This is a genomic window from Synergistaceae bacterium (assembly GCA_017540085.1).
Taxonomy (GTDB): Bacteria; Synergistota; Synergistia; order Synergistales; family Aminobacteriaceae; genus JAFUXM01.
This window is the reverse complement of sequence record JAFYBQ010000028.1, coordinates 57,672-115,342: the sequence shown is the minus strand read 5'-3', so window position 1 is coordinate 115,342 and position 57,671 is coordinate 57,672. Positions and strand designations below refer to the sequence as shown.

The following is a 57,671-nucleotide window of genomic DNA, read 5'->3' as shown; positions in this document are numbered from 1 at the left end:
TGTACCGGGGGGCATTCATGATTACGCCTCGTGCGGGACTGCTGAATGTGATTGATGTAGAGTCGTATTTGTGCGGGGTTCTCCCTGCTGAAGTCGGCGCAAACTGGCACAATGAAGCACTGCGGACTCAGGCCATCTGCGCCCGTACCTACGTCCTGAAGCAGAGCATGAACAGAGCCGAGAAGGGCTATGATGTTGTCGACACTGACGCGGATCAGGTCTACAAGGGAGCAGGAGTCGAGACGGCGAAAACGAATCAGGCTGTCGCAAGCACGGCAGGTGAAGTCCTGACTTACGGCAAAGATTTGGCGATTACGTACTTCCACTCAGACAGCGGCGGACACACGGCGGATATTTCTGACGTATGGGGTACGAATTATCCATACCTGAAGGGAGTCCCTGAGATAGTCAACTACAAATCGCCCGTCTCATCATGGAACGCGAAAATTTCGGCGCAGAGAATACAGAACGCCGTGAAGAAAGTTACAGGGGATGACATCGGCGAAATCTCAGAGGTTCAGGTGTCAGAAGTCGATGACGGCGGAAGGGCGGTAACAATGACATTCATTGGCTCAAACGGAAGCAAGTCAATGAAGGCCAGCCAGTTCCGCACAGCAGTAAGCCCACGTGAAATCAAAAGCACAATGCTTACACCGTCGGGCGGTGCGTTCAAAGTCGACAACAAAGCAACGCCAAGCGGAATCGTAACGCCTCAGAAAACGCAGGCTTCTGACACGGCACTAACGTTTGAGGAGGAGCGCGGACTCGCAAAAATGGCCTCTGAAGGTGTCTTCACGTCAACAGAATTGATTGACATGCTCTCGAATCCCAGAAAGCTCAAGAAGTATTACCAGACAGGAATCGGGCGTGTCGGCAAAAAATCATAACCCGCCAAAAAGCCCCGCAACAAATACGGGTATTCCGTTGAGAAGGCCGGCAATGACTTCATATTTTACGGGCGCGGCTGGGGACACGGTGTTGGAATGTCTCAATGGGGAGCAATGGCGATGGCCGAGCAGGGCTACACAGCCGAGAAAATATTAGCCCACTATTACCCGGGAACGTCCGTCAAAAAGATAAAGTGATGACAATTCCGCATGAGAGACTCTACGATTTAGCGTCCTACAATTATTCCCTCCCTCCTGAGAACATAGCCCAGACTCCCGCAGTCCCCCGCGATTCTTCACGGCTTCTTGTGTGGAATGTGAGAGATGACACGACAGAATCCCGGCATTTCAGGGACATCACCGAATATTTTAGGCCGGGAGATTTGCTTGTGCTGAACGATACCAGAGTCATACCCGCAAGATTATGGGCAAAACGCAAAACGGGCGGTAAATGCGAGCTGTTATTACTGCGGAATGTTACGGCGGACTTTCTCGAATGGGACGCGCTCGTGAAGCCTGCCCGGAAGATTCACGCTGGTGATACTGTGATGATTTCCGGCCATGAAGCATATATCACGGACGATTTGCCGGAAGGAATACGCCGGGTGAAATTTGATTTTCCGTCCCGCGGTGAGTTTATGATGTTTCTTGAGACTGCTGGGAATGTTCCCCTTCCCCCCTATATTCACGGAGACAACACAATGCGCGAATCGTATCAGACAGTTTTCGCCCGCAATGACGGATCATCAGCCGCCCCTACAGCAAGCCTTCACTTTACGCCCGAACTACTCGCAAAGATTCAGGCGATGGGAGTCCGTACAGCGTATGTGACTCTTCACGTAGGACTAGGGACATTCCGCCCGGTAAAATCTGAGGACATACGGGATCACCGCATTCACACGGAACACTGCGAAATTTCCCCGGAGACAGCAGAATTAATCCGGGAATGCAGGAAATCCGGCGGGCGTGTCATTGCGTCCGGGACGACTTCAGCGCGGACTCTTGAGTCTTTTGCTGACGGGGACGGAATCACATCGGGCGTGAAAGATACAGGACTCTATATTTATCCGGGCTATAAGTTTCATGTTGTTGACGCATTAATCACAAACTTCCATTTGCCGCAAAGCTCGCTGATTATGCTTGTGTCGGCGTTTGCGGCGGACAAGGCAGAAGCATACGGCCATGAGGAAGAAATTTTGTCCCGCCTGATTGATATTTACGAGACAGCCGCGGCGGAGGGCTGGCGGTTTTTCTCATTTGGGGACGCTATGCTCATAGTGTAGAATATAGCCATCCCAAAAAGTGAAGGAGTCTTTGACCGTTGAAATATAAAGTTGCGATGATACTGCCGTATTTCGGGAAGTTGCCGAATTATTTTCCCCTGTGGCTGAAAAGTGCCGGGGCTAATTCTGATTTCAAGTTCGTGCTACATATCAAAGGCCGCTATGTTTTTCGATGAAAGCAAAGCCCTATTCCCGGACGGGCTGATATTGTGCCTTACCGCAGGCAAATGACATTGTGGGCAGCCCCGGATAAACCTATTGCGGCGTTCAGATATGATAGGGGTAAACTTTTCGGGATATATCCAGACGGGCAGGAGCGTGAATTTCTGCATGTACACCTTCAGAAAAGGCAGATGGAATTTGAGCGGGGGCTTGAGAATGAGGACAGCTTTCTGATTTTCCCGTCAGGATTCGCGCATGACCACGAAATAACCCGGGAAGAAATAACAGAATCAATAACTCCTTCGCCCGAATATGAAGCGGAATGGGAGAAGAAATACCGCACTCGCGGAACCGTCAACAAGCTGCTAAGGCGTGCGGGGATTTTCCTGCATGACACACCCAGAGGCAAAATCTCCCTGCTGAAATATCTGTTTGACGCTGTGCGGCATCATGGCTGGTAAGTCAATTTGCCCGGCCATGTTTATATTCTAGGATGGTGAGTGTATAATGATAGGTATCATTTCCATACTAGCACTGACATTAATACTAAACACGGAGGCTTACGCAATGAGCAAAATTTATGATTATTCCGTATTCACGCCCAAGGGTGAAGAGGTAAAACTCTCAACATTCGCGGGCAAGGTTCTCGTCATCGTCAACACCGCGACAGGCTGCGGCTTCACACCCCAGTATGAGCAGCTCGAAGAAATGTACAGGAAGTACCACGACAAGGGACTCGAAATCATCGACATCCCCTGCAACCAGTTCGGCAATCAGGCTCCCGGCAGCGATGAGGAAATTCACGCCTTCTGCACGCTCCACTTCAACACGACATACGACCAGTTCAAGAAAGCTGACGTAAATGGCCCTAACGAGCTTCCCCTCTATACGTACCTGAAGAGCCAGAAAGGTTTTGAGGGGTTCGGCGAACACAAGCTCACGGCGGTGCTTAATGAGATGCTCGCAAAGGCTGATCCCGATTTCGCCAAGAAGCCCGACATAAAGTGGAACTTCACGAAATTTGTCGTTGACCGCTCCGGGAATGTAGTCGCCCGCTTTGAGCCTACAGCGGACATGGCCGACGTTGAGAAGTGCGCCGCATCTCTGCTCTAGGGAGGACTCAATCATGGCCGTAAAAGTCATAACGAACGATGACGACTCCGCTCTCAATGCCGCCAAAGTAGCCCTGCTCGATGTGTGGGCAACATGGTGCGGGCCGTGCAAGATGATAGCTCCCGTAGTCGAGGCTCTGTCAGAAGAGTACGCAGACAAAGCAGAGTTCTTCAAGGCAGACGCTGAGGAGAATCCCGGACTGGCCAAGAAGCTCCGGGTAATGAGCATTCCCAACATCGTAATCATGAAGGAAGGCAAAGTTACAGCTAGGCACGTGGGATTTCAGGACGCTGAAGAGTTGCGCGCATGGTTTGAAGCGAACGTGTAGCCGGAAAATTTATTTTCCCTTCTCCATTATCGGGGGAGGGATTTTTTTTTTGCCCGGTATATCATTGCCATGTATTTTTATTCACGCCGTCAAATTTTAGCCTAACAGCGTTCTTGCGTGTTCTAGTGCCTCCGTCATGTCAGGCGACCCCGAAAGCATACGCGCAATTTCCCTCACTCTTTCACCGCCCGTGATATTCTTCATGGCCGACTCGCTTCCGGCTCTCTGAATCAGTATGTGCGAGTCCCCTAACGCCGCTATTGATGCCTCGTGCGTAACAAGTATCACCTGACACTTTCGCGATAACTTCTTCAGCTGTAGCCCCGACAAAACCGCCGCACGCCCTCCGAGTCCCGCTTCAACCTCGTCAAATATTATCGTCGGAGGCAGCCACTCTTCAGGAAGCGACAGCTGTAACGCAAGCAACAGCCGACTCAGTTCACCGCCTGAGGCTATTTTCTCTACACGGCCTGAGCGAGTCCCGTCCGTCAAAATAAACTCCGCACTGTCCGCACCATCCCGGCGTAATTTTGTGAGTCCCGTGAAATTTATGCTGAATGTTATTCCGTTCATGGCAAGCTCAGAGAGTACAGCATTGACCCGGCCCGCTAATATTCCGCCAGACTCATGACGCGCCCGGCGGATTTCCATCGCAAGAGAATTAGCCCGCCGCTTTTCGTCAAGTGAACGCGCTGAAAGCTCCTCCATTCCGTTATAGCTCTTCTCTAGCCATTCGAGACTCTCATAGATTTCACCGCAGTATGTCAGCAATTGCCCTTCATCGGGAATATTGCACAGCCTCTTCAGCCGCCGCAATGCTCCAAGCCGCGACTCTGTAGCTTCCTTCATGGCCGCGTCATCTGTATCATCGCCGATTTCACCCGCAAGACCCTTCACCGACATGTACAGCACCTCAAATGACCGCCGGATTTCGTCAGCCTCATCATCATTCATGAAGTCATAAAGAGACTCAAAGCATGACTCAGCGTTCGGGATTAAGCCGTTCTCAGACAGTCCGCCCGTCAGAAGGTCAAGAGATTCACGCGCCCTTTCGCGTTTCGCGATTCTGTGGGTGATGTCGGCTAATTCGTTTTCGAGGCGCATTTCGAGTCCGGCTTCAGGCTTTGCGGTTTTGACGAGGGAAAAAATTTCGCGGGCGTTCGAGTATTTCCGCTCTATGTCGGCCCGGCGTTTCTTGATTTCGCGTAACTCTCTCGCGCTTGTGCTGGCCTTGTCGAAAATTTCACGGAATGACGGAATAATATCCCCCCTCACTTTCGCGGGAAGGCACGAGTCAATCATCGCTAACTGCCGGGAAGGGTCTAACAGCTCCATTTGCGCGAACTGGCTCTGAATCCTCACAAGGCTGTTGACACGCTCGGCGCATTCATTGAGACCGACATTTACGCCGTCAATTTTTGCCTTTGACCGCCCTGTGCTGAGAATTTCGCGCGATATTGTGAGGCCGTCAAAATCAGCCTCCACATTTCCCCGTGACTCGCCCGCACGAATGTATTTCACGCCCCCGCGAGTCCCCGTCAACAGTTCAAGCGAACGCACTACGCTAGACTTCCCCGCGCCACTCTCGCCCGTTATGACGTTGAGGCCGGGCGAAAATGTCAATTCCGCCTCGCGTATTCCGCCGATGTTGTGTACTGTTACGCGCCGTATCACCTGAACGCCTGCCCCCAGCCCAGTTTTTCGCGCACGATGTCAAGAAAGCTCCGCCCGGGAAGATTCACCGTGTGTATTCTCTTTGACCGCGATAATGTTATGTCTATCTTGTCGCCCGGGAGAACCTCATACGCTAACTGACCGTCCTGCGTCAAAAGTATATCCCGCGACGCTCCTTTAGGGATAAGCGATATGCAGTCATCCTCAGCCGCGATTAACGGACGAGAGTACAGAGTGTGAGCGCACAAGGGAGCAAGTATCATCGCGTTCATTTGAGGGGGAATAACAGGGCCTCCCGCTGAAAGAGCGTATGCCGTTGAGCCTGTAGCCGTTGAGACTATTGCGCCGTCAGCAGGCATTTCACAGAAAAATTTTCCGTTGAACAGTATCTCAATCCGCAGGAGTCTGGCTATTGCGTTCGTAGTTAGTACTGCGTCATTGAGGGCGTATATTCGGTGAAGGGCTGAACCGTCATGATACAGTATGCACTTCAGCACACGCCGTTCAAGCACCGTGAAATTGTCGGAAAGTATATTCTGCAAATCATTCTCGCATTCGTCAGGCCGGCTTGACGCGAGGAAGCCTAGATGACCCATGTTTATCCCGTGAAGTATTATGTCCGTTCCCATGATGTAGCGGGCAGCCCGCAAGAATGTACCATCCCCGCCGATTACTACAGCAAGCTCAACAGTCTTCAGCCACTGCTCATCGTCGAGTCCCGCTGTGGTGAGTGCGCTGGCTTCATGGTGCGGCAAAAGAAAGGGACAGCCGTTATCTTTTCCCCATTGCAGTAATTTTCCGGCCATGTTCACGGCTTCGGGCTTGCGTAAGTTTACTATCATTCCGACTTTTTTCACGGTCAATAATTTTCTCCTGTCTTTTGTGAACGAGTGATTATTATACTCTGTCAAACTCTTTGTATAACATGCTCGACTGTATCCCCGTGTTGTTCTGATATTTTCCTGACGTGTAACGCTCGTAAGGCTCCGTGATTGTGTGATAATATATCTGCGCTATCTGGACTCCCGCGTAAATCCTCACAGGCTGAACGCAGAATAATTCAAGCGTCCAATACCCAGCAAAACCCACATCACCGAATCCCGCCGTAACATGTATGCAGATTCCCAGCCGCCCAATTGATGACCGCCCCTCAAGCATAGGAATATAGCCCTCTGTTTTCGTGTACTCGGCTGTGCGTCCCAAGTATAATTTTCCCGGCCTAAGCACGAATCCTTCAGAGGGGATTGCGATTTTTGCTGACGGATTGTCGCGCCTCATGTCTAACTCTTCATGAGTGTACACGAGTAACTCATCATGTAGCGACAAGTTATAGCTGTTGGGATTAAGGCGTGAGTCGTCGAAAGGGTCAATAATAATTTCGCGGCCTATGTGATTCTTTATCTCTAATCCTGAAAGTATCAACGTAAAAACCTCCTTTTTCTATAGTATAATCCGCCCATGAACATAAAAATAAAAGCCGTAATTTTCGCGTTGTCCGCCGCCGTTTTCTATGCGCTGAATGTCCCGCTGTCAAAAATCCTCCTGCGTAACATTGAGCCTTCATTCATGGCCGGGCTTCTCTATCTCGGAGCGGGAGCAGGCATGATGATTCTTTCGCTGCTGAAACTTAACATTGAGGGGAACACAGAGCCTTTCACGCGGTATGATATGCCGTTCATTGCCGGAATGATTGTTCTTGACATTGCCGCGCCGATTTTCCTGATGACGGGGATAGCTTTCGGGACATCATCAAACGCCTCTCTTCTGGGAAATTTCGAGATTGTCGCAACCGCCCTCATTGCCTCCGTGATATTCCGCGAGCCTGTGTCAAATCGTCTGCGTGTTGCCATCGCTCTAATCACATTGTCGGGAATGATTCTGACATTTGGGGGAGCTGATAGCCTGAAATTTTCTTACGGCTCAATATTCGTACTTCTTGCCGCGTCATTCTGGGGGCTTGAGAACAACTGCACGAGAAAATTATCATCAAAAAGCGCGTCAATGATCGTGATACTGAAGGGACTTTTTTCGGGACTCGGCTCAATAATGATAGCGTTGATGACAGGAGAGAGCCTCCCCCCGATTTATGACTCTCTGTGCGCTCTCGTGCTGGGATTTGTGGCTTACGGTTTAAGCATATTCCTTTACGTCAGGGCGCAGAAAACTTTAGGAGCCGCCAAAACTAGCGCGTATTATGCCGCCGCTCCGTTTATCGGGTCGGTGATGTCGTTCGTGCTTCTCCGCGAGAAACTTTCAGGGACGTACATTCTTGCGCTGGCCGTAATGCTCGCAGGGTCAGCACTTGCTGTGATTGACACGCTGAGGCAGAGACATTCCCACGCCCACAGGCACGCATATATTCACAGCCATAACGGAATCCTTCACGCCCATATTTTCACGCACACCCACGAACACAATCACTACATCACGCCGGACTCGCACAGGCATTTTCACGGATCACAAAAAGGAGGACACACACCGCTGATATAATATCGCCAAATTCACGCGAAAGGCAAAATATCTCACTCATCATGAAAAATTTTCTCAGCGTCAAAGACATAAAGCAGCTCCCGAAAAATTCCGATTTCGTTACAATTGGAGTCGTGTCGAAATTCATACGCAGGAAAGACCGCAACAACTCTTCATTCTGGGATATGACATTGAGCGACCCTTCCGGGGACATTGACGGAAAAGTCTGGCAGGCTTCCTCATGGCGTAACACTCAGGGCGGGGACGATTTTCCCATTGACCCGGAAAACTGCGGGCTGAAATTCGAGGGTGCTTCCGTGAAAGTCATCGGGACTGTCGCCGAGTTCAGAGAGCAGATACAGTACAACTTCAGCGAAATATCATACCTCAGCCAGGAAGAATATCCCCCGAAAATGTTCACACGTCATTCACCCGTAAAAGCAGAAATTCTCGAAGACCTCTTCATGAAATTAATCGCTCAGATTTCGCACAAACAGCTTCATGATTTTGTTCACGCTGTATTCTTCAAGCACGGGCTTTGGGAAAAATTCAGGTCATGGCCGGCGGCTGTATCACTCCATCACGCTTATACAGGCGGACTCCTCGAACATTCCGTATCTGTCGCAATTGGTGCTATGGATCTTGCCCGGCATTATTCTGTCTTCAAGATTCCCGTCAACATGGACATCGTTATAGCAGGCTCACTCCTTCACGACATCGGCAAACTTGAAGCCTACACTATGAATCCCGCCCCGCAGGTTACAGTAGCAGGGTCAGCGGTTGAACATATCGCTATGGGCTACGCAATGTTCATGAAATACGCTGAGGCTGAGTCCCTCGACAAGAACATCACGCTCGCTTTAGGCCACATAATTACGAGCCATCACGGAAAACGCGAATACGGTTCGCCAGTTTTGCCCGCAACACCTGAAGCATTTATCGTTAGCGCGGCTGATAATGTAGACTTTGAGCTTTCGTACTGGAAAACGCAGATTGACGCGCTCAACCCTGACGCAGATATGACCGATTACCTTCAGCCAATTGACCGGCGATTATGGCGGGGCATAAAGCTATGAGTCATTCCCTCACTGTATCGCAGGACGACAACGGCAGGCGGCTTGACCGTGTATTACGCACAACCTTCAAGGCCGTAACCCTCGGCGAAATCATGAAGGCCGTCCGAAAAGGGGCAGTACGCGTAAACGGCCAAAGAGTCCGGGACGGAGGGACTCACGTAAACGCAGGGGACATTCTCACAGTCCCATGGGTCAAAGGCGAAATCTTTAACGCCCCCCCGAAATATTCAGGTCTCGGCAAAATCGGCATAATATTTCAGGGCGAAAATGTCATGATTCTGAACAAGCCCGCAAATATTCTCGTTCAGCCCGACGAACCTAACGGAGACTCAATCATCACTCGCATACGCGGCTATGTCGGCCCAAACTCTTACCCGCCCGCGGCTGTTCACCGTCTTGACCGTAACACAACGGGGGTGCTTTCTGTTGCTCTTCACGGGGAGGCATTGAGGGCATTGGAGGAGCTGTTCAAAGCAAGGAGAGTCCGAAAAATATATATCGCTGTCATCGCAGGAAATTTGCCGGAGAATATTACGGTTGACGCTCCACTACTGAAGGACGCTGAGAATAATACGGTGAAAGTTTCTGCTGACGGGGCGAGGGCGGTATCAGTCATATCACCCATAAGCACAGACGGCGAATATACCCTAGCGCGGATTGAATTGCTGACGGGCAGAACTCATCAGGCCAGAGTCCACACGGCATATATACATCATCCCATAATAGGCGACAGGAAATACGGAGATTTTCACGCAAACAGACGCGCCAATGTATCACGGCCATTATTGCACGCATATGAACTATCATTCCCGGACGACATTCACGACTCACTGTCAGAAATTGCCGGGAAGACTTTTACAGCTCCATTGCCGGACGACATGAGAGAATTTATTTCAGCGCGGGGGCTTTCATTATGAGGACGAAAAATTTACTCATCAGGATTATTATTGCTATGCTTATCTCTCAGGGCTTCTACTATTTTGCCGACTCTTTCACTGTTTCCCGGTGGAACAGCAGCGAGTCTCTAATCGTCCGCGTAATCTCAGCAGGCCCGGAAAAGATTATCCCCTCGGAAGATGAAGACTCCTACGAGATGGCCGAGCGTGATACAGTATTGGAGCTTGTCTCAGGGAGTGAGCCGGGAAAGCAGATGACGTTAAAGACAGTGAGACTCTCAGGGAGCGGACTCGATATTGTTCCCGGGCGGCGTTACCTTCTTGTGTGGGACATGTTCACGGACGGAACAATTCAGTACTCCATCGCCGATGCATTCAGGATACCTTCAGTTGCGGGAATCGTTATGCTTGTCTGCACGATGTTAATCGCGTTCACGGGCTGGCGGGGATTTTTCGCGTTACTGGGACTCGGCGCGTCAGTGTTCGTTCTCGTGTTCATTATGATTCCTTTGACGGTCAAAGGCTGGGACTGTGTGTGGCTTGCGGTTGCGTCAGTCTTTATCATCTCAACGGTAACAGTTTTGTGCGTAGTGCGTCATGCGCGTTACAGGATTGTAGCACTTGCAGGGAGTCTCGGCGGTGTAATGTGCGGATTCTTGTGCGGTGCTGTGATGGTATACATGTGGGAATTAACCGGGCTTGCGGGTGAAGGCTCTGCGCTGCTTGCGTCAACATTGCCGGGTCTGAACATGCGCGGGATATTGCTTGCGTCCGTGCTTATCGGCTCAATCGGTGCTGTGTTGGACGTTGCAATCTCCGTAACGGCTTCAATGTCTGAGTTTGTCGACTATGACGAGGATATTCACCTAGACAGATTACTTCTTGCGGGACTCAATGTCGGCTCGGAGGTACTCGGAAGCATGATTAACACGCTGATTTTGGCGTATATGGGAAGCTCATTGCCTATGGCGGTATTGATATGCTCTGCGGGAGTCGAAATCACCGGGATAATGAATGACCCATATATAGCGCAGGAGATAGTGCAGAGTCTTGCGGGGACATTGGGATTGCTGTTTACGATTCCTGCGACGGCGTTCGTGTTTGTGGCGGCTGAGACTGTGAGGCGGTCTCATGATTAAGGCAGTAATAGACATCGGAAGCAACTCCATAAAAATGCGTGTAGCCTCCATAAGCGCGGGGACTGTTCATGTGATTCGTGATGAGACGGAAGTTGTCCGACTCGGCCGGGGAATGTCGTCAACAGGACTCCTATCTCCCGAAAGTATGAAGCTCTCATGCGGTGCAGTCGTCCGTATGGTGAGCCGTGCGCGTAAAATCGGAGCGGAGATATTCATTGCCGGGACTATGGCACTAAGGACGGCGGAAAATTCTGCTGACTTTGTGCGAATGGTGAAGGACTCTTGCGGTCTTGACGTTCACATTTTGACGGGGACGGAGGAAGCGCGGTATTCATGGCTGGGAGCTGTTGACGGCTTTAGTATTTCGGGCAATGCAGTGATGTTTGACACGGGCGGGGGAAGCACCGAATTTGTGTCGGGGCATGGCCGGGAAATTCTGCGCTCTGTAAGCGTTCCTGTAGGGGCGGTGAATCTGTCGGAGAAATTTTTTGCTGACGGCTCGAATCCCGTACCTAAATCCGCGTGTGATGAGGCTGTGAAATATGTTGAGGGATTATTTTCTGAGAATGATATAGCGTCCTTTACGGCGGGGAAATCTGAGGTTATCGCCGTTGGAGGGGGAGTCGTGGCGATGTCGGGTGTGAAGAATGCCTGCGAGAATTTCGTCCCTTCACGTCTTCACGGAAGCACTATAACGCGAAATGACGTAAGGAGGCAGATTCGGCTGTATTCGTCCCTGACATTAAGCGAGCGTGAGAATATTATCGGCCTGCCAAAATCGCGGGCTGAGGTGATTCTCGGAAGTGCGTGCATAGTTTTTGCGGCCATGAAGACTCTCGGCGCGGAAAAATGTACGGTGAGCATAAACGGATTGAGGCATGGAATATTACTGAGTGAGATATAATACAGGCAAAATATCCCATAAAGTAACAGAGGAGTGAACACAAGAGGAATGCTTTTAGAGTTAATGTCAAATGGTTCACTTGCCGAATTGCCGCCCGAAAATTTTTCTCCTCCGCCGGAAATTTTCCCGACTCCGCCCGGCGATTCATGCGTCATGCTTTTGCTTCCTCACAACAAATATTTGATTGGCCGCCGCGGGTCTGAATGGATATATTCAGGAGAGGGGCGCGAGACTTCCCCGCATAAAGTCCACTTATACGACAGTCAGAGCATAGAGCTTCTCAATGACGGCGCGGAATCCACAATCCTCACAGCCGGAACGGTCAACACATTGCGGCGCGAATTGTTTGCACGGTCAGAGCCTCCCGGAAATCACACGGGCGCGGTGTTAATGCTACGAACGTTTATGCGGAATGAGCCTGTATTTTTGTCGCTGAACGCAGAATATCTTGACGAGAAATATTTTCTTCAGGCCGTGAAAGATAATATCATTCTCACAAAAGCATATTGGACTCTCCGTTTCGCCATGAACCGCGGGGAGCTTGAGACACTTACCCGGCTAAAAGCGTGGCTGAAGGCAGGCCCGGAAGTTTTCACGCGCCCCGGCCATGACTCGCGGATATGGTTTTCACTTCTTGACATGCCGGACTCTGACGCAATGAAGGAGCTTGAAGAGCTTTCATTTTCCCCGCTTGAGCTTAAACGGATGTCCGCGCAGAACGCTTCACCGATAGTGCTGTACAATCAGTTATCGGGCTGGCTTGTTCTCGGCAGGCTTGGACGGAACCGGGACACGATATTTTTTCTCTGGGCATATATGAATCATGAGCTGTGGAACGAACTCCGCGAACGCAGGAAATTAACCGTCAATGACATCGTTCTTGCCCTGTGGGGCGAATACGAGACCCGCTCGGCCATGTCTGAACGCGCAAAATATAAAGGAGCTGAGGACTTCACGCAATGAATATACAGTTTTCAGGGGTAAGCAAAGTATTTGAGCCTGATATAGCCGCCCTCGTTGATGTAAATCTCAACATTGAGCAGGGCGAGTTCGTCTACATAATCGGGCAGACAGGCTCCGGGAAATCGACTCTTCTCCGTCTCATAACACGCGAAATATTGCCGTCAAGAGGCGTTGTAGCTGTCGGAGGATATGACCTCGCCCGAATGAGGAAGGCCGATATTCCGTATTACCGCAGGGACGTGGGACTAGTCGCGCAGGATTTCAAGCTGATACCGTCTCTCACAGTCTACGAGAATATAGCGTTTGTCATGGAAGCTATGTCAGTCCCGAAAAGATTAGTCGCCGAACGTGCGAAAGATGTCATAAACCAGGTGGGACTATGGCGGAGACGCTCAATGAGGCCTGCACAGCTTTCCGGCGGGGAACAGCAGAGAGTCGCAATTGCCCGGGCACTGGCTAATTCACCGTCTCTTTTCATTGCTGACGAACCGACCGGGAATCTTGACTTTCACACAGCGGCGGAAGTCATGAAGATCCTTTTTGCGATTAACGCGGCCGGGGTTACGGTTGTTATGTCAACACACAATCAGGGAATCGTGAACGCCTCACGGCAGAGAGTGATAGAGCTTGAGGGCGGGCGGCTTGTCCGTGATGAGAAAGGCGGGTTATATTCAGAATGACGGCATTAAGATACGTACTCCGCGACACATGGCGGTTAATCTTCCATCACTGGGTATTAGGACTTCTGACACTCATAACGGCGGGCGTAATGCTCTGGGTACTGGGTGTAACGACTCTTTTGTCGCTCAACATGGAAAATTTATTGTCGCGGCTTGAGTCGGAGCTTGCGGTTCAGGCATATATGGTGAAGGACAACACATTAGACGCGGAAGCGATAGCCCGGAGGATTCAGAGCCTTGAAGGTGTCTACAGCATAAAGACATTTTCACCGTCCGAGTCCCTCGCAAAACTTCAGCAGAAAATGGGAAGCCAGTCCCGTGCGCTTGAAATGCTCGGCGACAATCCTATTCCGTGGAACTTTGAGATTCACGTCAACAGCGCAAGCGACATAGAGCCGTTAGTCGAGGCGTTAAAGGACATGCCGGAAATTGATGATGTCGTCTACGCCGGGTTAGTCGTCAAGAGAATATCAGCCCTTTCACGAATATCATCGCGGGTAGCGTTAATCATGTTCCTTCTTGCGGTGATAATAACTGCGCTGGTAGTGTACAACACGATTCACATATCGCTGTATTCACGGCGTGAGGAAATCGGGATAATGTACCTTGTCGGGGCAACGCGGGCATATATTGCGACTCCGTTTGTGCTTGAAGGTACATTGCTGGCGTTTCTCGGCGCGCTTATTGCGGGCGGTGGGATAGTTGCGGCATACTTCCCAGGAATTGAGCTGATACGGGAAAATCTGCCATTGCTGACGAACATAATCATCACAGACAAGCCGGTGATATGGAGATTCTGCGGGCTTCTCGCGGGGTTCGGTGCGACTCTGGGATGGGTATGCAGCTATTTGGTAGTGGCAAGATTCATTAACTCTATCACGAGGCCAGAGTAAGCGACCCTTGCGGGCTTTCGGTGAAGTTTGGCACATGGCCTGAACGTCTGAGCCTCGAATGTTTCCGCCTCAGAGTACCCTTATTCGCCGGGGCTGGCTTACTCAGCCTCTATACCGTAGACCATGAAAGGCCACCGGGTTACGTTTAATGTAATGTGTTGATTTTATGTTTTTATCCGGCACTCGTTAAACGCTGATAAAATTATAGCAAAAAGAAAGGAGGCGCGCTTCTTCCCTGTAACAAAATAGGGATATTTATGAGCATTTTGTGATGAACAGGAAACTTTCAGCAGTAATAATTTTGCTGGCACTGTTATTTTCACCGTCAGCGGCAAAACAAAAAGGAAGCATTGACTCACAGATAGCGGCGGAGGAAAAGAAACGGGCGGAGCTTGCGCGGCAGGTTCAGACGTACAGGAGTCAGATAAAGAAAATGGGAGCGCGTGTTGAAGGACTCCTCACAAAAGTCAACACCCTTCAGCAGGACGAGAATATAGCCGAGCAGGAATTGACGCTGTTAGAGCTTCAGAGCGAAAAGATTCGGGAGAATATAGACGTTCTCGACGTATACATGAAGGCCGAGCAGGTGAAAATTGATGAGCTGTCAAAGAAGATGAGTGAGCGGCTTGTTGACATGTACAAGTACGGCGAAACCGGGCGGATGAGGACTCTTTTTGCCTCCCGGAGCGTGTTCGAGGCTGTCGAGGATGCGTATCTCTTGAAGCTCATGAATGACCGGGACGAGGATATATTGTCGCAATTGCAGGAGAAGATTCAGAATATGGATCTCTCCCGGCGGACAATGGACGACCATCAAATACGCCTGAAAGAGAAAAGCGAGGCCGTACAGGAACAGCGCGACAAGTACCAGCAGACAATCAAAGACACAAACAGGTTCATAACGTCATTGCGCCGTCAGAAGGAATTAGCCGAGAAAGCCGCCCGTGAAGCAGAAGAAGCCCAGCGGGAAGCCGGAGCGATGATAGCGGAATTGCAGAGGAAACGCGCAAGAGCCTACATGCCCGCCACCGGGAAAGGGTCAAAATTCGACTGGCCTGTTCGCGGGCCTATGGCGAGTCCCTACGGCGACAGGATACACCCTATCTTGAAGCGCAAAATCCTCCACGCAGGAATCGACATTGCCGCCTCAAACGGTACTCCCGTCAAGACTGCCGCCCCCGGTGAAGTCATCTACAACGGATGGCTCCGGGGCTACGGTCGCGTTGTCGTAATAGATCATGGCCGGGGCTTCTCGACACTTTACGCGCATTTGTCCGCAAGCCTAGTACATGAAGGGCAGGTCGTGAAATCCGGCGCAAACATCGCCAAAGTCGGCAGGACGGGAAATGTTACGGGCTATCACCTTCATTTTGAGGTCAGGCACTACGGCACACCCGTCAACCCGATAAAGTATCTCAAGCGTTAGAGGTGGGGAATAATGTTGAAGAGAGTAATATTTTTGCTGGCTCTGATTCTGCTGACGGTAAACGCCTCGAACATAGACAAGCAGATTCGTACACAGAAACAGAATCAGGCCGACATGAAGAAGCGCATAGAGCAGTACAACAAAATAGCCCGGCAGAAATCGAAAGAGTCAAAATCCCTGCTGAGTCAGTTATCCCGTCTCAGGCAGAACGCCAGCGAGTCCGAGTCCCGTATGAATGACCTTCAGCGCGAGAACTCGAAACTTCAGGCATCAGTAGCAGAATTGAACCGCAATATTGCCCGTGTAAGCGAGTCCATGAATCATATACTCACGATGTTACGGGGCAGGCTTACGGAGCTGTACAAGCATTCGCCGGACGGAAGCGGGATAAACGCAATATTCAGCGCGGGCGGCCCTCATGAGGCAGTCAACACCGCGTACATGCTGAATATTTTTGCCCGCAATGACTTGGCCATGTTCGCGGCTCTTAACGCAAGGGAGAAGGAATTAGCGCAGGCAAAGGCAAAACTTGAGTCCGACAAAAAGAAGATAACGAGTCAGACAGACGAACTCAGGAAAAAGCGCGAGGAGTTCGACAGCGCAGTGAGGAAAACAGATACCCTCCTGAAGAACGTACAGAGCGAGCAGAAGAAAGCCGAGTCAGCCGCAAAGGAATTAGAGTCAGCGCAAAGGGCTGTAGGCAGCAAGATAACAAATCTCATGAACAAGAAGAAACGCGCCTCAGCCATGAAGATTACCCCGTCAAAATCCGGCGGGAAAAATTCTAATGTCGGCGGCTCAAAAGCTACAGTCCCGGTAAATTCGGCAGGCTCATCGCCTCAAAGGAGCGTCAATTCTCTTGCGTGGCCTATGACAGGACGTGTAACAATGCAGTACGGCTCACGAGTTCACCCGACATTCAAGACAAAAATATTCAACTCAGGAATCGACATAGCCGCCGCGGCAGGGACTCCCGTGAAAGCCTCCGGGCCGGGAGAAGTCCTCTATCAGGGATGGCTGAGGGGACTTGGCCAAGTCGTAATAATAGATCACGGCGGAGACCTTACGACAGTTTACGCGCATTTAGGGCGGACTTCAGTGCGTGAGGGTGCGAGGGTCAGCACGGGAACAGTGATAGGGAGCGCGGGCAACACCGGCACAGACGCGGAATACGGGCTTCATTTCGAGGTCAGGAAAAACGGCTCTGCGGTCAACCCAATGAACTATTTGCGGAGATAAAAATTTGATGATTGCTGTATAATTCTTGCTATTCTCAGAAGGCAGGTGCAAAATCAATATTCAACATGACGAAATACAAGAGAGTTTATATCTTGCTGTTTACTTCTCTGATGCTCGCGGGATTTCTTTTCGGGTACAAAGCTCAGTCAGCAGACTTTTCCGAGGACGACTTCAACAGAATATCCCCCTTCAACGTGCGCTCACTGTGGCTTCTTCGTCAGGTTCGCTACATAATCGAAAGCTACCAGGTTGACGCGGACACAAAGCCGGCCACAGATGATGACCTTCTTCACGGCGCGGCCAAAGGAATGGTTGAGGCGTGGAAAGACCCCTATACGAGGTTCGTATCGCCCCGCCAGCTTAAAGACGAGGAAATAGAATTAGAGGGCAAATACGGCGGACTCGGAATGTACATAGGCGACAGGGACGGGCAAATTCTCGTGATAAGCCCTATGGAGGACTCCCCCGCCGAGAGAGCCGGACTCAAGCCCAAGGATCAGATCGTAAAAATCGACAATGAAGTAGTTGTAGGCTGGACATCTGACAGGGCAGTGCAGAAGCTGCGCGGAGAGCCTGACACAAAAGTTACAGTGTGGGTAAGGCGCGAGGGTCAAGACGAGCTTTTAGAGTTCACGATTACGAGGGAGATAATCAAGCTCCACAGCGTGAGATATGAAATGCTGTCCGATGATATAGGCTATTTGCGGCTGACACAGTTCAAGCACGGCACAGCAGACGAGTCCCGAAACGCAGTCCGCGACATGATACGCAAGGGAATGCGGGCGTTAATACTCGACTTACGCAACAACGGCGGCGGACTTCTCGACGCAAGCGTGAAAATAGCAAGCATGTTTTTGCGCGAGGGACTCATTGTCGAAACGAAGGGGCGTTCAGAGCGTTCAAACGAGAAATATTACGCGAACAAAAATTACTACGCGACTAATTTGCCCATGACCGTATTAATCAACGGCGGAAGCGCGAGCGCGTCAGAGATAGTAGCAGGAGCGTTGAATGACAGAGGCCGGGCGAAATTAATCGGCGAGAAAAGTTTCGGAAAGGGAAGCGTTCAGACATTGTTCCCATTGACTGACGGGAGCGGGGTATACGTAACAATAGCGAGATACTACACGCCTTCCGGGAAAGTGATTGACCATGTCGGATTGTCGCCTGACATTGAAGTGAAGGGTGAGCCGGACCGGGACAAGTCAAAGGATACACAGTTACAGAGAGCAATAGAAGAAGTGAAAAAATCAATGCGGTCAGTAGCAGGCCGGAGAAATTAAGAGGAGGAATAATAATTTTGGGTGCAAAGAAAAATGTAGATTTGCTTGTGGGCGCTCAGTGGGGCGATGAAGGAAAAGGGAAAGTAGTCGACATGCTCGGCGCGGATGTTGATGTGTTTGTGCGCTTTCAGGGCGGTGCGAACGCAGGCCACACGGTAATCACGGATGGGCAGAAGACAGTGTTTCACCTCCTGCCGTCGGGAATGCTCTACCCGGGAAAACTCTGCGTGCTGGGAAATGGACTCGTTCTTGACCCTGAGCAGTTCCTGGCGGAGACCGGCGACTTGTTCGCGAAAGGTCAGGACAGGGCGCGGCTTGCTGTGAGTCCTCATGCTCATGTAGTAATGCCCTATCACAAAATGCTCGACAAACTTCAGGAGGAAGCCCGCGGGAAGGGTCGCAAAATCGGCACGACAGGACGCGGAATCGGGCCTTGCTATGTCGACAAGTATTCGCGCTCAGGACTCAGGGTTGAGGATCTCATTGACGCTGATTTACTGCGCGAGAGACTGACATATATTCTTGACGAGAAGAATCAGATAATCACGAAACTGTACGGGCAGAAGCCATTAGCCTTTGATGAAATCTACGAGCCTGCAAGGAAATGGGGCGAGGCAATTGCGCCGTACGTTGACGACACAAGAGCGTTGCTGCGCCGTGCTGCTGACGAAGGGAAACATATCCTGCTTGAGGGAGCGCAGGCGGCGTTGCTCGACATAGATCACGGGACATATCCCTATGTAACAAGCTCTTCAACCTCAGCGGCGGGAGCTTTCACCGGGACAGGGTTAGCCCCTCATGATTTGACCCGCGTTATAGCTGTCGTGAAGGCATACACGACCCGCGTGGGAGAAGGGCCATTCCCGACAGAGGATTTCACCGAGATGGGCGAGAAACTCCGGGCGAACGGCGGCGAGTACGGAGCGACTACAGGCCGTCCGAGGCGTTGCGGGTGGCTTGACATTCCTGCATTGCGCTACTCTATGGAGCTTAACGGGGCGGATGTCATTGCGCTGACAAAATTGGACGTTCTCACGGGCATGGGCGGCATAAAAGTCTGCACAGCTTACGAGAAAAACGGCGAGCGGTTCACGTCATGGCCGACAGACACGCGGACATTAGGCGAGATTCAGCCGGTCTACGAGACATTGCCGGGCTGGGATGACGACATCACGAACTGCAAGAGCTTTGACGAGCTTCCCGAAAACGCGAAAGCCTACGTGAAGTATATCGAGAGTGCTGTGAATGTCCCTGTAGCATTAATCGGAGTCGGTGCGGACAGGAATCAGACAATCAACAGAGGAATGCAGTAATCTGTGTATGTGCCGGATATAGACTTTCTGACATTTGACGACCTGCCCGGAATCCTGAGAATAAATGCTGCCTCGTCATGTTCATGGCCGGAGGAAGTAATACGTTCAGACCTCAGAGATGACTCGCAGAATGAGACGACATACCTGGGGGCTTTCGCGACAACTGCGGAAGCTCCTCTTTTGGGCTATGCTGTCTTAGGCCGGGAAAAACGCGCCGGGCTTCTGATGGCTCTTGTTGTTGACACTGCATACAGGCGGAAGGGAATCGGGCGGCAGTTATTGATGGCTGTGGGCGACTGCGCTGTGTATATGCGATTCCGCCGTCTGAAGCTCAAAGTGAGGAAGTCAAATTCCGGGGCAATCGCGCTGTACACACAGATGTCATTTTCCGGCGAGACTATCCGGCGGGGGTATTACTCCAACGGCGAGGACGCAATAATCATGAGCGCGGCTCTTCCGTTAAAGTTAAGGACGCGGCAATGAGGGTATATATTCCGTTCGATGACGGCTCAAGCATATCATTTGACGGGGAGGGCTTCACGATTCAGCGCAGGCCGAAAGGAATCACCGAGACCGATAACCCTTCCCGGAAGGATAACTCCCCCTGCAAGGCCGATATTGCATGGCGCACGAAATGGAGCGAGATTGTCCGGGCACTTGAGACAGCGTACAAGCGTCAGGAGAAAGCCAAGCGCGAACAGAACGCAAAGAAAATTTATCGGCCATGAAGAGGGCGTATAGGCTCAGACTATTTCACAGTATAGAATTTTCCGAAAGCCAGCCCCGGGGGAGGGGGCGTAGGGTATCGCAGGTATGGCGGAAGCTCCGAATAACGCCCGTCAGTTTCGCCGCTTTCAAGCTGTCTGCCTGTAACGTAAATTGTGATATACCACTACAATTTTTTCCTTCTCGGCTGGAACAGCAATATACTTTTCCGCGGCGGCTATATTTGCGTTGATGCATTCTTCGTAATATCCGGCTTCATGTGCGCGAAAGTCCTTCTCTCACTTTCCCGCGAAACATCTTTTTTCTCATGGCTCAAAAGAAGACTCATGACCCTTTACCCGTATTACATTGCGGCATTGATTCCGGCTGTCTGCACAGGCGTATTCCTAAACGGCTTTCACGGAATGCGGAGAGTCATTGCGATTCTTGAAGAGCTTGCGATGATTCAGGAATGGGGAATAATAAACTGCTTCCCTTACTACAACGGCGCAACATGGTACATATCGGCGATGATGTTCGTGTCATGCGTTTATTTCTTCCTGTCAAAGAAATTCACCCCTAAGATTCAGGCGTATATTATCGCGGCATTGTCGGCCTTGTGCTTTTCTGTGATAGTACATAAAGTACGGGCATATTCATGTTCACGGCGTTGTGAAGCGAGTTGTCTCGCTGGGAATAATGCGGGGCTTTGCGGGAATGGGAGTCGGCTGGCTTGTCTTCACGTTCAGGGACAATATCAGGCTGAAATATCCGGGGGCAATTTTCGCGCTGTCTGTGATTATGCTTGTCTCTGTCTGCCTGTACACGAAAGATTCATACGCTGACATTCTGATTTACCCTGCTGCAACGATGGTCATAATCAGCTCGCGGGGTATTGATGTGAAGTCTGTTATGTTACAGCGGATGATGATATTCTCCGGGAAAATGAGCTACGCGCTGTACCTTTGCCACGGATTTGTTCAGGGGATTATGCTTCACTTCCTGCATGATTATACGCTGTCTGCGTTCATGGCCGTGAGCCTCGCTGTGTCATTTGCCATGATGGTTATTGTCGGCAAGATACAGAGGCACGTTACGCCGTAGAAAGTTGAGTCCTCACAGCAATATATTTCTGAGGCAAAATTAATCCCCCCGCCGAAAATTTTCACAGCAGGGGGACTTTTCATCATTTCGACCGCCTCACAGCCTCCTTCATCATAACGTCATGCGCTCCCCCTTCAGCAAGTGTTACAGGTGAGACGAGCGTCAATCTTGCTTTCTCTCTCATTTCCGGGAGGCTCAATGCTCCGCAGTTGCAGAACGTTGATTTTATCTTGCTGAGTGTCTCGCTGACATTATCGCGCAGGCTTCCCGCGTACGGTACATAGCTGTCGACTCCCTCCTCAAACGATAATTTTGCCTGTGATGAGTCGCCGCTGTCGTATCTCTGCCAGTTCCTTGCGCGTGATGAGCCTTCCCCCCAGTATTCTTTGACGTAGTTCCCGTTGAGCATGACTCGATTCGTGGGACTCTCGTCGAATCTCGCAAAGTATCTCCCTAACATGCAGAAGTCCGCGCCCATCGCAAGAGCCAGCGTTATATGATAGTCCATAACTATGCCGCCGTCCGAGCATATCGGCACATAGACTCCTGTCTCAGCAAAATATTCATCCCTTGCCTTTGCGACCTCTATCACCGCCGTAGCCTGTCCGCGCCCGATTCCTTTCGCTTCACGAGTAATGCAGATTGACCCGCCGCCGATTCCTATCTTCACGAAATCCGCGCCCGCGTCAGCAAGAAACCTGAATCCGTCAGCGTCAACAACGTTCCCCCCGCCGACTTTCACCGAGTCCCCGTAATTTTCGCGAATCCACGAAAGAGTCCGCCTCTGCCATTCCGTGAAGCCCTCTGACGAATCTATGCACAGAACATCCGCCCCGGCGTTCACCAGTGCAGGCACTCTCTCGGCATAATCCCGCGTGTTTATTCCGGCACCCGTCATGTAGCGTTTCTGACTGTCGAGAAGCTCTAACGGGTTCTCCTTGTGCATGTCGTAATCTTTCCTGAAGACAAACGCGACCATGTTCCCGTCATCGTCAACAACCGGCAGAGAGTTCAATTTATGCTCCCACAAAATATCATTGGCTTCCGTGAGGCTGAGTCCGTCATGAGCGGATATAACTTTGTCGATCGGGGTCATGAAGTCGCGCACCTTTGTGTCAGCAGGAGTCCTTGTTACACGGTAATCACGGCTCGTAATTATGCCCAGCAATTTCCCCGTGAGGCTTCCGTCATGAGTAACAGCTACTGTTGTGTGTCCGGTCTGCTCCTTCAGCCTGAGAATGTCGGCTAATGTCTGTTCAGGGCCGACCGCCGAATCATTCGCCACGAATCCGGCCTTGTACCGCTTCACCCTCGCTGTCATTTCGGCCTGCGACTCTATTGACTGGGAGCAGTATATGAATGACAATCCCCCCTCACGCGCAAGAGCCACCGCCATTGTGTCGTTTGAGACTGACTGCATACACGCCGACACCAGCGGTATATTCACCGACAGCGGAGACTCTTCGCCCTTCCTGAACTTGCACAGGGGAGTCCGAAGTGAGACGTTTGACGGCACGCAATTTTCTGATGAGTACGACGGAACAAGAAGGTACTCGGAGAATGTGTGAGAAGGTTCGCTGTAATAATACGCCATGAAGTAATTTTCTCCCTTCAAAAAATTTTGCCGCTTATCATAGCACAGTCAGCAGGAGCAAAAATTTTCAGGCTATTTCCCGGCCTCCCTGAAATTCTGCCCTCAATGGGCACGCCAAAGCTCCCACTTCAATAATTTGTCCGTAAGATAATCATCAAGCAGCGGAATCATAATGTCGTCAATTTCTTCCGGGATTCCGTACATCCCTTCAGCTATTGAGCATGATATAGCCGCTAACGTGTCAGAGTCCCCGCCGAGTGATACAGCCTTCCGCGTAACGTCCTCGAAATTCTCACCCTCAAGAAACGCTGTTATTGCCTCCGGGACTGTCTCCTGACATGACTCAACGTGAAAATAATTCGGGCGAATCTCGTCAAGCGTCCGCGACAAATCATAGCCGTAACGCAGGGAGATATAGTGCCTGATTTCGTCCTTGCTGTGTCCTTTGCGGGCTAGAAATATTGCTGAGGCTGTCGACTGTGCGCCCTTTATGCCTTCCGGGTGATTGTGCGAGATTTCCGCGCTGATTTCCGCAAAATGTTCAACCGTCCACAAGTCATCAAACGCCCACGCAATCGGGGAAACTCTCATTGCTGACCCGTTCCCGAAACTGTTATAAGGCTGCGGATTTCCTCTCAGAAGCCAGTACATGAAACGCGCACCGTACCCCGCATTAGGATAACGCCGGGCAAATTCGCGCATTGAAGCTATAACGGCCACGCGGAATTGTTCACCGTCAGCATTTCCGCCCCTCTTGGGCATTATCGACATCAGAGCGTCAGCAACAGCCAGAGTCAGAACAGTATCATCCGTGAAACGCGAAACACCTTCAAGCACAAGCGGAAATTTCATGCTGTGAGCTTCTTTCCGCCTCCTGTCGAACTCGTACGGGCTTCCGGCAATATCTCCGACAATCGCGCCTAACATTTACGCTAATCCCTCCATTGCTCCCATTTCTGCACAATAAATTTCATTCTATCTCGCAGCCTGTTGAACGCCCTGACCTGTATCAGCGTGGGAATCCCGAAAAACGGCTCCGCTATCGCCCCTGACATGGCCGCAAGAGAGTCCGATTCCCCGCCTAATGTTACTGCCTTGCGTATAACGTCCTCGAAATTTTCCCCCTCAAGGAACGCCGAAAACGCTTCCGGCACTGTGCCGGGACATGATGACGTATAGACATAATCCGGGCGGATCTCGTCAAGCGTCCGAATCTCGTAGCCGTATTTCCCGGTGATGTATGCGCGTATGTCGTCCTTTGCGTGTCCTGTACGTGCAAGAAAGACAGCCCCTGCCACACACCGGGCCGCCTTTATCGCTTCCGGGTGGTCATGAGTTACAACCGCGCTTATCTCCGCAAACCATTCGACAGTCTCAATGTCATCAAACGCCCAAGAGACCGGCGAGACTCTCACAGCAGGGTTATTCCCGTAGCTGACAAAGGGATGAGGATATTTCCACTTCAGCCAGCGGGAAAAGCCCCCGCCGTAGCGCATGTGCCTGTAATGATTGCAGAGACTCCGCAGTGAGTCCTTCACGTTCTCCGCGAAAGCCGCGCCCGTTGTCTTGTCCGTCCGTGAAGGAAGCGACATCATGAGAGCGTCAGCAACAGCAAGAGTCAATACAGTGTCATCTGTAGGCTCTGACTCCTGGCTGAACAGCGGAAAATTCATGCCCGTCATCCATCCTTCATGGTAAAGGCTTCCGATTATGTCCCCGACAACAGCGCCGAGCATCAATTAACCCTCAAAGGGCTTGACTCCTTTCACAGCGTCCGCCGGGAAAATTCTTGAGTCTCCGTTGTCCGTGTCAATAAGCACGTACTTATCATTGCCCATGCCTAACTCTTTCATGTACGTGAGCTGACGCAGGCCGTGCCGCGACTCTATGCGCTCGACTAAATCATGATTGAAGTTTTCGGGCATTGCGTAGACCAGATCAACACACGCCTGATCGACAGCGAGAATATCAAGCGAGGCAAGTATTCCGACATTGGGCGTAACAACAGGCTCTGCGGCGACTCCCTCGCAGTCGCATGACACTGACATGTTCCGCATTACGTTGATGTAGGCGATGTGCCTGCCGAAATGGTCAACGGTGGCTTTTGCTGACTCGCTGATTTTCTCCATGAACTCTTCCGTAGCTATGTCCCACTGATTCGGCTGTCCCGGTGTCGTGTGAATCCATGCCTTTCCGATTCTGCCGTCAGCGATTCCGATGCCTATGTTCTTGTTTGAGCCTCCGAAACCGCCCTGAACGTGTCCCTTGAAGTGAGTCAGAACGAGAAGAGAGTCATAATTCAGGATATTGACTCCCACTGACATATTCGAGAAGTGATGACCGCCCTTTACGGGTAATAATGTTGTGCCAAGCTCGTCAATAATATCAACGTTCGCGAAATCCCAGCCGTTAATTTTGAGTGTCTCGCGGTGCCGGGCTGTCGTGTACCTGTCGCCGTCATAGTATGAATTAGTCTCAACGATTTTCGCGCCGGGAATGTCGTTTGTGATGAGGGATTTTACCCAGGGGCGCGGGATAATGTTCGGGCCGTGCGGCTCTCCTGTGTGGAGCTTGACGGCAATTTTCCCGGTGATGTGCTGATTGATCCGGGCATAAAGTTTTCTGAGGCCGTCTGCTGAAAGGTCGCGGGTGAAGTATACGATTGACTCATTTCCGGCTCTCTGGCTGTAGGGGATGTATCTGCTTCCGTCGGTCATGGTGAAATATTCCTCCTTTGAGTGAACTGGGATATGTGTATTGTAGCATAGGGACAAACGAAAAGCCCCGCCCGAATGAACGGACGAGGCCGGAAAATTCAGCGCGCTTGAGGAGATTCGGACTCCTGGCCTTTGGCTCCGGAGGCCAACGCTCTATCCGCTGAGCTACAAGCGCAACGAGAGAATTATATCACCCCCTGCGCTATTTTCCCGAAAAAGTTTATTAGAGGCTCAGAATACATCCCGTAAAGGAATGACCCCGCCGCCAAAATCCCAAGAGGCACGAGCATTTCATAGCCCGGATCTTTCACGCCCCTGTTCGCTGTCTTGAAGTCAAATTTCTGTCCCGGCATAATGAATATGCTGAATATCGAGAACACATAAAGCACCGTAAGCACCGCCGACACCATCAGCATAGCAATCCCCGCATGACCCATCCCGACAGCCGCAGAAGCCGTGCCGAGCTGCCATTTTCCCATGAAGCCCGCCGACGGAGGAAGACCGCACAGCGCAAGCCCAGAAATCAGGAGCGCGAGAAATGTTTTCGGCATTCCGAGACCAAGCCCGCGCATGTCAAAAAGATATTCTCTTTCCGTCTGGCACAACACAGCCCCCGCACAGAAGAATAAATTTATCTTCATGACAGCATGTCCGCCCATGTGAGTCAATGCTCCCGTGAGTCCTTCAGGCGTAAGCAATAACACTCCCAGCAATATATATGACAGCTGGCTTATTGTTGAGTACGCGAAACGGCGTTTAAGGTGCTGAGTCGCAAGTGCCATTGATGACCCGTAAATTATCGTGATACATACCATCGTGAATGCGGCGTACTGCGCCCAAGTCCCCGCGAGAGTCTCAGGCTCAAACACATACCACGTCAGACGAATCACCGCAAAGACTCCCGCCTTCACCACAGCAACGGCATGTAACAGCGCGGTAACAGGAGTCGGAGCTACGGACGCAGACGGCAGCCACCCGTGAAACGGAAACACAGCGGCCTTCACACCGAATCCCAAGAAGCCCAAGAACCACGCAGCAAGAAGCATGTTATCCGGCTTGTTCGGCCAAATTCCGAATGTCCCGCCCAGCGTGAACGACTCCCCGCCTCCCTGCGACATCGCATAGGTCAGGGCGATAAACGCACACGCCGCCCCCGCAACCGAGTACGTCAGGTATTTCCGCCCGGCGTATCTTGCGCGGCCGTCCATCTCGTGCATGACAAGAGGAAGGGTCGTTAGTGTCATAATCTCGTAGAACAGGTACAGCGTCAGAAGGTCAGACGACAGAGCTATCCCCGACACAACGCCATACGTCAGCACGAACCACCCGAAAAATGATGTCTCGCGGTGTTCATGGCTCATATACTCGAATGCGTAAAGAGTCGTCAGCGGCCACAGTACTGCAATCAATACGGCGAATACCATTCCGAGTCCGTCAAGCCTCAGCGAAAATCCCGCACGTTCTGAGAACCTGAAGAGGGTTAATGCGTTTGACGGGGGATAAATCACAAGCAGCAATATCGCGAGCGTGTTCAGGATTACGCACGACTCTATGAATATGTTGCGCTGAGTCCGGCTCTTGAAGTTCAGCGTTGTGATGAGAAGGGCGGAAATTGCCGGGATAATTATCGGGAGAAGGAGTAATTTTTCGTTCATGGGAATATTTCGGCCTCCTTAATGTCTTTTGGGAATGACTGAATTATAACAGCAATCATATTTTCACGCGCTCACGGTCGGGATGCTCTCCGCTCCAGCCTGACGGGGGCATATTCTCAAGCCTCGACATATCCTCCTCATCAATCACGAAATTCACGCCCTCTAAATTCTCGCGCATTCTCTCAGGACTCGACGCTTTCGGCAGAGGCATGACTCCTTCCTGAATGCAGAAGCGCATACAGACCTGCGCCGGCGTAACATGATACTTCCCGGCAAGCTCACGAATCAGAATGTCATCAAGCACACGCCCCCGTCCCATAGGACTCCATGCCTGAACCTGAATCCCTTTCCGGCGGTAATATTCCAGCGCGGGGAACTGCATGTATCCCGGGTGAAATTCAAGCTGGGCGACTGACGGCGGAACCTCACAGCGGGAAAATATATTGTCTGCGTGATACGGAAGAAAATTGCTGAGACCTAACGCCCGTATTTTTCTCTGAGAGTATAAATATTCCATTGCCCGCCAAGTTTCAATATCGAGCACTTTCCATTCCCTGACATCAAGATTTGGGCGCGGCCAGTGTATCATAAGAACGTCAACATAATCACACCTGAGATTCTCAAGTGTACGGGAGAATGCCGAGAGCGTTTTTTCATATCCCATGTCAGACTTCCATATTTTTGACGCTATAAAGACTTCCCCGCGTTTAACGCCCGTTTGTATTAATGCCTCCGAAATATCGCGCTCATTGCCATAAAATGACGCTGTGTCGAAATATTTATATCCTGCCTCCAGCGCGTGAATGATAGTGTCAAGTCCGGCCTTGTATGTTCCGAAACCTATAGCAGGAATTATGAGGCCGTTATTCAGCGTCAGGGTATGCAAAAAGATTCCTCCCTGTAAAATTTTTGTGAGGCATTATGTTTAGCATATTCAGCGAAATTTTTTGAGGGGAAAATTATGGATTTTTCTGCGGGTAAATTTGACAAACTGAAAAACGCGGCGTAAAATTCCGGCTCAAATCAATTCAGTACATATTGCGAATGTAAACAATATCTTTTCGGATTACCTTTCAGAGAATGCAACAGCCGGGGAGAAATCGCAAATCCCCCCGGCTTGAAACCTTCCATTCCTACAACTTACTTGTTCAGGAACGCATTAACCCTTTCTTTCACTTTTGAGCCGTCTGCCTGTCCTTTTGCTTTTGACATTACAGCCTTCATCAATTTGCCCATGTCTTTCGGGGATGAGGCGTTAATTTCTTTCGCGGCCTCTGAGATTATCGCGTCAATCTCATCCGTGCCGAGCTGTTTCGGGAGATAGGGTTCAAGTATTCCGATTTCGGCCAATTCTGACTCTGCCCGGTCAGCCGCGCCCCCGGCTTTGTACTGTTCCGCCGCGTCTTTTCGCTGTTTGATGAGGCGGCGTATTACTGTGTGAACGTCATCATCTGTGATTTCGGCTGATTTTCCTTTGTCGGCCTGTAATTTCTGGAGTTCGGCCTTCAGCATTCGGAGAGTGGAGAGTCTCGGCTCTTCGCGTAATTTCATGGCCTGTGTGAGATCGTGCGCTATGTCCTGTGCAAGCATAAATATTCCTCCTTTTGTCAGCAAAAAAAACGGGAGCCATCTTTCAGCCCCCGCAAACTGTTCAAACTCTTAGCCCGGATTCCTGCGGCGCATTGATTTTCTCTTGCGTGCGGCCTCGGCGCGTTTTATCTTTTTCGCGTCGCTGGGCTTCTCGTAATGTTCGCGCTTCCTTGCTTCCCTGAGCGTGCCGACCTTGGCGACCTCACGCCTGAATCTTTTGAGGGTGTCCTCGATCTGCTCGCCTTCCTTGCGTACTACAGTGGTCATGATAATTCCCTCCCTTCGGGGTATCTTACAGCATTGGTACTCAGTTAGCCCGGAGGCCAGCCGAGATTGCGTCCTGCCAGCAGGTGCAGGTGAAGGTGAGGTACAGACTGCCCGCCTTGCTTCCCCGTATTGATTACCATACGATAGCCGTCAGCCTCAAGTCCTAATTCACGGGCAATTTTCACGGCACTGCCCATTAAGCTGCTCCACACTGAGGAGTCGTCAACAGTTGCGGAGGAGGCTATATGCTTCTTGGGAATGACAAGTATATGAACGGGGGCCTGCGGGTTCACGTCACGGAACGCGACAACATTCTCATCCTGATAGACGAAATTTGTCGGAATTTCTCCGTCAGCAATCTTGCAGAAAATACAATCACTCATGAAATTTTTTGCCTCCTCTGAAATGACATGATGATTTTATAACAGATTTGTATACTTCACAATTAAAATATACGTAATTTTTCACAGCCGTTTTTATTCCGCAGAATTTTTCCGGGCATTAAGTTACGCCATTCCCCTAATGTATTATTATCCTCCGGCAAAATTTCGGGCGTGAATAGAATATATAATACCCCGTGTGAAAAATCATCAGCACAAAAAATGAGGGAGGAATGAAAAATTTGACCGCAGAAAAAAACGCTTCCCCTTTGGGAATGTTCATATACCGAATAATATCGGGGGCGTTCTACAGGCTTGGAGGTCTTCAGCTCCTGAAACGAAAATACAAGGGCGATATATCAGAGAGGATCGGCAATGTTGAGAATATCCCGGAAAATCCTGTGTGGGTTCATGCCGTATCAGTCGGCGAGGTTCAGTCGGCAAGCTCACTAATCCGGCGCATAAAGTCCCGCAGCGCGTACCCCTGCATAATCTCAACCGTAACACCCACAGGCAGAAGCATGGCCGAAAAATTACTGTCAGGAGTCGCAGACCGAATAATCTACAGCCCGTTTGACTCTCGCAGATTCGTATCACGCTCGCTTGACGCAATAAGGCCGGCAATATATATCACGATGGAGACGGAACTATGGCCGGAGATTCTGACACAGCTAAGGGCGCGGAATGTACCTGCGTTTCTTGCCAACGGGAGACTCTCGGACAAGAGTTTTAACAGAATGAGGCGGACAAAATTTTTCTGGCGCGGAATCCTAGACTGCCTGAATAAATTAATGGTTCGTTTTGACGATGACAGGGAAAAATTTCACGCGCTGGGAGTCCCTGATGAGAAAATTATTGTTACTGGGGACTGCAAGGTTGACGCGCTTTTAGACAGACGCAAGGCCACAAGCCCGGACAAATGGAGCTGGCTCAAGAATGGGAAATCGCCACTTTTCACAGCCGGAAGCACTCACCCCGGCGAGGAAGAAATAGTAATATCAGCCTTCAGGATAGTACGCAGGACATTTCCCGGCGCAAGACTTGCGATTGTCCCCCGCCACCCTGAGCGCGCATTGATGACGATAGCCGCCGCTTTGCCGTATGATGACGTTCACGCCGAACTGCTGTCGAAAATTGAGCAGGGCAACAACACTGCGGATATTATCGTAGTTGACCGTATCGGGGTATTGTTCGACCTCTACGCCGCAAGCGATGCTGTTTTTGTCGGGGGAAGCCTCGTTCAGAAGGGAGGACAGAATCCCTTTGAGCCTGCGCTTTTCGGACTGCCTGCAATACACGGGCCATGCATGACTGATTTCCCGGACACTGACAGAATGGACTCCATGAAGGCGGCTTTCTGCGTCCATAATGACTCAGAGCTGGCAAAAATCTGGCTCGACTGTCTTGAGCCTGAGAACGTGAAAATTTCCCTGAAGAACTGCAATGCGTATTTCAAGACGCTTGGAGGTGCGGCAAAAAAGACATGGGACGAAATAAAGTCGTACATGCTTGACAGAAAAGCGGGTGAGGAATAAAATACCTTTCGTTGTTCAAGCGGGGCGGATAGTTCAGCGGTAGAACACCTGCTTTACACGCAGGGGGTCGTAGGTTCGAACCCTGCTTCGCCCACCAGTGATTTACCTACGCGGGGTCGTAGCTCAGTCGGTTTAGAGTGTCGGCCTGTCACGCCGAAGGTCGCGAGTTCAAGTCTCGTCGGCCCCGCCAATAAATTAAATCACTAGACAATGCGAGGCGGGATAGCTCAGTCGGTAGAGCAATGGACTGAAAATCCATGTGTCCCCGGTTCGATTCTGGGTCCCGCCACCAGTAACAACAGTTGCCCCTGAGAAGGGGAAATGCAAAGGGGTATAAGTTGCGGAAGTAGCTCAGGGGTAGAGCACAACCTTGCCAAGGTTGGGGTCGCGGGTTCAAATCCCGTCTTCCGCTCCAAGAATGAGAAGATGACAGCTTCAGGGCAAAATAAACTCTGAGGCTTTTTTTTTGCGCTGATATAATAGCTTTGATTCTTATCATGAAAGGATGAGTCTTTATGCGTAAATTCAGGATGTGGAGCATGATTGCTGTGATTGGGATATTTGTCGCGGTTCTTTCGGGGTGCGGAGGGGGGAGTCTCGACAGCACAAACAGCGGGAATCAGGATACACTGAACATTCCTGACACTTACAGGACGCAGGAAGTTCTCAGCGGGGCATGGTCAGCAATTGACAGCACATCTCAGTTCAGCGCGGGGAATTTCGGCTTCAGGCTCAGTTCAGCGCGGCTCACGTTTGACTCTGTAGACATGTCCGGGAGCGTTGCTTATGCTACAGTGGGCAGTGCTCAGGAATGGCACACAAGCTACACGAGCGGCGACGAGCATATTAACCTAGGCATTCAGAATCTTGGACTCACTTTCTCGAATGAGGCCGGGAGAATGATCCATCAGGCAAAAGACAAATGGCGCTGCAACGTAGACGGGGACAGCGCAAAAACGCTCATGAACATAACAGTCTCATCAGACAAAATCATACGGGTAAACTATCAGGGAGTTACGCCCGCAATGTATGCAGGCTACAGCGCGGAATACAGTTTCACACTAAATTTCAGGAAGGAAGAATAGCCGTCATTCCCTCCCGCAGTAGTGCCTGAAAACACAGTCCCGGCAATTTTCGGAGTCGTCAGCTTTGTGATTGAAGTCCTTGCGGATAATTTTGCTTACGGTCTCGTCAAATCCCTTCATGATTTCTGCGGCCTCGTCCGGGTCATACTGGTATATGATTTCCGGGCTTCCATTCTCCTCTCCTGTGAAGTAAAGCCTGAGTCGGCCAGCATTGAGTCCCGTTGCGTTCCCGGCCATGAATGAATACGCGAAAATCTGACGGCGGTATGTTTCGAGGCGTTCGCGGTCTGCGCTGATGTTGACATTAGGTTTCGCGCCTGACTTGAAGTCTGTGATTTCCGTCTCACCGTCCCGGACTGAAATCAGGTCAATTTTCCCCCCAAGAATATAATCATCCCGGACAGTGTTCACATCATACTCCGCTTTTCTCACCGCTGACCAGTCATCGCCCTGCCTCTGAACGTAGCGCATAATCTGATTCAGCGCGGTGTTTCTTGCCGACTGACTCAGGTATGCCTGCTCACGCCGCGACAAATGTTCGTACTCATCCGCAAACCATGACGAAATATTTTCCGGCGTTATCCTGCTTTCCTCATGATTAATCACCGCCCTGTGTATGTCCTCAAGCACCGCATGTATCAATGTCCCCGTGAATGTTGATTCAGACCGCCCCGGCATGAACTCAAGCTCACGGAAAAATTTGTACTGCGTCGGGCATTTCTCGTACGTCAAAATATCGCCCGTGAATGAATACGTGTTCTTCAGCCCCGAAACTTTCGCCGGGCTTATTTCAGCGTCGGGAATCCGCAAAGATTCGTCAGCGTCATCAAGCCGGTTGTATGCGTCCTCAAAATATCGGCTCGGCGTATTCCTGTCCTCGCAGCACGTCAATATCAGCAAATCCTGCGCCCGCGTGAACGCAACATAGTACAGCCGCCAGAAGTCAAAGTACTTTACGCGGTCTTCAGGCTCAAATTCCGGCCTCCTGTAATATTTCCGGGATATGTCCCGCATAATCTCGCTCACGGAATTTTCCTGCGGGTATGCCCATAAGGAGTCGGCGAAAACTACAGGAAACTCCATCCCCTTGGCCTGATGTATAGTCATGAATGCCACATGGCCGGGCGGCACCGGGGACTCTCCGCCCTCGTATTCGTCTGCTCCCTCCTCTATCATGAAGCGCATATATATGTTCATCATTATCGTGAATTGATTGGCGATATATTTCGCGTTAAGGTTGTTGATGTTGTAGCTGTGCTCATAGTGCCGGAGAATCTGAACGAGCCGCGACAGATTCCGGGCAGGCCGCAGTTCTTTCACTGTCCCGGAAATATCCGCGCTCAATGCCGCGTCAAAAGGAGGGTACGCGAAAAGCTCATACAGCAAATCAGAGAAAGTATAGCCCGTGTAGCCCGTGAGTTTTGCGTGATGATTACGGCAGGAGATTATATGCTTCTTCAGGGCGGAATACTGCGGGCGGTCAATGTAGCGTTTCACATAGGCCAGGCACTTTTTGTAGTACGCAATATAATCCGGCTCGCCTCCGTTGAAGTTGAACGCCCCGGACTCTAGCCCCTTCAGGTAATCCGGGAACATTGCTATGATGCAGCCGACCGCGAAAATTATCTCTTTCCGCTGAAAGAACATATCAGAGCGCGGAGAATATACCCCTATGTTGTGTTCCTCAAGATATTGCGACAGGGCTTTGACATCAGGATTTTTCACGGAACGGAAGAGAAATGCTATCTGGCTGTAGTCGCTGAGTTTCCCGGAGTCTTTGAGGGACTGTATCAGGTGAAATATTTTCTCGTGCCATTCGTTTTTGTCGGCGATTCCTGCAAGCCTCATCACGGAAGGATTATTATTCATGGCCGGGCGGTATGCTTCAAGTTTCTTTTCATGCCTAAAAATTTCCCACGCGAAAAATTTTCCCGTGTCTGTCATCCATTGAGAGAAGAAATCTATTATCCCCGGTCTTGACCTGTAATTGAGCATGAGACGCACAACCCTGCATTCATTCCCGAAACGCCCCGGAAATTCGAGAATGTTGCGGACTTCCGCCCCCCTGAATCTATATATGCTCTGATCATCATCGCCCGCCGCGCAAATATTCCGGGACTCTCCCGCTATCAATAACGCTATTTGCTCCTGAATATAATTCGTGTCCTGATACTCGTCAGCCATGACATATTTCACACGGGCTTGAAGGTCTGCGAGGATTTCGGGATTGTCGCGGAGAAGTTTATACGTCTCAACAAGAATCGCCGACCAGCTCAGAGAGTTTGACTCCCGGAGAATGTCATCATGAATCTTCATGGCACGGCCTAACGCACTGACAGCAGGATTTGAGTCGCGGATTAATTCTTCAGGGTCAGCAAGCTCTTCCGACAGTGTATTGATACAGTCCCTAAGCTCGCGGGAATTTGCCCATCTTCCTTTTGACTTGAGCGCGGAAGAAAGTCCCGGAATCCCGTCAAACTTCTTCATGTTCTGCATAATCATGTAGGCGTGTCCGAAATCATCAAGAACCCGGAAATTTTTCGGCCTCCCGGTGAAGTCTGAGTACTCCTTCAGGATTCGCCCGCATATCGCGTGAAACGTCCCTGCGTACATTGCGCCAGTGTCGGCAGTGATATTCCGCCGTGAAAGCTCCTGAGTAACACGCGTAACAATCTCATTTGCGGCCTTATCGGTGAATGTCGCGAGCATGATATTTTCCGGGCTGACCCGCTTTTTCTGTATCAGAAACACAACGCGCTGCACAAGGGTGAAAGTTTTTCCCGTCCCAGGCCCGGCGATAATCAGAAGGGGGCCGTTTGTCGCTGTGATGGCTTCCCGCTGGGACTCGTTTGCGTTCCCAAAGTCGAAATCAGAGACATCATCAGGCGAAATTTTTGCGGACTCTGCGCTTTCTGTCTCTGTTGACGGGGTAATGCTCTCATCGACTCCGAGATACGACAGCAGATAATCTCCGGGGGATTCGCTCTTGCAGAATGGAATCATATTGCGGTCAGTGTTGCGGATGTCATTGCGTGAGACAAGAATTATTGACTCGGACTTGGGATTGTTCCCGGTGATATTGATATGCTGTGAGAAATCGCCGGGGGACGCTGGCATGTCGTAATGAACGGTGAAGCGTATATCTCTGCGGGAAATTTCGCGGTAAAGCAACATTGGCATGATGAGCAGGGAGTCATTCAGCCCGCCAAAATCCCGGAGCATTTCCCCTAACTTGTAGGCCGTCTCAGGAGTCGAGCAGTAAATCACACCGGGGACTCCTGCTTTCCCCGCTAATATCTCGTTCAGTGCTGACTGCTTATTTTCGGCGCGTATGATTCGTATCTCTGAATTATCCCGTCTGAAGCCCGTTATGACTTTCAGCGGAGAATTAAGCCCGGCGAGCTTCAACAATTCCTGCCTAAGCGCGGGGCTTGTAGTGTCGGCGAAAATTCCGGCGGTGATTTTTCGTGATGTTATTGATGAGACAATATCCGGCCATGAGGCGAGGCCGTGAGGAGTCCCCCAGCGTGAAATGATTGCGGCCATAGAAATTTCTGACTTCTTCAGGGCTGACAGGGAGTCGGACTCTGATAACTGCTGAACGGTCGAATAAAGTATCTTGCACGTACCGTTACGGACTTTGCGGAGGATTTCGCGCCTCTTTGCGGGAGTCAGGGAGGGCGATAATATTTCGGAGTGAGAGTCGGCGAGGGAGTCGGGCGGGTCATCGGGAGTAACAGCGAGAGTAACGCCGGGCATTAACAGCGCGGGGAGGCGGTAACAAATGCTCCTGCCGTAATTTTCGGGCATTGAGCAGAAGACATCGCGCCCGGACAAAAGTGCGTCAATGATTTCCTCCTGTCCCGGCCTGAAATTGTCGTACCCGAAATGCTGACGTAACAGCGACAAAAGATAGTTAGGCTTTTCAGGAATCGGCTGTGATTTTTCGGGCTTTGTCTGTTCGGACTGAATGAGGGCGGCGAGCTGTCTGTTCTGTTCCTTTGCGCGTGATAATTCCTCCTGAGCCTGCGACAATTTTTCGTTCAGGGATTCTATTTCGGCCTCGCGGGACTCTAGCGTGCTGTGCAATGAAATTAAATGTGCGCTGAGTGTCTTTATCTCGTCATCCTGCCTTGCTGTTTTCTCGGTCAGTAATTTCGTCCTTGCGCTGATTAAATTCTGAACCTGCTGTTTCTCTTCGTCTGTCAAAAATTTCACTCCCTTGTCTGATGGAAGCTATTATAGATTAATGGGCGGGGAAAATATTTGCGGGCTTAATCAAAATCAGCGACAACAGAGGAGAGTCCCTGAGTCAGTCCATTCTTGACAGAAAATATATCCCCCGTTTTTTAGGCGGGGGGTGTTTGCCGGTGTTATTCCTTTCCGGCTTTCTGAATTTTTCAGGCGGAAAATGTCAGTTTCACATTCAGCTGTGCATAGTTCATCTTGTTCGGAACAGTTTGAAATACGTATCGTACAAATACCGCAAGGAATTAGCGCGAGATTTGAAGGAAATCTACCATGCCGGAACGTTGGAAGGGGCCGAAGCAGCCTTGCTTAGACTAGGGGAAAAGTGGAACGAGAAGTCGCCAGCAATCTACTCGCTTTGGGAACGTAACTGGGAGAACATAGTAACAATCTTCACGTACCCGGCGGAGATAAGACGAGTGATATATACGACCAACGCGATCGAGTCGCTCAACGGAGTAATAAGAAGCCGCATGAAAACGAAACGGATACTAGGGAGCGATGAGAGTGCGGTGAAACTGGTATGGATAGCGGTATCAAAAGCGTCCCAGAAGTGGACAATGCCGATAAGCAACTGGTCAAAAGCATTAAGGCACTTCTATGTGAGATACGCAGACCGTTTCCCGAAAGTGTCATAGAAAAATCTCATACACAGTTTACTTGACAGACCCCAGAGTGTAGCATTCACTTTCAAAAAGTGGCGTATGGAAGAAACTTTTATCCATATGGATTATGGTATTTTGTATATTCCGTAGTCTTCTGAGTACATGCTCCCCTTGCCGGATAACTGCCTTCTGAACATTTGGAGAGTATCGATAATAATGAGCCAGCATCGATATAGTCAAGCCCGCCTTCATTCTGCCGCGGCGACTGTGTAACAAGCGTCAGCCGTGACAAATCAGGCCGTTCTCCATCTCAGAACAAGCCCATGATGATTCGAGACGTAATATACCGCATAATGAAGTGAAGCACTCTGTTATAATTTGAAACGTAAATATTTCCACAAAGAGAGGAAGCACACAAATGAAGATAGGATTTATCGGACTGGGCATTATGGGCAAGCCTATGGCAAAGAACCTCATCAAAGCCGGACATGAGCTGAGAGTCTACGACCGTACAGCGGCAGTTGCGGATGAGGTTGTAGAGTTCGGGAAAGGGAAAGCCGTCAAAGCAGCAAACGCCGTAGACGCAGCTAAAGGTGTCGAGCTTGTGTTGACCATGCTGCCCAATTCGCCGCACGTCAAAAGCGTCATGCTTGAGGATGACAAAGTCGCCGACCACATGGAGAAAGGCGCGGCCTTCATTGATATGTCGTCCATCAACCCGATTGCCAGCCGTGAAATTGCTGACGCTCTCGCCAAAAAGGGAATCGATATGCTTGACGCTCCCGTGTCAGGCGGTGAGCCGAAAGCCATTGACGGCACATTAAGTTTCATGGTAGGCGGCAAAAAGGAAGTGTTCGCGAAATTCGAGCCGGTGCTAAAGGCTATGGGAAGCTCCGTAGTCCTCTGCGGTGAAATCGGCGCGGGCAACGTAACGAAACTCTGTAATCAGATAGTTGTAGCCGTAAACATCGCGGCAGTGAGTGAGGCTCTCATGCTCGGCAAAAAGGCAGGCGTTAATCCTGAAGCAATATACCAGGCAATACGCGGAGGACTCGCAGGCTCTACAGTCATGGACGCAAAAGCACCCATGATTATGGATCGCAACTTCAAGCCCGGCTTCAAGATTGACCTTCACATTAAGGACTTGGCCAACGTCATGGACGCGGCTAAAGCTGTCGACAGTCCCATACCTTTAACGGTTCAGGTTGCGGAAATGATGAAGATTCTTCACGGGGACGGCTGCGGGCAGGACGATCACAGCGCACTCGCCAAAGTCTACGAGAAGATGGCCAACACCGAAATCACACGCGGCTAGAGTTTCACAAAGTCTTCAATCAATCTGAATATACTGGACTCCGTGATTTAGTGTAAAATCTTCTTCACGGGGTCTAATTTTATTTCAGGAGTTATTGCTGATATGCGCGGAATTTTTCTCACACTCTCAATAATATTATTGTCCTTCACAGCCTCATACGCTCAGAATATTTCACCCGATATTTCGGGACTCTCTCTTGAAGAATGTCTAATCCTCTCACTGAACAATCACCCCTCACTCCGAAAAACTAAAGCCTCAGCAAAAGACATAGAAGCGCAGATAGAGTCCCTAAGAGCCGCGGCAAGAGTCAAAGTTACAGCGACAGGCTCGGCTAGGTACAACGGGGATTATGATTACTTCAGCGACAATTACCACAACGAGTCAATCACACTCAGCGCAACGAAATTAATTTACGACAACAGCCGCAACAAAATTCAGCGGCAGATACGCGCCGAAAATCTTTCCGCCTCGCGTGAGACTCACCGCCGCACAATGACAACCGTAACAGCCGAGGCCAAACGCAAATATTATGACCTTGTGCTTGAATTTCTTGACCGCGATTTACAGCAGGAGAAAGTGAATAATCTTGAGGAACATTTGAACAGGGCGCAGGGACTCTACGAGGTCGGCAACAGCCCCTATATTGACGTAACGAAAGCCCAGACTGATTTGTCGTCGGCAAGAGTCGCCCTCCTCAAAGCCAACAATGATATATTACTCGCGCAGGAAGCCCTGAAGGTCGCAATGGGTACGGAGCTTCACAGCCCGTTCAACATTTCTGTACCGTCTGAATTATTACTGCCCTCGCTCCCAGAAAATTTTGCTTCACTTGTTGACGTAGCACTCTCTGACCGTCCCGACTTCCGCAAACTTATGCACGACATCACAGCGGGCGAACTCACCATAAAGGACGCGGCAAGGGCAGATTCCCCGACAATAACAGGCCAGGCTGGGACATCACTGAGCAATTCACAGCACGGGACAGCGAACACGAATTATTATGCGGGCGTGAGCGTGAATGTTCCTGTCGCGGACGGAGGCGAGACGAAAGCGGCAATCACCCGCGCAAGGATTCAGCTTGAGCAGGTTTACGCGGATGTTGACACGCTGAGGCAGAATATCACTTACGGCGTAATGAGTGCGGCATTGTCCCTCCTCAACGCAAAAGACCGGGCAATAGCGGCAGAAGAGGCCGTGAAATATTCGGAGGAGAATTTAGAGCTGGCGAACGGACGCTACATTGTAGGGGTCGGAAATTCCGTAGAAGTAAGCGATGCAGTATCAGCCCTCGCGGAAGCAAAGCACACATACTATCAGGCAATATATGACGCTCAGACAGCGCGGGCGAATCTTGACGAGGCACTTGGGCATTTTCCGCCCGAAATAGAAGGGAGACAGGATTTATGGCAGGAACAGTAGACTTGCACATTCACACGAACGCTTCAGACGGCACAGACTCGCCGGAGCAATTGTTGTGGAACATTCAGAAGGCCGGAATAAATATTTTTGCAGTAACAGATCATGACACAATCAAAGGCGCGCTGAGAATGAAGAAGATAATCCCGCCTGGTATAAAGTTCATTCAGGGCGTGGAGTTCTCATGCGTTACTGATACGGGGACAAAGTGCCATATTCTTGGACTGGGATATGACGAGTACAACCCCGATTTCCGGGAGGCTCTGAGAACGGGCGACAGTCTCAGGCATCAGAAATTTCACCTGCGTATAAAGCTCTTGCGGGAAAATTTCGGGATTGAGTTTACGGACGACGAAATAACATCGCTGCTCAACATTCCCAGCGTCGGAAAGCCTCACATAGCCAACATGATGGTGATGAAGGGACTCGCTGACAATATACAGGACGCAATAGAACGCTACATCGACAAATGCAGGACAGGAACAACGAGAATCCCGGCGCGTCAGGCAGTGAGGGCGATATTGTCGGCTGACGGCTTCCCGGTCTGGGCGCACCCTCTCGGCGGTGAGGGCGAGAAGGAGTCAACAGAGGAAACATTCAGGATGACCCTGCGCGAATTGATGTCATACGGCATAAAGGGCTTGGAGTGCTGGTACTCGAAATATCCCGTGTCAAAATGCAAATGGCTGACGGAATACGCAGAAACATCCGGGCTTCTTGTCTCAGGAGGAAGCGACTATCACGGGACGAACAAATCAATACCGCTTGGCCGTCTCAATTCCGACAACGAAAGCATAGGCTACGAACGTTTGAGCATTCTGCGGAGGCTGTAGCAATGAGAGCGGGACTCAAGAAATTATTGATACTGGGAATTTTCGCGGGACTCTGCTGGCTGGGATGGGAGTATTTTTTCGCGCCCGAACCCGTGAATTACGGCCTCACAACGTCAGCGATAACGCGGGGTGATATAGTCTCGGAAGTTACAGCAACAGGCGAGCTTAACGCGATAAGTGTCGTAGAAGTCGGGACTCAGGTCTCAGGAACAGTGCAGGAAATTTACGTTGACTTCAATTCGCCCGTGAAAGCAGGTCAATTAATCGCGCTGATAGACCCTTCTGTCTTGCGCTTAACCCTCAACGAGTCTCAAGCCTCCCTAGCTGTGAATGAAGCCGCCGTGAAAAGCGCACAGGCCGCCCTTACCGACTCACAGCGGAAATACACGCGGAACAAGGAATTATTCAGCCGGAAATTAATCGCCCGCAGTGAAGTTGATACCAGTGAAGCAGACGTAGAAATGAAGAAAGCCTCACTGCAGGAAGCGCAATCCCGCGTAAAGCAGGCAAAAGCAGCAGTAGAACGCGCGCGTACCAACCTGAATTACACGCAGATAAAATCTCCCGTGAACGGAGTCGTCATTGACAGGCAGGTTGACGCAGGGCAGACAGTCGCGGCAAGTTTGCAGGCTCCGACACTCTTCAAGATTGCGGAAGATTTGACACGGATGAGAATTGAGACGAAAGTAGACGAGGCCGACATAGGCACGGTAGCAGAGGGGCAAAACGTAACTTTCAGGGTTGATGCTTTCCCTGACGAAACATTTTCGGGGAAGGTCGTCCAAGTCAGAATAGCTCCCAACACAAGCGAAAATGTTGTAACGTACACAGTAATAATACACGTAAGCAACGATGAATTGAAGCTCAAGCCCGGAATGACCGCGAATGTATCAATCGAGACGGCCAAATCAGAAAACGTACTCCGAATCCCCGTAGCGGCATTGAGATTCACACCCCCTGAAGATTTGCTTGCGACTATCTCATTTGACCGCGATATATTGACGGCAAAGAAGACTCTTCATTCGGGAATCGTGTGGCCTGAGCGAAACGGATTCATGATGAGGCCGATACAGGTTGTTACGGGTATAACCGACAGCCAATGGGTAGAGCTGGTAAAGGAAAGCTCTGACAGAAAACGGCCTGCACTGCGCGAGGGAGTCGAACTCGTAACGAATGCCCAGAAAGGAGTCAGCACAGGAACAAATACACGCGGGGGATTATTCGGTGCTCCCGGCGGAGGAAGGCGGCGTACTGGCGGAGGCGGTCCGAGATAATGAGCATAATAGAAGTGCGCGACCTCACGAAAATTTATGTTACGGGCGACATAGAATTACGCGCTCTTGACGGAGTGAGCTTCAAGATTGAGCGGGGGGAATTTGTCTGCGTGATGGGGCCTTCAGGTTCGGGGAAGTCTACGATGATGAATATATTAGGGTGTCTTGACGTTCCTACGAGCGGGAAATACGAGCTTGACGGGGTAGATGTGAAAGACCAGACTAAGGCCGAGCTTGCCGACATTCGGAATCAGAAACTGGGATTTGTGTTTCAGGGCTTCAACCTCCTGCCGAAAGTTGACGCTGTAGAGAATGTAGAATTGCCCCTGCTTTATCGCGGAGTCAGCTCGTCAGAAAGAAGGAAAGCCGCCGTTAATGCCCTCGAAAAAGTTGGACTCGGAAAAAGACTCCATCACCGCCCCGCGCAAATGTCAGGCGGACAACAGCAGAGAGTCGCAATAGCCCGCGCAATAGTCGGAGAAGCACCGATTATATTAGCCGATGAGCCTACCGGGAATCTTGACACAAAGACAACTGTCGAGATCATGAATATCTTTACGGAGCTTCACAGGCAGGGGATAACGGTGATACTTGTTACGCATGAGCCGGAGATAGCGACATGGAGCGAGAGAGTATTACGATTCAGGGACGGGAGATTGATTGCGGACGAGGCCGCCCCGAAAATCGAGGAGCTTGACAGCGAGGCCAAGCACTAAAATGTACACAGTCGAAAATGTTAAAGCACTTGCGAAAGTGAGAACGCCTGAAAGTTTCGACACGCTTCTTGAAATATTCAGGTCAGACGAAAATATTGACGTTAGCCGCGAGGCAGTGTCATCTATCGGCAGGCACAACGACAGCGCAAGGATATATTCATTTCTGAGGGAGGAAGCATTCAGCCGGGATAACCCGATGGAATTAATATATCAGATGTTCAGGACATGCCTTTACAGGAGCAGGGATGACGAAAGATTTTCGCGCCTTCGTGATGAGATGATAGCTTTCTGGGACAATGAGATTATCGGCAAAATGAACGAGTACTACAATTTTCGTCAGCCAAAAGAAAAGCCCCTCCCCGTGAACAGAATAACATCTCCGCTTCTGCTTATCGGCGACAACACAGAGACACTCAAAGCTCTTCCGGAAAATTCGGTGCAGCTCATATTCACGTCCCCGCCGTATTACAACGCCCGCGAGTATTCGGACTACTCACCATACGCCGTATACCTGTCGAAAATGGGCGAAACATTTTCCGCGTGTCATCGTGTGCTTGAGGACGGACGCTTTATCATCGTGAACGTGTCGCCAGTGATAACACGCCGTCCCGGGCGCGAGTTCGAGAGCATAAGATACCCGATACATTACGACCTGCACAGAGTTTTGACGGAGACGGGATATTACTTTGTGGACGAAATTTTATGGGTCAAGCCGGAGCCTTCTGGGTCTGACAGGCACGACGATGAGCCAATCGACACAACAAACTGCTGGTACATTGCGCCGAAATATGACAAGAATCACCCTGCTGTTTTCCCGGAGGAATTATGCCGGAAAGTCTTGCGCTATTATTCGTTCGAGGGGGACACGGTGCTGGATACTTTTGCGAGTTCGGGGACATTCGGAAGGGCGGCGCGGAAAATGGCAAGGATTCCTGTTCTGTGTTAGATTAACGGGGATTACGCGGATATTATCGAGAGTGAAAGCGTGGGATATTATGACGTTCGGGGAAGAAGCGGTAAGAAACACGGTCAGCAGATTATTATCTGGATATGATTACAGAGAAATTATAGTTCATGCAATCGATAAGCTATTCTTTGATTTCTTCGTAAAATTTTTCCGTGAGATCGTATACGCAAAATTTGACGGCGGAAATATTAATATGGCATGGTATATAGAACATTTCATTGACGGTGATAATGTTTCGCCTGATGACGCTGTAATTTACGCCGGGCTTAACAGGAAGACTATCACAAATATATACGGGACTTCAGCTCGTAAAATTATGCTAGACACATCGAAAAATAATCTTGAGAGTTTAAGTGCTGTGATTAACGAAATTGAGAAGAACTCAGAAGACGATTTTGCACTATCAACTAAAATCACCCATAATGACATTACTGTAGAACTTTCTTTAACTGAAAGCCTGTTAGTCATTAATGCTTTGGCTGCGAAAAAACTTCAAATTATAGGCGGAGCATGGAGCGCAATCGGTAAAAGAGTCGAGAAGCCGTTAGTTGATGAGCTGTGCAGGCGCGCAGGAGTCCCTGAAGAATTTATTGACAGGGAAAATTTCAGGCGTAATAAGAGTCTCCCGTATGACCGCGAGACTGATTACCGCCTCAAAAGCATTACGGGGAAAGTTTACCGCGTTGAAGTGAAATTGATGGGCAGGGGGAATCCTGAGAGCGCAGACATGACTATAGCGCGGGACACCGACATATTCATAGCTGACACTCTCAGCGGGCAGGCTCAATCACAGCTCAAAGAACGCGGAACAGAATATCTCACCCTGCGCGATAATGGCCGGATAATTCCTGACTTCACAGAAATTTTAGACCGCCTCAGAATCCCCCGCAGGCATTAAGCCTTCACCAATGGCCGCCACCACGACTCATTGTCGAGATACCAGCGTATTGTCTTCTTTATCCCATCCGCGAATCTCGTCTCAGGCCGCCACCCTAACCGCAGGTATATCTTTGTCGGGTCAATAGCATATCTCAGGTCATGGCCTTTCCTGTCCTCCACAAACGTAATCAGGCTCTCAGGCTTCCCAAGCTCCGCGCATATCAGACGGACAATATCAATATTCCTCATCTCGTTATGCCCGCCGATGTTGAAGATTTCACCCTCCGAGTCAGTGTCGTGAATTATCATGTCTATAGCCCGGCAGTGATCCTCAACATATAGCCAGTCCCGGACGTTTATCCCTTTTCCGTAAACAGGTAGCGGCTTATCATGAAGGGCGTTGATTATCATCAGGGGGATTAATTTCTCCGGGAAATGATACGGGCCGTAATTGTTCGAACACCGCGAAATACTCACGGGCAAATTGTACGTCCTGTGATACGCAAGCACTAACATATCAGCTCCTGCTTTGGAGGCTGAATACGGCGATGATGTGTGAATCGGCGAGTCCTCCGTGAAAAACAGGTCAGGGCGGTCAAGCGGCAAATCCCCGTAAACCTCATCCGTGCTTACCTGATGATAGCGCGTTATTCCGTACTTCATGCAAGCGTCAAGAAGTACCCCTGTCCCAAGCGTGTTTGTGAACAGGAAAATTCCCGGGTCATTTATTGAGCGGTCAACATGAGATTCCGCCGCGAAATTCACCACGATGTCGGGCCGCTCCCGCTCAAACAGGCCGTATACCCTCTCACGGTCGCAGATGTCCATGTGGAAGAACGATATTTTTCCCTCAGCAATAACTTCCTTCAGGGTAGCGAGATTCCCGGCGTATGTCAGCTTGTCGATACAGATTATTTTGTCTTCAGGGTGAGACTTCAGCATGTGGAAAATGAAATTGCTTCCGATAAAGCCCGCTCCCCCGGTTACGATTATTTTCACGGCAATACAGCCTCCCTTAATGTCGGTAATTTGCTGTCCCTCTCGATAATGTTCAATGGCGCGTCAACTTTAGGCCAGTCGATATTTACATCGGGGTCAGAATATATTATCCCGCCCTCATCGTTTGGGTGCCAGTAGTCATCGCACTTGTAGCAGAACTCCGCAAAGTCAGAAATAACAAGGAAGCCATGAGCGAATCCCTTGGGAATCAAAAACTGCCTGTGATTGTCCTCCGTCAGAATTATTCCGTAATACTTCCCGAATGTCGCGCTTCCCCTGCGAACGTCAACAGCTACATCATACACTGCCCCCCGTATTACCCGTACTAATTTCGTCTGCGGATAATGTATCTGGAAATGAAGCCCCCGGAGGACTCCCTTTGTGCTGCTGCTCTGGTTGTCCTGCACAAAATCGTAATCAAGCCCGGCTTCGGCCATGTCCCTGCGGTTGTATGTCTCTGTGAAATACCCGCGCTTGTCCCCGTGTACCGTCTGTGTGATAACGCAGAGTCCCTCAATCCCTCCGGCGTTATGTTCAACGCTAATCTGACTCATATTCTGACAGATACCTCCTCAATGCGTCCCGCCAGTCCGGGAGCGGCTCAAATCCTGATGATACCAGCTTGCTTTTGTCGAGACGGGAATTATACGGCCTCTTTGCTTTTGACAGCCCATATTCAGCAGTCGTTACGGGAATCACATTCACATTAACGCCCGACTGCCGGAATATCTCACACGCGAAATCATACCAGCTAATATAGCCGCCCTCGTTCGTTGCGTGGTATATGCCAAATTTATCCGTCATGCTAATGTCAGCGAGAAGCCGCGCCAAATCGGGAGTGTATGTAGGAGTCCCTATCTGATCATTCACGACTCGGAGCGTGTCATGAGTCCGTGAAAGTTTCAGCATTGTTCGGACGAAATTATTTCCGTTTTTCCCGAAAACCCACGCGATTCGGACAATGAAGAATTTTTGCAGGTACTTCTTCACCGCTAACTCTCCCTGCAATTTCGTGTACCCGTAATAATTCAGCGGGGAAAATGATTCGTCATCAGGCTTTCGGGGGGCTGTCCCGGTTCCGTCAAAAACATAGTCCGTGCTGATGTATGTCATGATGAGATTGTGTTCCGCGCAGGCTTTTGCGATGTTCTCAGTGCCGATTACGTTGACGGCGTAAACTTTTGCCCGGTTCGCATCATCCTCGGCAGAGTCGACAGCAGTCCACGCGGCGCAATGTATGACTCTTGAGACTCCTGACTTCCTCATGGCCAAGTCAACAGCGTCCGAGTCCGTGATGTCGAGGGGGATATATTCGCATTCCTCATCCCCGGAAAATTCCGGCTGAATGTCTGAGGCAACGCAGGAAATTCCGCGCCCGGTTAATTCGTGAACAAGGTCGCGCCCTAACTGGCCGTTTGCCCCCGTGATGAAAATTTTATCTTGCATCGATATACTTCCCTTCTATAACGTCAATCAAATACTGCCCGTACTGATTTTTCCTGAGCTGGTTTGCGACCGTCATAACATTTTCGCGGGTAATCCATCCGTTAAGGTAGGCGATTTCCTCAAGACAGGCTATCTTTCTGTGCTGGTGAGTCTCAAGAGTCTTGACGAAATTCGTAGCGTCCGCGAGGCTCTCATGAGTCCCGGTGTCAAGCCACGTAAAGCCCTGTCCGAGTAATTCAACGTTCAGCTCTCCGCGCTCAAGATATATCCTGTTGAGGTCGGTAATTTCGAGTTCACCGCGCTTTGAGGGCTTCAGGGATTCGGCAAACTCTATCACCCTGTTGTCATAGAAATACAGCCCCGTAACGGCGTAATTGCTTTTGGGATGTTCGGGCTTCTCCTCAATGGACACTGCCCGGCCGTGTGAGTCAAACTCTACGATTCCGAAACGCTCCGGGTCATCGACATAGTAGCCGAAAATTGTCGCTCCCTTCCCGGATTCGGCGTTCGAGACAGCCTCAGCGAGTCGGCGAGTCAATCCCTGCCCGGAAAATATATTGTCGCCGAGAATCATCGCGGCTGTGTCATGGCCGATAAAGTCCTTTCCGAGAATGAACGCCTGCGCGAGTCCGTCAGGTGATGGCTGAACCTTGTACGAGAATTTAACGCCGAATCTTTCGCCAGTGCCTAAAAGTTTCTCGAAACGGGGCAAATCATCGGGCGTTGAGATTATGAGAATGTCGCGGATTTTTGCCTGCATTAGGATTGATACCGGGTAATATATCATCGGCTTGTCGTAAACGGGCAGTAATTGCTTTGATGTTACGAGGGTCAGAGGGTACAAGCGAGTCCCGCTTCCCCCGGCCAGTACGATTCCTTTCATGTTTGTGTCCTCCTGAATGTTTGTGTGAATTATACGGGATATAAGATTTCTCTGCTATAATTTCGCCATTCATCAGAAAGGAGATATTGACATTGACGGAATATTGTGGATATAAACGCCCAACGCCCAACGCCCAACGCTGATTCATGCCCAAAATCAGATGACGTAATTCACATAGTGCTGGCGGTATATGATCCTTCAGGCACGTATTCACAGCACGCCGGAGTCACAATGACTTAAATTTTCGAGAACACTCACAGCAAAGTTACAGTTCACATTCTACATGACGACACACTCACAGACGACAACAGGCAGAAATTCATACGGACAGCGGAAAAATATTCGCAGGGTCTTGAGCTTCACGATGTTACGCGGCAAATGGCAGGGCTTGGCAGGAATATCCCAGAATCTATCAGCAGAAGTTTCACTGTCGGTTCATTGTTCAGGCTGGCGGCTCAGGATATTATTACGGCTGAATGGCTCCGAAAGCATATACATAACGCCTCATGCCCGGATCAGGACGCATACAACAGCATTTTCCGCGGCTCAATAAAAATTATAGACAGCCGTTTCAATGTCATTAGCGGGACAAATCCGGGAGGCATAACAGAAAACTCTGTGCTTCATTTTGCCGGAGCAGTAAAACCTTGGGAAATTTCAGGCCATCCGAGCCAGACTCTTTACTGGAAGTATTATACTCACAGCGCATGGGGCGAAAACAGCAGCCGTGAAGAATTAATTGACGCAATATCAGCCCGCGCGAAAATCTCAGCCCCTGAATACAGGCTCTTCAGCAGAAACATACGGAAAATATTTAACGTTCTTCCCGAAGCAATATCATCCGCAAAACTCGTTCTCAGGGATATATTTTACCGCCTGAAATATCGCCTCACGCGCCGTTAATCCCCTCCGCGACTCTCAGAGCCTCCATATTCCCCGCAACATCATGAACCCGCAGGAGGCTCACCCTTCCCGCCATCATCGCCGTAACACCGAGAGTCCCCGAAAGCCCCCCCGTGAATCTCTTCCGCGAATGCCCAATCATCACAGGAAGCCCGAATCCCGCAAGGCTCTCAATATTCTTCAGCACGGTGAAATTATCCCCGGCAGATTTCCCGAAACCTAATCCCGGGTCAAGTATCACGTTTTCCCGTTTGACCCCGGCGGATTCAAGCTCCGAAAGTTTTTCCGCAAAATATTTATCCATCTCGCCTAAAATATTTTCGTGCGACTCATATCCGGCCATGTCTGACGGAGTCCCGGTTATGTGCGACAATACATAGGGGATACCGAGTCCGGCTATTGTTCCGGCCATGTCCGAGTCGAAACTGAAGCCGCTTATGTCGTTGATGATGTCAGCACCTTCACCCGCAGAGAGACGCGCAATTTCAGCCTTGTATGTGTCGACAGAGATTAACGCCTCTGGAAACTCGCGCCGCAAAGCTCGCAGGGCAGGCAGTAATCTTCCGGCCTCGTCAGATTCTGAGACTGGACTCGCCCCCGGCCTTGTCGACTCCGCTCCGACATCAAGAATGTACGCTCCATCGTCAAGAAATTTCCCGGCACGCTCAATTATTCCGCGCTCATCCGTCCGGCTCTCAGGGTGAAACGAGTCCGGCGTGAGATTCAGAATGGCCATTAACCGCGTCTTCCGGCCAAGAATTATTTTGCGTCCATTCGGCGAGATTATCTCCCATTTTCCCCGCTTTATGTTCCTCATTATGCCCGCGATTTTCTCACGCAGTGCAGGAATCCCCCATATATTCATGGCCGTCATTTTCTCCGTGAGACTCGTTATCTGCTTTTCCGTACCCATTATGAAAATGTCGCTGTAATCTGTCTTGCCGTCAATGACATGTTTCCCGACCGCACAATCTCCCCCGCGTGATAACATTTCCTGCTTGACGAAATTCGCCGCTCTGTAGTCGACTCTCTCGGCGTAAATGTGAATGATATTTGCTTTTGGGACTAAGTACGATAATGCGCCGGAGTCTGTTCCGATTTTCGCGCAAATTTTAATGACATCTTCAGCACTTGAAACTTTTACGGGGTAAACAGAAATATTATCCTGCAAATTTTTCCCCTCCTCATGAAATTCATTACCGTGAAATATTCTAATACAAAGCAGGAATGTTTTACGCGGCCATGATACAATCAATCGCGAAAATTCCATTGAAGGGAGATCCTTATCCATGAGAATATTATTTGTCCTCGCAGCTTTGTTTGTCGCAATGCCGGCCGTCTGCGCTTTCGCCGCGGTGCCTCCCCTTTTGCCGATGGAAGATTTCTTCAGGAACCCGGAAAATTCTGCCTTCTCGATTTCGCCTGACGGAAAATGGTTAGCCTTTGCGCGTCCGTGGCAGCATCGTATGAATGTCTATGTCCGTGAGATTTCGACAGGGACAGAGAAGCGAATCACGTCAGCCACAGAACGCGACATAGCCGGATTTTTCTGGAAGGGAAACGGAAAAATAGTGTTCGCGCAGGACACGGGCGGGGATGAAAATTACCATCTCTATATCACAGACATTGACGGAAGAGAGCCGAGAGACTTAACGCCGTTCGACAAGGTGAAAGCGGGAGTGCTTGACGATCTTGAAGACGATCCCATTCACATGCTGATTGGCATGAACAGGGACAACCCGGAAGTTTTTGACGTTTACCGCTGTAACATTATGACGGGAGAGCTTGAGCTACTCGCAAAAAATCCCGGAAACATCACCGGATGGATGACAGATCATGACGGAAAACTCAGAGTCGCCGCCCGCACTGACGGTGTGAACGAGACATTGTTATACCGCACGGACGAGTCGCAGGAATTTCGCGAGCTTATGACGCTTAACTTCAAGGAAACATTTTCGCCCGCACTTTTCGCCTATGACAACAAACTGATGTATGTAGTCTCGAATCTCAGCACCGACAAAGCCGCAATATATACATATGATCCTGAGACGGGGAAAACTCTTGACCTTATATTTTCACATGATGAAGTTGACGCAGGCGGGATAATGCACTCAAAGAAGCGAAAAATCATAACGGGCGTAACCTACACGACAGACAGGAGGCACTATAAATTTTTCGACACTGAGCGGGAAGAGTTGCAGAAGACTCTTGACGAATTTTTTCCGGGACTTGAAGCGGCTGCTGTTGACTGTGATGACGATGAACAGCGATATATTGTCAGGACATACAGCGACAGGACTCGCGGAGCGTATTATCTTTTTGACCGCCGGGACAATTCGGTGATGAAACTTTCTGACCTTTCCCCGTGGATTAAGCCTGAGCATATGTCCCCGATGAAGGCAATAACTTTCACGGCGCGGGACGGCCTCACGATACACGGATATATTACTCTGCCTGCAGGTGTTGAGGCGAAAAATCTTCCGCTTGTAGTGATTCCGCACGGAGGGCCGAGCGGGCGCGACACATGGGGATTTGACTCGGAGGCACAATTTCTCGCCAACAGGGGAATCGCTGTGCTTCAGGTGAATTTCCGGGGGTCAACGGGCTACGGTAAATCATTCTGGCAGGCCGGCTTCAAGCAGTGGGGGCGAAAAATGCAGGAAGACGTTACAGACGGTGTGCAGTGGGCGGTGAACGAGGGCATCGCAGACCGTTCGAGGCTGGCTATTTACGGGTGCAGCTACGGGGGTTACAGCGCGCTTGCGGGGGCAACATTCACGCCGTATCTATATGCCTGTGCGGTGAGCTATGTAGGGCCGTCGAACCTCTTCACGCTTCTTGAGAGTATTCCGCCGTACTGGAAGCCGTTTATTGAGATGGAGCACGAAATGATAGGGGATCCTTCAGCCGACAAAGAATTACTGCGGGAAGTGTCGCCGGTTTTCCACGCGGAAAATATAAGGATACCGCTTTTTGTGGCGCAGGGTGCTAATGACCCAAGAGTCAACAAGGCCGAGTCAGATCAGATTGTCGAGGCTGTGAGGAAGACGGGCAAAGAAGTCGTATACATGGTGAAAGACAACGAGGGCTACGGCTTTCACAACGAGGAGAACAGATTTGATTTCTACAGGGAGCTTGAAGCATTCTTCCGAAAATATTTAGGCTCAAGGTAGGGGGAAAAATTTTCCGGCAGGTCTCGCGAGGGGGTCTGCCGGTTTTTTCTTTGCGGGATTACTTCTCGTTCATTCAGAATTTTGCGGCCTCTAAATCTCTGCTTGCTACAATATCGACATCAGTCCCGCAGACATTGTGAATTAATACCTGTCCGATTTTCACGGGAGCTTCAACGTTCAGACCTGCCACAGCCCTGGCGATGTCGAAAAGTTTTCCCCTTGGAGCGGGAGTTTTGCTTCTTACGGGGCATACAGGGAGCTTTCCTCCGCTGACTCTCACGGTTGACGCGAAAACGCGCCGGGGATCTTTCACTTCCGAGCGGGCGTAACTCTCACCCCTTGGGCAAGTGTTGCCCTCAACTTTCACGGCCTCGCCCGAATCATCAAGCGTTACGGTTAAGCCGCACCCTAAAGGGCATGAAACGCAGATAAATTTTCTCTCACTGCTCATTTTTTCACCGCCTGTATATCTATCGTTATGCCTGAAACTTTTCCTGCTCCGCGCAATTTTTCCGCATTGATTCTAACCTCGTTCATTTCGCCGGGTCGGGCATATCTCAGTCTCTGCGAATATAATTCCGCCCCGTTATCACAGACAGCAAAGACCCTGCACGCTTCCTCTATGGGATGAGTTACGCGCATGAAGATTGTTGCGTCAGTTTCGCCCGTAACAATTTGCGGAGAATATAGCCTGACATTTTCCCCGCCTTTGACCGGGATTCTTGCTGACGGTGAAATTTTCCCGGCGGCGAATTTTGCGGCGTTCGCTCCGGCTATTAGTCCCTCGTCGCTTACGTTGTCGACAAGATCATAGACGATAACGACATTTCCGGCGGCGAATATTGCGGGGTTACTCGTCTGCAATAAATCATTCACGACAGGCCCGCCCGTTACGGGGTGAATTTCGACTCCGGCCATGCGGGATAACTCGTTCTCAGGTATAAGCCCGATGGCAAGCAGGAGCGTATCACACTCTACGTAGCGTTCTGTCCCGGCTATCGGTGTCATATGATCGTCAACTTCTGCGACCGTAACGCCCTCTAGCCTGTCGTTGCCGTGAATGCGTGTTACAGTCGTCCGCAAATGGAATGGTATCCCGTAATCGTCGAGGCACTGAGCAATGTTGCGCCTTAATCCGCCCGGCCATGACATTACCTCGTAGACACCTTCAACCGTTGCGCCCTCCCAGATCATTCGCCGCGCCATGATTAGCCCTATGTCGCCCGAACCGAGAATCACCGCACGTTTTCCCGGCATGTAGCCTTCCATGTTGACGAATCTTTGAGCAGTCCCGGCTGTGTAGATTCCTGCTGGGCGTGTTCCGGGGATTCGGATTGCGCCTAGGGGACGCTCGCGACAGCCCATTGTGAGGACAATTGCGGACGGGTTAAGCGACTCGATTCCGCGCTCTTTGTTCATTGTCCACACGGTAACACCGCTACGACTCCTCCGGCTTTCGGACACCTCTCCTTGTGCGATGTTGCGACCCCTCCGGCCTTCGGCCACCTCCCCTTGCACAGGGGAGGCGAGAACCCCGGCGACTCTCTCGTCCCCCCTGCCAAGGGGGGAATTAAAGGGGGGTAAAGATGGGGCATCAATCTGAAATACCATCGTATTTGTGCGAAATTCGACTCCCGCCTCGTGTGCCTGCTGAATGAATCTGTGCATGTATTCCGGCCCGGTCAGCTCCTCTTTGAACGTCCGCAGACCGAATCCCGGGTGAATGCACTGCTGCAATATTCCGCCCAAGTCCCAATCACGCTCAATCACTACGACATTTTCAGCCCCTTCACGCTTTGCGCCGATTCCCGCCGCGACTCCTGCAGGCCCTGCCCCGATGATTAACACGTCAATTTTTTCACTCATTCAGACACAGCCTCCTTCAGCAGAAATTCTTTTGTCTTCCCGGCAAGAAGTTTTGACTCCCCGCCGTGCCTCGTGATTTCGTCAAGCGGTATATTCAGCTCACGGGATAATATTTCGGCGACTCTCGGACAGCAGAAGCCTCCCTGACATCTTCCCGTTCCTGCGCGTGTCATCATCTTTACGGCTGAGACTGTGCGCGCTCCTCTGCGTATTGCCTCTAACACTTGCCCTTCTGTTACTGTCTCGCACCTGCACACAATCTGAGCGTAAGACGAGTCTTTTTCCGCCAATGCCTTGCGCCCGGCCATGTCCATGTACAGGAAGCGGGGAATATTCCGGCGTTCGGGGATAAATTTTTCGTTTGGTGAAAATGTTACGATGTCGGAAAATTCTTCCTTCAGCAATTCGGCTATGTACTCTGCTATTGCGGGTGCTGATGTGAAGCCGGGGGACTTTATTCCGGCGACGTTGACGAATCCGCGGGGACTCTTCAACGCTGAAATCTCGAAATCCCCCGACTCTGTATTAGCCCGGACTCCTGCGAATGTCGTAATGTTCATGTTGACGGGGAAATTTGGCACGAGTCGCCGCGCACCTTTGAGGACTTCCGCGAGTCCCTCCGGGGTAGTTGACCTGTCTTCCGGGTCAAGCTGCTCTGTTGCTGTAGGGCCTGACATGAGATTTCCTTCTGCTGTCTGCAAAACGGTGATTCCTTTTCCGGCTTTTGACGGGCAGGAGAAAAGGAAGCTGTGAATGAATCCTTTTGTCGCACGGTCAAGCAAAAAATATTCTCCCTTTGTCGGAATGATTCTGAACGAGTTATCGCCCGCCCATGAAGCAATCTCGCCCGAATGTACACCGCCCGCGTTAATCACAATTTTTGCGGTGAAGTCGCCCCTGTTTGTTGACACTCCGCGAATGTTCCCCGCGTCATCAAGAAGGAGGCCCGTTGCTGTTGTCTCAAGGAACAATTCAGCCCCGTTGATTCGTGCGCTCTCTATCATTGCGTTTACGGCCTCAAAGTTATTGATGATTCCCGCTTCAGGAGACCACAGAGCCGCAACAATGTCGGGTGAAACGTTCGGTTCTTTCTTGCGTAACTCATCGCCGGAAATTATTTCGACTCCCGCAGAGCCGTTAGCTTTTCCCTGCTGTAGCAATTCTTCAAGGTGCTTTGTTTCGTCATCATTGAAAGCGCAGACGTAAGACCCGCATTCGTCCAAATGAACGTCAAGAATATCTTTGAGCTTGTGCCATAATTTATTGCCGGGAACGCAGAATTTTGCTTTGACTGTTCCGGGCTTGTCGTCAAATCCTCCGTGTATCATTGAGCTGTTAGCGCGTGAAGCTCCTGCGGGGAGTTCTGACGCTTTATCGATTACGGCGATTTTCACGTGATATTTTGACAGCTCGCGGGCTATTGAAGCTCCTGTTATGCCTGCGCCGATTATCACAATGTCATACAAAAATTTTCCCTCCCTATAACAAACCCCCCTTGTGTTCCCCCCTTACGCAGGAGGGATGCCATAAAGGCAGGGGGGTATTGTTCATCTCTGCTGTTTATTGCGGAATTAGTCCGTCCACGCTCTTGACTTCTCTATAGCTTTCTTCCACCCTGCATAGGCTTTCTCGCGTTCGGAGGCTTCAAGCTCAGGCGTAAACTTGTGATCCTGCGCCCAGTTCGCGCGAATGTCGCCCTCATCTTTCCAGAAACCTACGGCGAGTCCCGCAGCATATGCCGCGCCTAATGCTGTTGTCTCATTCACTACAGGCCGGACAACATCTGCTCCGAGAATATCCGCCTGTAACTGCATGAGCAGATTATTCACGACCGCACCGCCGTCAACCTTCAGGGCTGTGAGTTTTTTGCCGGAGTCTTTCTCCATCGCCTCAATGACATCACGGGTCTGATAGCAGAGACTCTCAAGAGTCGCACGGATAATGTGTTCTTTGCGGACGTAGCGCGTTAATCCGACAATCGCCCCTCTTGCTGTCATGTCCCAGTAAGGCGCAAAGAGTCCCGAAAACGCAGGGACGAAATATATTCCGGCGGAGTCTTTCACTTTCCCCGCGTAATATTCCGTTACAGGCGCGTCATCTACCATCTTGAGATTATCGCGCAGCCACTGAATCGCAGCACCCGCAATCGCTATTGACCCTTCGAGAGCGTAATAGCATTTCCCCTTCTCGCGTGAATAGAACGCTGTCGTGAGGAGTCCATTCTTTGAGGGAATCGGTTTGTCGCCTATGTTCATGAGCATGAAGCAGCCTGTGCCGTATGTGTTTTTCGCTTCGCCCTCGCTCAAACACGCCTGGCCGAACAAAGCCGCCTGCTGATCTCCCAAATCGCCCGCAACAGGAATTTTTGCCCCGAAAGGCCCGGACTCTGTCGTGTAGCCGTATACCGAGCTTGACGGCATAATCTTGGGCAGCATTGACGCGGGAACTTTCAGCTCATCCATCATCGTCTTGTCCCATTCGCACGTCTCAATATTCATGAGGAGGGTACGCGAGGCGTTCGACACGTCTGTTACATGGACTCCGCCGTTGACTCCGCCCGTAAGATTCCAGATGAGCCACGTGTCTGTGTTGCCGAATAATAATTCTCCCTTCTCGGCTTTCTCACGCGCTCCGGGAACGTTGTCGAGAATCCAGCGGATCTTTGTCCCGGAGAAATACGGGTTAATCAGAAGGCCAGTGATGTCTTTGACTTTTCCCTCGCCTTTCTCGTTCTGACTCCAGCCGGGTTTCTTGAGCCATTCCGCGCAGAAGTCCTGAGTCCTTGTGCACTGCCACACAATTGCGTTGTATATCGGCTTGCCTGTTGCTTTGTCCCACACTACCGTTGTCTCGCGCTGATTCGTGATTCCTACGGCGGCGATTTCGTCAGGTGAAGCGTTGACGGCGTTCAATGCCCCGCGGATAACGTCCTGAGTCCGGCTCCATATTTCCATCGCGTTATGTTCGACCCAGCCGGGATGAGGGAAAATCTGTTCATGCTCCATCTGATATGATCCGGCGGGCTTTCCGTCTTTCGTGAAAAGCATACAGCGCGTGCTTGTTGTTCCCTGGTCAATCGCGGCTACATATTTTTTGCCTGACATTGATATTTTCTCCTCCTGTTTCGTTTCTGAAGGTGCGCTTTCTTCTTTCTTTTTTCCGAATAGCTTGAATATCATTGTTCCGACTCCTGTGTGTGAAAACTGCGGGGGCTTTGGTGAATTTACGCTACATTATTCCGCAGGCGTGGCAGAAGAAGTACGCCGCAACCGCTCCCACTAACGGCCCGACTACAGGAACCCATGAATATGCCCAGTCCGAGTCCCTCTTTCCGGGTATCGGGAGTACAAAGTGAGCGATTCTCGGTGAAAGGTCTCTTGCGGGGTTGAGCGCGTAGCCTGTAGGCCCTCCGAGAGCCGCGCCGAGTCCGTAAATTATGCCCGCAACGAGGAAAGTACCGACTCCGGGCGTGAAGCCTGCCTTTGTCGCAACTCCCTCAGAGAACACGCACATAATCAGCGTAACAAGGAAGAATGTCGCGATTGCCTCAGTCAGGAAGCAGCACGGGAGACTCCTGTCTTTCTCGCTCTTGTTGGGTGCTGTGCAGAATACACCGAGCTGTGCGCTAGGGTCTGACCCCTTCCAGTGATCTAGGTACGCAAGCCACACTACAACGGCACCGCAGAACCCTCCGCACATCTGAGCGATGATTATCCCGAAAGCCTCAGCCCATGAGCCGTAAGTCCCCGCGAGAGTCTTTGCGACTGTTACGACGGGATTCAGGTCGC

56 protein-coding genes and 5 tRNA genes (2 of these 61 cut by a window edge) are annotated in these 57,671 nt (G+C 50.6%); 37 read left to right on the top strand and 24 right to left on the bottom strand.

Annotation, left to right across the window (positions count from 1 at the left end; genetic code table 11):
- The 5 genes from IKQ95_06025 to trxA form a co-directional block, all read left to right on the top strand.
- On the top strand, positions 1–887 hold the 3' portion of the coding sequence (locus IKQ95_06025; GenBank protein ID MBR4196251.1) for a SpoIID/LytB domain-containing protein. Its footprint begins 253 nt before the window's first position; only the last 887 of its 1,140 coding nucleotides appear in the window; the start codon falls outside the window, past its left edge; the stop codon is at positions 885–887.
- Positions 888–1,084: 197 nt separating this feature from the next.
- Positions 1,085–2,170: a tRNA preQ1(34) S-adenosylmethionine ribosyltransferase-isomerase QueA gene (gene queA, locus IKQ95_06020; GenBank protein MBR4196250.1), complete on the top strand. Its 1,086-nt coding sequence runs from the start codon at positions 1,085–1,087 to the stop codon at positions 2,168–2,170.
- A gap of 209 nt (positions 2,171–2,379) precedes the next feature.
- On the top strand, positions 2,380–2,793 hold the full coding sequence (locus IKQ95_06015; GenBank protein ID MBR4196249.1) for a hypothetical protein: 414 nt from the start codon (positions 2,380–2,382) through the stop codon (positions 2,791–2,793).
- A 46-nt stretch (positions 2,794–2,839) separates the two neighbouring features.
- Entirely contained in the window at positions 2,840–3,445 is a 606-nt protein-coding gene (locus IKQ95_06010) for a glutathione peroxidase (GenBank protein MBR4196248.1), read from the top strand.
- Positions 3,446–3,458: 13 nt separating this feature from the next.
- On the top strand, positions 3,459–3,773 hold the full coding sequence (gene trxA / locus IKQ95_06005; protein MBR4196247.1) for a thioredoxin: 315 nt from the start codon (positions 3,459–3,461) through the stop codon (positions 3,771–3,773).
- Between the two features lie 96 nt (positions 3,774–3,869).
- On the opposite strand, the gene IKQ95_06000 is transcribed toward trxA, so the two are convergent.
- The 3 genes from IKQ95_06000 to IKQ95_05990 are packed head-to-tail and all read right to left on the bottom strand — an operon-like array spanning position 3,870 to position 6,869.
- Positions 3,870–5,447, bottom strand: a complete 1,578-nt coding sequence (locus IKQ95_06000) for an AAA family ATPase (GenBank protein MBR4196246.1) — start codon at positions 5,445–5,447, stop codon at positions 3,870–3,872.
- The gene (locus tag IKQ95_05995; GenBank protein MBR4196245.1) at positions 5,444–6,289 is read right to left on the bottom strand and encodes an NAD(+)/NADH kinase; all 846 of its coding nucleotides are present in this window, start codon (positions 6,287–6,289) and stop codon (positions 5,444–5,446) included. Before IKQ95_05995 ends, IKQ95_06000 begins: the two co-directional genes overlap by 4 nt.
- Before the next feature lie 55 nt (positions 6,290–6,344).
- On the bottom strand, positions 6,345–6,869 hold the full coding sequence (locus tag IKQ95_05990) for a dCTP deaminase (protein MBR4196244.1): 525 nt from the start codon (positions 6,867–6,869) through the stop codon (positions 6,345–6,347).
- 36 nt (positions 6,870–6,905) lie between these two features.
- On the opposite strand from IKQ95_05990, the gene IKQ95_05985 reads away from it, so the two are divergent.
- From IKQ95_05985 to IKQ95_05910, 16 genes are all read left to right on the top strand, one after another.
- Positions 6,906–7,937 carry a DMT family transporter gene (locus tag IKQ95_05985; protein ID MBR4196243.1) on the top strand — a complete coding sequence of 344 codons (1,032 nt, stop codon included), beginning with the start codon at positions 6,906–6,908 and terminating at the stop codon, positions 7,935–7,937.
- Between the two features lie 41 nt (positions 7,938–7,978).
- Complete coding sequence (locus tag IKQ95_05980; protein ID MBR4196242.1) at positions 7,979–8,992, top strand: HD domain-containing protein; 1,014 nt, start codon at positions 7,979–7,981, stop codon at positions 8,990–8,992.
- Positions 8,989–9,909: an RluA family pseudouridine synthase gene (locus IKQ95_05975; protein ID MBR4196241.1), complete on the top strand. Its 921-nt coding sequence runs from the start codon at positions 8,989–8,991 to the stop codon at positions 9,907–9,909. The genes IKQ95_05980 and IKQ95_05975 overlap by 4 nt, the downstream gene beginning before the upstream one ends.
- On the top strand, positions 9,906–11,027 hold the full coding sequence (locus IKQ95_05970; protein ID MBR4196240.1) for a YibE/F family protein: 1,122 nt from the start codon (positions 9,906–9,908) through the stop codon (positions 11,025–11,027). Before IKQ95_05975 ends, IKQ95_05970 begins: the two co-directional genes overlap by 4 nt.
- Positions 11,020–11,931, top strand: coding sequence for a Ppx/GppA family phosphatase (locus IKQ95_05965; protein ID MBR4196239.1), 912 nt, complete (start codon positions 11,020–11,022; stop codon positions 11,929–11,931). Before IKQ95_05970 ends, IKQ95_05965 begins: the two co-directional genes overlap by 8 nt.
- 48 nt (positions 11,932–11,979) lie before the next feature.
- On the top strand, positions 11,980–12,894 hold the full coding sequence (locus tag IKQ95_05960; protein ID MBR4196238.1) for a hypothetical protein: 915 nt from the start codon (positions 11,980–11,982) through the stop codon (positions 12,892–12,894).
- A gap of 41 nt (positions 12,895–12,935) precedes the next feature.
- Positions 12,936–13,574 (top strand): ATP-binding cassette domain-containing protein, encoded by a 639-nt coding sequence (locus tag IKQ95_05955; protein MBR4196237.1) that lies wholly within the window; start codon positions 12,936–12,938, stop codon positions 13,572–13,574.
- Entirely contained in the window at positions 13,571–14,467 is an 897-nt protein-coding gene (locus IKQ95_05950) for an ABC transporter permease (protein MBR4196236.1), read from the top strand. Before IKQ95_05955 ends, IKQ95_05950 begins: the two co-directional genes overlap by 4 nt.
- A 271-nt stretch (positions 14,468–14,738) precedes the next feature.
- Positions 14,739–15,893, top strand: a complete 1,155-nt coding sequence (locus IKQ95_05945; GenBank protein ID MBR4196235.1) for a peptidoglycan DD-metalloendopeptidase family protein — start codon at positions 14,739–14,741, stop codon at positions 15,891–15,893.
- 12 nt (positions 15,894–15,905) lie between these two features.
- Complete coding sequence (locus tag IKQ95_05940; protein ID MBR4196234.1) at positions 15,906–17,132, top strand: peptidoglycan DD-metalloendopeptidase family protein; 1,227 nt, start codon at positions 15,906–15,908, stop codon at positions 17,130–17,132.
- 65 nt (positions 17,133–17,197) lie between these two features.
- Positions 17,198–18,415: a S41 family peptidase gene (locus IKQ95_05935; protein ID MBR4196233.1), complete on the top strand. Its 1,218-nt coding sequence runs from the start codon at positions 17,198–17,200 to the stop codon at positions 18,413–18,415.
- A 17-nt stretch (positions 18,416–18,432) separates the two neighbouring features.
- Entirely contained in the window at positions 18,433–19,728 is a 1,296-nt protein-coding gene (locus IKQ95_05930; GenBank protein ID MBR4196232.1) for an adenylosuccinate synthase, read from the top strand.
- 3 nt (positions 19,729–19,731) lie between these two features.
- Positions 19,732–20,211 (top strand): GNAT family N-acetyltransferase, encoded by a 480-nt coding sequence (locus tag IKQ95_05925; protein MBR4196231.1) that lies wholly within the window; start codon positions 19,732–19,734, stop codon positions 20,209–20,211.
- A complete protein-coding gene (locus IKQ95_05920; GenBank protein MBR4196230.1) occupies positions 20,208–20,456 on the top strand; it encodes a hypothetical protein in 249 nt (82 codons plus the stop codon). Before IKQ95_05925 ends, IKQ95_05920 begins: the two co-directional genes overlap by 4 nt.
- Positions 20,457–20,609: 153 nt before the next feature.
- Positions 20,610–21,278 carry an acyltransferase family protein gene (locus tag IKQ95_05915; GenBank protein ID MBR4196229.1) on the top strand — a complete coding sequence of 223 codons (669 nt, stop codon included), beginning with the start codon at positions 20,610–20,612 and terminating at the stop codon, positions 21,276–21,278.
- Positions 21,235–21,537 (top strand): hypothetical protein, encoded by a 303-nt coding sequence (locus IKQ95_05910; protein ID MBR4196228.1) that lies wholly within the window; start codon positions 21,235–21,237, stop codon positions 21,535–21,537. The genes IKQ95_05915 and IKQ95_05910 overlap by 44 nt, the downstream gene beginning before the upstream one ends.
- 82 nt (positions 21,538–21,619) lie before the next feature.
- Here IKQ95_05910 and IKQ95_05905 read toward each other — a convergent pair whose 3' ends face one another.
- The 10 genes from IKQ95_05905 to IKQ95_05860 form a co-directional block, all read right to left on the bottom strand.
- Positions 21,620–23,131, bottom strand: coding sequence for an IMP dehydrogenase (locus tag IKQ95_05905; protein MBR4196227.1), 1,512 nt, complete (start codon positions 23,129–23,131; stop codon positions 21,620–21,622).
- A 102-nt stretch (positions 23,132–23,233) separates the two neighbouring features.
- Complete coding sequence (locus tag IKQ95_05900) at positions 23,234–24,058, bottom strand: ADP-ribosylglycohydrolase family protein (GenBank protein MBR4196226.1); 825 nt, start codon at positions 24,056–24,058, stop codon at positions 23,234–23,236.
- A gap of 5 nt (positions 24,059–24,063) precedes the next feature.
- Positions 24,064–24,867: an ADP-ribosylglycohydrolase family protein gene (locus tag IKQ95_05895; protein ID MBR4196225.1), complete on the bottom strand. Its 804-nt coding sequence runs from the start codon at positions 24,865–24,867 to the stop codon at positions 24,064–24,066.
- A 3-nt stretch (positions 24,868–24,870) separates the two neighbouring features.
- On the bottom strand, positions 24,871–25,848 hold the full coding sequence (locus tag IKQ95_05890; GenBank protein ID MBR4196224.1) for a DUF362 domain-containing protein: 978 nt from the start codon (positions 25,846–25,848) through the stop codon (positions 24,871–24,873).
- A gap of 102 nt (positions 25,849–25,950) precedes the next feature.
- A tRNA-Arg gene (locus IKQ95_05885) sits at positions 25,951–26,023 on the bottom strand.
- Positions 26,024–26,033: 10 nt separating this feature from the next.
- Complete coding sequence (locus IKQ95_05880) at positions 26,034–27,503, bottom strand: hypothetical protein (GenBank protein ID MBR4196223.1); 1,470 nt, start codon at positions 27,501–27,503, stop codon at positions 26,034–26,036.
- 55 nt (positions 27,504–27,558) lie between these two features.
- On the bottom strand, positions 27,559–28,389 hold the full coding sequence (locus IKQ95_05875) for an aldo/keto reductase (GenBank protein ID MBR4196222.1): 831 nt from the start codon (positions 28,387–28,389) through the stop codon (positions 27,559–27,561).
- A gap of 254 nt (positions 28,390–28,643) precedes the next feature.
- Entirely contained in the window at positions 28,644–29,093 is a 450-nt protein-coding gene (locus tag IKQ95_05870; GenBank protein MBR4196221.1) for a GatB/YqeY domain-containing protein, read from the bottom strand.
- A 69-nt stretch (positions 29,094–29,162) separates the two neighbouring features.
- Positions 29,163–29,363, bottom strand: a complete 201-nt coding sequence (locus IKQ95_05865) for a 30S ribosomal protein S21 (GenBank protein ID MBR4196220.1) — start codon at positions 29,361–29,363, stop codon at positions 29,163–29,165.
- A 41-nt stretch (positions 29,364–29,404) separates the two neighbouring features.
- Positions 29,405–29,743, bottom strand: coding sequence for a histidine triad nucleotide-binding protein (locus tag IKQ95_05860; protein ID MBR4196219.1), 339 nt, complete (start codon positions 29,741–29,743; stop codon positions 29,405–29,407).
- A 239-nt stretch (positions 29,744–29,982) separates the two neighbouring features.
- On the opposite strand from IKQ95_05860, the gene IKQ95_05855 reads away from it, so the two are divergent.
- From IKQ95_05855 to IKQ95_05830, 6 genes are all read left to right on the top strand, one after another.
- Positions 29,983–31,275 carry a 3-deoxy-D-manno-octulosonic acid transferase gene (locus IKQ95_05855; GenBank protein MBR4196218.1) on the top strand — a complete coding sequence of 431 codons (1,293 nt, stop codon included), beginning with the start codon at positions 29,983–29,985 and terminating at the stop codon, positions 31,273–31,275.
- Between the two features lie 22 nt (positions 31,276–31,297).
- Positions 31,298–31,372 (top strand) — tRNA-Val (locus IKQ95_05850).
- 15 nt (positions 31,373–31,387) lie between these two features.
- Positions 31,388–31,465, top strand: a tRNA-Asp gene (locus IKQ95_05845).
- A gap of 26 nt (positions 31,466–31,491) precedes the next feature.
- Positions 31,492–31,567, top strand: a tRNA-Phe gene (locus tag IKQ95_05840).
- Positions 31,568–31,615: 48 nt separating this feature from the next.
- Positions 31,616–31,690 (top strand) — tRNA-Gly (locus IKQ95_05835).
- A 100-nt stretch (positions 31,691–31,790) separates the two neighbouring features.
- Positions 31,791–32,360, top strand: a complete 570-nt coding sequence (locus IKQ95_05830) for a hypothetical protein (GenBank protein MBR4196217.1) — start codon at positions 31,791–31,793, stop codon at positions 32,358–32,360.
- 3 nt (positions 32,361–32,363) lie between these two features.
- Here the strand turns inward: IKQ95_05830 and IKQ95_05825 are convergent, their stop codons facing one another.
- Positions 32,364–36,569 carry a UvrD-helicase domain-containing protein gene (locus IKQ95_05825; protein MBR4196216.1) on the bottom strand — a complete coding sequence of 1,402 codons (4,206 nt, stop codon included), beginning with the start codon at positions 36,567–36,569 and terminating at the stop codon, positions 32,364–32,366.
- A 155-nt stretch (positions 36,570–36,724) separates the two neighbouring features.
- Between IKQ95_05825 and IKQ95_05820 the strand changes: the two genes are divergently transcribed.
- The 8 genes from IKQ95_05820 (at position 36,725) to IKQ95_05785 (ending at position 44,632) form a co-directional block, all read left to right on the top strand.
- A complete protein-coding gene (locus IKQ95_05820) occupies positions 36,725–37,246 on the top strand; it encodes a transposase (GenBank protein MBR4196215.1) in 522 nt (173 codons plus the stop codon).
- 385 nt (positions 37,247–37,631) lie between these two features.
- Positions 37,632–38,528: a 2-hydroxy-3-oxopropionate reductase gene (gene garR / locus IKQ95_05815; GenBank protein ID MBR4196214.1), complete on the top strand. Its 897-nt coding sequence runs from the start codon at positions 37,632–37,634 to the stop codon at positions 38,526–38,528.
- Positions 38,529–38,630: 102 nt separating this feature from the next.
- Positions 38,631–39,947 (top strand): TolC family protein, encoded by a 1,317-nt coding sequence (locus IKQ95_05810; protein ID MBR4196213.1) that lies wholly within the window; start codon positions 38,631–38,633, stop codon positions 39,945–39,947.
- Positions 39,932–40,777 carry a PHP domain-containing protein gene (locus tag IKQ95_05805; protein MBR4196212.1) on the top strand — a complete coding sequence of 282 codons (846 nt, stop codon included), beginning with the start codon at positions 39,932–39,934 and terminating at the stop codon, positions 40,775–40,777. The genes IKQ95_05810 and IKQ95_05805 overlap by 16 nt, the downstream gene beginning before the upstream one ends.
- A 2-nt stretch (positions 40,778–40,779) precedes the next feature.
- On the top strand, positions 40,780–42,051 hold the full coding sequence (locus IKQ95_05800) for an efflux RND transporter periplasmic adaptor subunit (GenBank protein ID MBR4196211.1): 1,272 nt from the start codon (positions 40,780–40,782) through the stop codon (positions 42,049–42,051).
- Complete coding sequence (locus tag IKQ95_05795; protein ID MBR4196210.1) at positions 42,051–42,767, top strand: ABC transporter ATP-binding protein; 717 nt, start codon at positions 42,051–42,053, stop codon at positions 42,765–42,767. The genes IKQ95_05800 and IKQ95_05795 overlap by 1 nt, the downstream gene beginning before the upstream one ends.
- Before the next feature lies 1 nt (position 42,768).
- On the top strand, positions 42,769–43,713 hold the full coding sequence (locus tag IKQ95_05790; GenBank protein ID MBR4196209.1) for a hypothetical protein: 945 nt from the start codon (positions 42,769–42,771) through the stop codon (positions 43,711–43,713).
- Positions 43,714–43,744: 31 nt separating this feature from the next.
- Positions 43,745–44,632, top strand: coding sequence for a CfrBI family restriction endonuclease (locus IKQ95_05785; protein ID MBR4196208.1), 888 nt, complete (start codon positions 43,745–43,747; stop codon positions 44,630–44,632).
- Here the strand turns inward: IKQ95_05785 and rfbB are convergent.
- Genes rfbB through rfbA form a run of 4 tightly spaced genes read right to left on the bottom strand, consistent with a single transcriptional unit; the run spans position 44,629 to position 47,941 of the window.
- The gene (gene rfbB, locus IKQ95_05780; protein ID MBR4196207.1) at positions 44,629–45,612 is read right to left on the bottom strand and encodes a dTDP-glucose 4,6-dehydratase; all 984 of its coding nucleotides are present in this window, start codon (positions 45,610–45,612) and stop codon (positions 44,629–44,631) included. The two genes, IKQ95_05785 and rfbB, sit on opposite strands and share 4 nt — an antisense overlap.
- Complete coding sequence (gene rfbC, locus IKQ95_05775) at positions 45,609–46,166, bottom strand: dTDP-4-dehydrorhamnose 3,5-epimerase (GenBank protein MBR4196206.1); 558 nt, start codon at positions 46,164–46,166, stop codon at positions 45,609–45,611. The genes rfbB and rfbC overlap by 4 nt, the downstream gene beginning before the upstream one ends.
- Complete coding sequence (rfbD, locus tag IKQ95_05770; GenBank protein ID MBR4196205.1) at positions 46,153–47,058, bottom strand: dTDP-4-dehydrorhamnose reductase; 906 nt, start codon at positions 47,056–47,058, stop codon at positions 46,153–46,155. The genes rfbC and rfbD overlap by 14 nt, the downstream gene beginning before the upstream one ends.
- Positions 47,048–47,941: a glucose-1-phosphate thymidylyltransferase RfbA gene (rfbA, locus tag IKQ95_05765; protein MBR4196204.1), complete on the bottom strand. Its 894-nt coding sequence runs from the start codon at positions 47,939–47,941 to the stop codon at positions 47,048–47,050. Before rfbA ends, rfbD begins: the two co-directional genes overlap by 11 nt.
- Before the next feature lie 378 nt (positions 47,942–48,319).
- Here rfbA and IKQ95_05760 point away from each other — a divergent pair, with 378 nt between their 5' ends.
- A complete protein-coding gene (locus IKQ95_05760; protein MBR4196203.1) occupies positions 48,320–48,844 on the top strand; it encodes a hypothetical protein in 525 nt (174 codons plus the stop codon).
- Here the strand turns inward: IKQ95_05760 and folP are convergent.
- Positions 48,831–49,661, bottom strand: coding sequence for a dihydropteroate synthase (gene folP, locus IKQ95_05755; protein ID MBR4196202.1), 831 nt, complete (start codon positions 49,659–49,661; stop codon positions 48,831–48,833). The genes IKQ95_05760 and folP overlap by 14 nt on opposite strands.
- A gap of 472 nt (positions 49,662–50,133) precedes the next feature.
- Between folP and IKQ95_05750 the strand changes: the two genes are divergently transcribed.
- Positions 50,134–52,017 (top strand): S9 family peptidase, encoded by a 1,884-nt coding sequence (locus IKQ95_05750; GenBank protein ID MBR4196201.1) that lies wholly within the window; start codon positions 50,134–50,136, stop codon positions 52,015–52,017.
- A gap of 73 nt (positions 52,018–52,090) precedes the next feature.
- Here the strand turns inward: IKQ95_05750 and IKQ95_05745 are convergent, their stop codons facing one another.
- From IKQ95_05745 to IKQ95_05725, 5 genes are all read right to left on the bottom strand, one after another.
- Positions 52,091–52,468, bottom strand: coding sequence for a DUF1667 domain-containing protein (locus IKQ95_05745; GenBank protein ID MBR4196200.1), 378 nt, complete (start codon positions 52,466–52,468; stop codon positions 52,091–52,093).
- Entirely contained in the window at positions 52,465–53,883 is a 1,419-nt protein-coding gene (locus IKQ95_05740) for an FAD-dependent oxidoreductase (GenBank protein MBR4196199.1), read from the bottom strand. Before IKQ95_05740 ends, IKQ95_05745 begins: the two co-directional genes overlap by 4 nt.
- Complete coding sequence (locus IKQ95_05735; protein ID MBR4196198.1) at positions 53,880–55,337, bottom strand: NAD(P)/FAD-dependent oxidoreductase; 1,458 nt, start codon at positions 55,335–55,337, stop codon at positions 53,880–53,882. Before IKQ95_05735 ends, IKQ95_05740 begins: the two co-directional genes overlap by 4 nt.
- Before the next feature lie 117 nt (positions 55,338–55,454).
- Complete coding sequence (gene glpK / locus IKQ95_05730; GenBank protein MBR4196197.1) at positions 55,455–56,987, bottom strand: glycerol kinase GlpK; 1,533 nt, start codon at positions 56,985–56,987, stop codon at positions 55,455–55,457.
- Between the two features lie 124 nt (positions 56,988–57,111).
- Positions 57,112–57,671: the 3' portion of an aquaporin family protein gene (locus tag IKQ95_05725; protein MBR4196196.1), read on the bottom strand. 196 nt of this gene lie beyond the right edge of the window; the window shows 560 of its 756 coding nt (coding positions 197–756); its start codon lies beyond the right edge, outside the window; its stop codon occupies positions 57,112–57,114.

Coding starts and splice junctions, on each gene's coding strand:
- IKQ95_05950 (MBR4196236.1), top strand. CDS start 13,571: ATGACGGCATTAAGATACGTACTCCGCGACACATGGCGGTTAATCTTC.
- IKQ95_05995 (MBR4196245.1), bottom strand. CDS start 6,289: ATGATAGTAAACTTACGCAAGCCCGAAGCCGTGAACATGGCCGGAAAA.
- rfbA (MBR4196204.1), bottom strand. CDS start 47,941: ATGAAAGGAATCGTACTGGCCGGGGGAAGCGGGACTCGCTTGTACCCT.
- IKQ95_05945 (MBR4196235.1), top strand. CDS start 14,739: ATGAACAGGAAACTTTCAGCAGTAATAATTTTGCTGGCACTGTTATTT.
- IKQ95_05900 (MBR4196226.1), bottom strand. CDS start 24,058: ATGTTAGGCGCGATTGTCGGAGATATTGCCGGAAGCCCGTACGAGTTC.
- IKQ95_05980 (MBR4196242.1), top strand. CDS start 7,979: ATGAAAAATTTTCTCAGCGTCAAAGACATAAAGCAGCTCCCGAAAAAT.
- IKQ95_05905 (MBR4196227.1), bottom strand. CDS start 23,131: ATGGCGTATTATTACAGCGAACCTTCTCACACATTCTCCGAGTACCTT.
- IKQ95_05870 (MBR4196221.1), bottom strand. CDS start 29,093: ATGCTTGCACAGGACATAGCGCACGATCTCACACAGGCCATGAAATTA.
- queA (MBR4196250.1), top strand. CDS start 1,085: ATGACAATTCCGCATGAGAGACTCTACGATTTAGCGTCCTACAATTAT.
- IKQ95_05920 (MBR4196230.1), top strand. CDS start 20,208: ATGAGGGTATATATTCCGTTCGATGACGGCTCAAGCATATCATTTGAC.
- IKQ95_05740 (MBR4196199.1), bottom strand. CDS start 53,883: ATGAGTGAAAAAATTGACGTGTTAATCATCGGGGCAGGGCCTGCAGGA.
- IKQ95_05800 (MBR4196211.1), top strand. CDS start 40,780: ATGAGAGCGGGACTCAAGAAATTATTGATACTGGGAATTTTCGCGGGA.
- folP (MBR4196202.1), bottom strand. CDS start 49,661: ATGAGGAACATAAAGCGGGGAAAATGGGAGATAATCTCGCCGAATGGA.
- IKQ95_05960 (MBR4196238.1), top strand. CDS start 11,980: ATGCTTTTAGAGTTAATGTCAAATGGTTCACTTGCCGAATTGCCGCCC.
- garR (MBR4196214.1), top strand. CDS start 37,632: ATGAAGATAGGATTTATCGGACTGGGCATTATGGGCAAGCCTATGGCA.
- IKQ95_05750 (MBR4196201.1), top strand. CDS start 50,134: ATGAGAATATTATTTGTCCTCGCAGCTTTGTTTGTCGCAATGCCGGCC.
- IKQ95_05810 (MBR4196213.1), top strand. CDS start 38,631: ATGCGCGGAATTTTTCTCACACTCTCAATAATATTATTGTCCTTCACA.
- IKQ95_05890 (MBR4196224.1), bottom strand. CDS start 25,848: ATGACCGACGGAAGCAGATACATCCCCTACAGCCAGAGAGCCGGAAAT.
- IKQ95_05965 (MBR4196239.1), top strand. CDS start 11,020: ATGATTAAGGCAGTAATAGACATCGGAAGCAACTCCATAAAAATGCGT.
- IKQ95_05745 (MBR4196200.1), bottom strand. CDS start 52,468: ATGAGCAGTGAGAGAAAATTTATCTGCGTTTCATGCCCTTTAGGGTGC.
- IKQ95_05790 (MBR4196209.1), top strand. CDS start 42,769: ATGTACACAGTCGAAAATGTTAAAGCACTTGCGAAAGTGAGAACGCCT.
- IKQ95_06010 (MBR4196248.1), top strand. CDS start 2,840: ATGATAGGTATCATTTCCATACTAGCACTGACATTAATACTAAACACG.
- IKQ95_05830 (MBR4196217.1), top strand. CDS start 31,791: ATGCGTAAATTCAGGATGTGGAGCATGATTGCTGTGATTGGGATATTT.
- IKQ95_05985 (MBR4196243.1), top strand. CDS start 6,906: ATGAACATAAAAATAAAAGCCGTAATTTTCGCGTTGTCCGCCGCCGTT.
- IKQ95_05910 (MBR4196228.1), top strand. CDS start 21,235: ATGCTTGTCTCTGTCTGCCTGTACACGAAAGATTCATACGCTGACATT.
- IKQ95_05795 (MBR4196210.1), top strand. CDS start 42,051: ATGAGCATAATAGAAGTGCGCGACCTCACGAAAATTTATGTTACGGGC.
- IKQ95_05970 (MBR4196240.1), top strand. CDS start 9,906: ATGAGGACGAAAAATTTACTCATCAGGATTATTATTGCTATGCTTATC.
- IKQ95_05895 (MBR4196225.1), bottom strand. CDS start 24,867: ATGCTCGGCGCTGTTGTCGGGGACATAATCGGAAGCCTTTACCATGAA.
- IKQ95_05805 (MBR4196212.1), top strand. CDS start 39,932: ATGGCAGGAACAGTAGACTTGCACATTCACACGAACGCTTCAGACGGC.
- IKQ95_05760 (MBR4196203.1), top strand. CDS start 48,320: ATGGCAGGGCTTGGCAGGAATATCCCAGAATCTATCAGCAGAAGTTTC.
- rfbC (MBR4196206.1), bottom strand. CDS start 46,166: ATGAGTCAGATTAGCGTTGAACATAACGCCGGAGGGATTGAGGGACTC.
- rfbD (MBR4196205.1), bottom strand. CDS start 47,058: ATGCAAGATAAAATTTTCATCACGGGGGCAAACGGCCAGTTAGGGCGC.
- IKQ95_05880 (MBR4196223.1), bottom strand. CDS start 27,503: ATGAACGAAAAATTACTCCTTCTCCCGATAATTATCCCGGCAATTTCC.
- trxA (MBR4196247.1), top strand. CDS start 3,459: ATGGCCGTAAAAGTCATAACGAACGATGACGACTCCGCTCTCAATGCC.
- glpK (MBR4196197.1), bottom strand. CDS start 56,987: ATGTCAGGCAAAAAATATGTAGCCGCGATTGACCAGGGAACAACAAGC.
- IKQ95_05975 (MBR4196241.1), top strand. CDS start 8,989: ATGAGTCATTCCCTCACTGTATCGCAGGACGACAACGGCAGGCGGCTT.
- IKQ95_05935 (MBR4196233.1), top strand. CDS start 17,198: ATGACGAAATACAAGAGAGTTTATATCTTGCTGTTTACTTCTCTGATG.
- IKQ95_05940 (MBR4196234.1), top strand. CDS start 15,906: ATGTTGAAGAGAGTAATATTTTTGCTGGCTCTGATTCTGCTGACGGTA.
- IKQ95_05860 (MBR4196219.1), bottom strand. CDS start 29,743: ATGAGTGATTGTATTTTCTGCAAGATTGCTGACGGAGAAATTCCGACA.